Below are 41,801 nucleotides of genomic sequence, written 5' to 3' on the forward strand. Positions count from 1 at the left end.
CAACCATCATGACCGATAAGGCCATGGCTGACAAGGTCTATATCGAGCCGCTGACTGTCGAAGCGGTGCAGGAGATCATCAAGAAGGAGCGCCCGGACAGCCTGCTGCCGAACCTCGGCGGTCAGACCGGCCTGAACCTCGCCATGGAGCTGTGCGAGAGCGGCTTCCTCGACAAGATGGGCGTCAAGCTTCTCGGCGCGAACCCGGAGACCATCGCCAAGGCGGAGGATCGCCAGATGTTCAAGGACACGATGGAAAAGATCGGCGAGCCTTGCATCGCGTCCAAGGTGGTGCACTCGGTCGAGGATGCGGTCGAGTTTACCCGTCAAATCGGCCTGCCGGTCATCATCCGTCCGGCGTATACGCTCGGCGGCACGGGCGGCGGCATTGCCTATACGTGGGATCAGCTGCGCGAGATCGCCGCAACCGGCATTATGTATTCCCGCGTCGATGAAATTCTGGTCGAGAAATGTATCGCAGGCTGGAAGGAAATCGAATATGAGGTCATGCGCGACGCCAAGGGCAACGCGATCACGATCTGTAACATGGAAAACGTCGACCCGGTCGGCGTCCACACCGGCGACTCGGTCGTTGTCGCGCCTAGCCAGACGCTGTGCGACAAGGAATACCAGATGCTGCGCACCTCTGCGCTCAACATCATTACCGAGCTTGGCATCGAGGGCGGCTGCAACGTGCAGTACGCGCTCAATCCGGAGTCGTTCGAGTATGCGGTAATTGAGGTAAACCCCCGCGTATCGCGCTCCTCGGCGCTTGCGTCCAAGGCGACCGGCTACCCGATCGCCAAGGTGACCGCCAAGATCGCAGTGGGCTACGGTCTGGACGAGATCGAAAACGCCGTCACCAAAAAGACCAAGGCATGCTTCGAGCCGACGATCGACTATTGCGTGGTCAAGTTCCCGCGCTGGCCGTTTGATAAGTTCGTTTACGCGGATAACACGCTCGGCACCCAGATGAAGGCGACGGGCGAGGTCATGGCAATCGACAACAGCTTTGAGGGCGCGCTGATGAAGGCCGTCCGCGGCTGTGAGATCAAGCTGGAAAGCATGATCGCGCCGCGCATCCAGCAGCAGTCGGATGCGGAGATCCGCAAGGGCGTTGCCCGTACGGATGACCAGCGTCTGTTCCACATCTGCGAGGCGCTGCGCCGCGGCATCATGACCATCGAGGAGATCCATGAGATCACCACGATGGATACCTTCTTCCTGCACAAGTTCCAGAACATCATCGACATGGAGAAGGAGCTGGCTTCCGCGGCTGAGATCGACAAGGATCTGTATATCCGCGCCAAGAAGATGGGCTTCCTCGACAAGACGATTGTCGAGCTGTCTGGCGGCAAGGATATTTCCGGGGTAAAGCGTCTGCCGGTTTACAAGATGGTAGACACCTGCGCCGCCGAGTTTGAAGCGGAAACCCCGTATTACTACTCAACCTACGACGAGGAGACCGAGGTCAAGCCTGCATCCGGCAAAAAGAAGGTGCTGGTGCTCGGCTCCGGTCCGATCCGCATCGGTCAGGGCATCGAGTTTGACTATTGTTCGGTTCACGCGGTTTGGGCGCTGCAAAAGCTCGGCTGCGAGACCGTCATCATCAACAACAACCCGGAGACCGTCTCGACCGACTTCGACACGGCCGACCGTCTGTATTTCGAGCCGCTGACACCCGAAGACGTGACCGGTGTCGTGAACGCGGAAAAGCCGGACTTTGCCATCGTGCAGTTTGGCGGCCAGACCGCAATCAACCTCGCGGCACACATCGAAAAGCTGGGCATTCCGATTTTGGGTACTCCGGCTTGGTCGATTGACGCAGCCGAGGACCGCGAGAAGTTCGATGTTATCCTCGAAAAGTGCGGCATCCCGCGTCCGGCGGGTCACACCGTTATGACCGAGGAAGAGGCCGTCAAGGCGGCCGATGAGCTGGGCTATCCGGTGCTTGTCCGCCCGTCCTACGTCCTGGGCGGTCAGGGCATGGAGATCGCGCACAAGGAAGAGGACGTGCGCGAGTTCATGAAGGTCATCACCCGCAACAAGGTGGAAAACCCGGTGCTGGTCGATAAATATATGATGGGCCGCGAGATCGAGGTCGACGCGATCTGCGACGGCGAGGATATTCTCATCCCGGGCATCATGGAACACTTCGAGCGCGCAGGCGTCCACTCGGGCGACTCGATCTCGATTTATCCGTCCATCAATATCGAGCAGAAGCACAAGGATACCATTATCCGCTATACCGAAGCGCTGGCGAAGAATCTGGCGGTTCTGGGTCTGGTCAACATCCAGTTCGTGCTGTATAACGATCAGGTTTATGTCATTGAGGTCAATCCGCGTTCCTCGCGTACCGTGCCGTATATCTCCAAGGTGACAGGCGTGCCGATGGTCGATCTGGCAACCCGCTGTATGTTCGGTGAAAAGCTGCGCGATATGGGCTGCGGCACCGGCCTGCATCCGGAGAGCGACCACTACGCCGTTAAGGTGCCGGTGTTCTCGTTCCAGAAGCTGCGCGACCTTGACACCCAGCTCGGGCCGGAGATGAAGTCGACCGGCGAGGTGCTCGGCGTTTCGACCTCGTTCCGCGAGGCGCTGCTCAAGGGTCTGATCGGCGCGGGCTTCCAGATGAAGAAGAAGGGCGCGGTGCTTATTTCCGTGCGCGATTCGGACAAGCAGGAGGCCATCCGCATTGGCGAGCGGTTTGAAGCGCTCGGCTTTGATATCTATGCGACCAGCGGCACGGCGAACGTCTTGAACCGCCATATGGTTGCGACCAACGCCATCCGCAACGTGGATGAGCCGTCCCCGAACATCATCGACCTGATCGAGTCCGGCAAGATCGACTATGTCGTGGCCACCTCGGTCAAGGGCCGCCATCCGGAGCTGGGTTCGGTGCATATCCGCCGTACCGCGGTCGAGCGTGCGATACCGTGCCTGACCTCGATCGACACGGCTTCCGCGCTGCTGCGCTGCCTGGAGGGCGATATCAAGATCGAAAACTGTGAGATGGTGGATATCAACACAATCTAAAATTTCGATGCAAGCGTACAGCTTTCATCGAGGGGGCTGTGCCGCGCAATGCGCGGACACAGCCCTTTCGCAATTTTGCGCGTAAGTATGCACACAAAATTGCTCTCCTGTATCAAAAGCCCGGCTTAGCCGGGCTTTTGATGAAAAGAACCGCCCGGTGGGGCGGTTCTTTTCTGTTTCACGCGCGCCTGACGGCGCGGGGACGACTATTCTTTTTTGTTTTGCTCGGACTGCTGCACCTTCTTTTTGCGGTGCAACTGCACACGCCAGAACACATAGCCCACAATACCCAGCAGCACCAGCACCGGCCAGAGCGTCACGAGCATGAGGATCAGCCCGCGCACCGTGACCGTCAGACCACCAAGACCGTTCTTTGCTGCCTGTGCCAGCTGTGCACCAAAGCCCGTGCCTTCGGAAACCGCGGTCAATGTCTGCACTTCGCGCAGCGAGACCGTGAAAGTGGAAAAGCTGACCAGATCGTCGTAATGCCGCTTTTCTCCCGTTAGGCTGTCGATCTCATATTCGCAGTCAGCCAGCGCGTTTTCCAGCGAGATAATATCCTCCATCTTTGCCGCTTGATCGAGCAGCGCGAGCAGCCGTTCGTGTTTGGTTTGCAAGGTAGCCAGCCGCGTTTCAATGTCGGTATACTGCTCGGTCACGTCCTCGCTCCAGCGATTGGCAGACACGACATGACAGGTATCCCCAATTTGTGCGAAAAAGGTTTCAAACTTTTCCTGCGGTACGCGCAGGGTATAATTTGCTGTGCGGCTGCCTTTTTCGCCCGCGTTTCCGCTCGACTCGATATAGCCGCCTGCCTCGGCGGTGAGCTGCTCAAGCGCGGCGCAGGTCGCGTCATAGTCCTGCGTCTCCAGTGTTAGGTCTGCCGATAAAATCAGCTTGGCGTTCTCCCGCACTGCGGAAAAGTCCGCCGTGCTTTCCGATGTTGCCGTATCCATTGCAGTGCCGTTTTCAGCCGGCGCTGCCGCATCCCCGGTGCTTGCACTGCTGTCTCCCGAAGCGCCGCACGCAGTAAGCGAAAGCAGCAACAGCAAGGCAAGTACCACACAAAGCCATCGTCGTTTCATCACAGGACACCCCTTTCTGTTTCGGTTATCCTATTAGACGGGCATGCGTACCAGTTGTTCCCAGCTGTTGCTGCTTTGTAAACTTTTGTTTATGTATAAAGTGTTTTATACTTCCTTCTGATAGGTGGTCTGCTCGAACGAGCCGATTGCGCCGCAAACGCCGCATACATCCGGACGCTCGTCATAAATCGCGCCGCAGAACGCGCAGCGGTAGCCCTGCACCTCGACTGTTTTCTTCTTGGGCGGCAAGGAGGCTTCTACTTCTTCCTTCTTTGCACCCTGATTGAGCGACATCAGCGCGCTCATGAAGCGCAGCTCATGATCCTGCTCGATCTTGGCGATGTTCTCGAACAGCAGAGCAATGTCGTTAAAGCCTTCTTCGCGGGCGATTTTTGCAAAATCCGGGTACATGCTGCTCCATTCGCCATATTCGCCCTTGATGGCGGTCTGCAGATTTTCCGCGCTGGTGCCGATGCCGGTCAGCTTTTCGTACAGCAGTCGGCCGTGTGCGCCTTCGTTCTGTGCCAGTCCGGTGAACAGCTCCGCGATATCCTCATGCCCCTCTTTGCGCGCTTTGTCTGCGAAAAACAGATATTTGTTGCGCGCCATCGACTCGCCGCTAAAAGCAGCCTGCAAATTTTGTTCGGTACGAGATCCTTTCAGGTTCATTCCAGTTTCCTCCTTTTATTGATATTTATTTACAAATAGGAATAAATATCAATTAATGTTTATACTATACTCCTTTTTTTATAAAATGCACGCATCATAACAAGATTGTAACCGTAATGTAACTGTTCTGTAATCTTTGCGTGAAAACAAAATCCCGGAAGCGATTTGCTTTCGGGATGGGAGAATATGGGGGAGTTGCATGGGGTCATTTCCGCTTGGCAAAGCACTCTTTGATGCCCACACACAGCAGAAATATGCCGAATGCGCGCCGCAGCCAGCCGGTATCCATCCGCGCCGCCAGCAGGGAAGCGGCAAAGGCTGCCGGGATACCAGCCGCAATGCACCAAAGGGCTGTCCGTCGTTCGATCAACCCGTTTTTACTGTGCGACCAGAGCGCTGCGGGCGCGCAGGCGAGAAAGTACAGCAGATTGATGCCCGCCGCCTGATATTGCGCGATCCCGGCCAGCATGGTGAGATACAGCATGAGCAGCGAGCCGCCGCCCACCCCGCAGCCGGATAAAATGCCGGTTGCCAGCCCCACTGCGGCCGCTACCAGCGCGCTCACAGCAGCAGGACGGCGCGCACACCGCCATACAGCAGCAAAACGCCGAACGCACGCCGCAGCCATATCATATCGAGCCGGTGAAAGATGCGGCCTGCAATCCAGCCGCCGAGTGCGCCGCCCAACAGGTAGGGCCATGCTGCGGCAAGCGGAAGTCCGCCCTGCATCCAGTAAAGCGCGGCGGACAGTGCGCTGAGCGGGAAAATCACTGCGACCGAGGTTGCAAACGCGTGCCGTTCCTCCAAGCCGCACCAGTATACCAGCAGCGGAACCAGAAACAGGCCGCCGCCCGCGCCGAAAAACCCGTTTGCCGCGCCAGCCAGCGCACCGGTTACGCTATATTTTGCGTTTTCTCTCATAAAAACAGCCCTCCGGCAACAGTTTGTGCCGAAGGGCATTGCTTTATGTGTGTTTACAGGCTTATTTCTTGCCCAGTGTGCCGGTTGCCAGCGCGGACAGGTAAGCGTTGATGAAGCCGTCGATATCGCCGTCCATGACTGCGCCGATGTTGGCGTTTTCAAAGCCGGTGCGCGTGTCCTTGGCAAGCGTGTAGGGCATAAAGACGTAGGAGCGGATCTGGCTGCCCCATTCGATCTTCTTCTGGTCGCCCTTGATGTCGGAGATCTTCTCCAGATGTTCGCGCTCCTTGATCTCGACCAGCTTGGAACGCAGCATGCGCAAGCAGTTGTCCTTGTTCTGGAACTGGCTCCGCTCAGTCTGGCAGGAAACGACGATGCCGGTCGCCTTGTGGATCAGACGAACCGCGGACGAGGTCTTGTTGATGTGCTGGCCGCCCGCACCGGAGGAACGGAACACCTGCATTTCGTAATCATCCGGTTTGATCTCGAAATCCGCCGAGTCATCCGGAATATCCGGGATGACCTCAACCGCGGAGAACGAGGTATGGCGGCGGCCGGAAGCATCAAACGGGGAAATACGCACCAGACGGTGCACGCCCGACTCGCCTTTGAGGAAGCCGTACGCGTTTTCGCCCTCGATGATGATATCCGCGCTCTTCAGGCCCGCTTCTTCGCCGTCCTGATAGTCCATGATCTTATAGGTGAAGCCGTGGCGCTCGGCCCAGCGGGTGTACATGCGGTACAGCATTTCGCACCAGTCCTGCGCTTCGGTGCCGCCCGCGCCCGCATGGAACGATACCAACGCGTTGTTTTTGTCGTATTCGCCGGTCAGCAGCGTGGACAGCTTCTGCTCGGCAACGCCCTCTTCCAGCTCCTTGTAGCCGCTTTCCAGCTCCTCAAGCATGGATTCGTCGTTTTCTTCGATCGCCATTTCGCAGATGGTCAGCAGATCGTCGCACAGGCTGTTCAGATGGTTATACGCCTCGATTTTGCCCTTGAGCGCGCCCATGCGGGAGACGATCTTCTGGCTTTCCTCCGGATTGTCCCAGAAACCGGGCTGGGAGGACTTGATCTCCAGTTCCTCGACCTCGCGTTTTGCGCGCTCCAGACCGAGCGCGCCGTACAGCTCCTCCAGCTGGGGCTTCAAATTGTTCAGTTTGACCTTGTATTCCTCGAACTCAAGCATGAAAATGCTCCTTCACGTATTTTTCAGTAGTATATAGTATACCGTTTTGCGGGGAACTTGTAAAGTTTTTTCTAAGTTTGGCTTGACTAACCCTTGTCCTTCCGCTATATTTTTATGTACAACGAAAGGGAGTAGCTCACGCCTGCGGGCGTGGTCGGCATCGTCATTCACGGTCGATTATTCGACCTGTGCCTACCGGAAGCAGCGAGACTTTTATTGCTCAGGCGCAATAAAAGTCTCTTTTTTTGCGCCTGGATATGCTATTGTAACATCATAGGGGGTTGTATCATGCTATCATTCATTATGTTGGTATTCGGCTTTGTCCTGCTGGTCTGGGGCGCGGACAAATTCGTTGCAGGCGCGTCCGCGCTGGCGCGGCGGTTGGGCGTTTCGCCCTTGCTCGTCGGCCTGACGATCGTCGCCTTCGGCACATCCGCACCTGAGCTGGCCGTCAGCTTGACCGCGGCCTTGCAGGGCGCCAATGAAATCGCGGTCGGCAATGTCGTCGGCTCGAACATTTTCAATATGCTGATGGTTGCGGGCCTGTCCGCGGTGGTTTGTCCGCTCGTCATGGACCGCACGCTGCTGCGGCGCGACTGGCCGATTTCGGTCGGCGCGGCCATCCTGCTGCTGGTGTTCATCGCGCCTGACCTGACCATTTCGCGCATCGAGGGCGTTATCCTGCTGGCGGCGTTCGCAGTGGTGCTGGGTACGCAGATCCGTGCGGCGCTCAAAAACCGCGACACGCTCGAAGCGGAAGAGGATGAGGTTGCGATGCCGCCCATCATGATCGGCGTCAATATCGTGCTTGGCCTTGCATGCATCATCATCGGCGGCCAGTTGGCGGTCAACGGCGCGACCGGTATCGCGCGTATGTTCGGCCTGTCCGAGACGCTCATCGGCCTGACCATCGTCGCCATCGGCACCAGCCTGCCCGAGCTGGTCACCTCGCTGGTAGCCGCGCGCAAGGGTCAGAACGAGATCGCGATGGGCAACGTCATCGGCTCGAATATCTTTAATTTGTTGCTCATCCTCGGCGTTTCCGCTACGATCACGCCGATTCCGGTGCAGGCAACCTCGATCATCGACGCACTGGTGCTCATCGGTATCAGCATCGTGTTTTACCTTCCTGCGCGTCGCGGCAAGCTCGGCCGTGCGCCCGGTGTGGTCATGGCGCTCACCTATGTTGTCTATACCGCATACCTGATTATTCGATAAAATGCAAAAAAGGCGCCTGGAGGCGCCTTTTCTGCATATCGGCAGTCGTTCACAAAAAATTTGTTTGTTTCCCGTCCATTGTGTGTTATAATAAATTCTATATGAACGAACGGGGACTGTTGTCCCTTTTGAAAGGCTGAAGTAAGAATGGCTAACCTTTTCACGAAAATTTTCGGTACCCATTCCTCGCATGAGTTAAAGAAAATCTACCCCATCGCCGACAAGGTCGACGCGCTCGAGGAGGAGTACAAAAAACTGACCGATGCCGAGCTGCGCGCCAAAACGGACGAGTTCAAGGCACGTTATCAGAACGGCGAAACGCTGGATCAGCTGCTGCCTGAGGCGTTTGCGACCTGCCGCGAGGCGGCGTGGCGTGTGCTGGGCATGCGGCATTACCGGGTGCAGGTCATCGGCGGCATTGTGCTGCATCAGGGCCGCATCGCGGAGATGAAGACCGGCGAAGGTAAAACGCTGGTCGCCACCCTGCCTGCTTACCTGAACGCACTGACCGGTAAGGGCGTGCACATCGTCACGGTCAACGACTACCTTGCCAAGCGCGACAGCGAATGGATGGGCAAGGTTTACCGCTTCCTTGGTCTGACCGTCGGCTTGGTCATCCACGCGGTCGAGCCTGGCGAGCGAAAGGCGATGTACGAGGCGGATATCACCTATGGCACGAATAACGAATTCGGCTTCGACTATCTGCGCGACAACATGGCGATCTACAAAAGGGCCATGGTGCAGCGCGGCCATGCGTTTGCCATCGTCGACGAGGTGGACTCCATCCTGATCGACGAGGCGCGTACCCCGCTGATTATTTCCGGTCAGGGCGAAAAGTCCTCCCAGCTCTATGAAATGGCTGACCGCTTCGCCGCAGGTCTTAAGCAGCTGCGCGTGAAGGAGGTCGATGCCAAGGAGGAGCAGGACGATATCGATGCGGATTATATTGTCGATGAGAAGGCCCGCACCGCGACGCTGACCCCCAAGGGCACCGCACGCGCGGAGCAGTATTTCAAGGTTGAAAACCTGTCCGACCCGGCCAATACCACACTCCAGCACCACATCAATCAGGCGATCAAGGCGCGCGGCGTCATGCAGCGCGACGTGGACTATGTCGTGCGTGACGGTCAGGTTATCATCGTTGACGAGTTCACCGGCCGTCTGATGTTCGGCCGTCGCTATAACGAGGGTCTGCATCAGGCAATTGAGGCGAAGGAAGGCGTCAAGGTCGCGCACGAGAGCAAGACGCTCGCGACAATCACCTTCCAGAACTACTTCCGTCTGTACGGCAAGCTGTCCGGCATGACCGGTACCGCGCTGACCGAGGAGGAAGAGTTCCGCCACACCTACAAGCTGGACGTCATCGAAATCCCGACCAACAAGCCGATTGCCCGTAAGGACAATCCGGACGCGGTCTATAAGAACGAGCGCGGCAAGATCCATGCGACCATCGCGCGCATCGAGGAATGCCACGCCAAGGGCCAACCGATTCTGGTCGGCACGGTGTCGATCGAGAAGTCTGAGGAGCTGTCCAAGATCCTCAAGGCGAAGGGCATCAAGCATACCGTCCTGAACGCAAAGTATCACGAGCGCGAGGCGGATATCGTCGCGCAGGCAGGTAAGTCGGGCGCAGTTACGATTGCAACCAACATGGCCGGTCGTGGTACGGATATCATGCTCGGCGGCAACGCAGAAACCATGGCGCTGGACGAGCTGAAAAAGGGCGATTACACCCCCGAACTGCTCTATGAAGCCAACGGCCACGCCGAGACCGACGATCCCGAGGTACTCGCCATCCGCGCAAAGTTTGACGAGCTGTACAAGAAGTTTAAGCAGGAGACCGACGCGGACGCCGAAAAGGTGCGCGCGGCGGGCGGCCTGTATATTCTGGGCACCGAGCGGCATGAATCCCGCCGTATCGACAACCAGCTGCGCGGCCGTGCCGGCCGTCAGGGCGACCCGGGCGAATCCAGCTTCTATATCTCGCTGGAAGACGATCTGATGCGTCTGTTCGGTTCGGAGCGCATTCAGAACATGATGGAAACGCTCGGCATCGACGAAAACGAGCCGATCGACCAGAAGATTCTGTCCGGCGCGATCGAGAACGCGCAGAAAAAGATCGAATCCCGCAACTTCGCTACCCGTAAGCACGTGCTTGAGTACGACGACGTGCTCAACACCCAGCGTCAGACCATTTACAGCCAGCGCCTGCAGGTGCTCGAGGGCAAGGATGTCAAGGATAATATCCTTTCTATGATCGACGATACCATTGCGCGCGCAGTGCATGCCGCAGTCGGTGAGCACAACCTCATCAGTGTCGAAATGGTCGAGCAAGCACGCCGCCCGTTTATCGGCATGTTCCTGCGTCCTGAGGACTGCACCTTCACTCCGGAGGAGTGCGATGACCTGACCGCCGAGCAGCTGACGAACGTGCTGTGCGATCAGGCACACAAGGTATACGAAGCCAAGGAACAGGCCATCGGTGCGCCGATCATGCGCGAGCTGGAGCGTGTGGTGCTGCTCAAGAACGTTGATACCAAGTGGATGGATCACATCGACGCCATGACCGAGCTGCGAAACGGCATTGGCCTGCGCGCCTATGGCCAGCATGACCCGGTCATTGAGTATAAGCGCGAAGGCTTCGATATGTTTGACGCGATGATCGACGCCATCCGCGAGGATACCGTGCGCATGATCTTCCTTGCGCAGGTGCGCACCCGCGAGGAGCCCAAGCGCGAGCAGGTTGCCAAGGAGACCGCAGCGGCGGGCGCTTCCGACGGTTCGGTCAAGGCCGAGCCCAAGCGCGTGGGCAAGAAGGTCGGCCCGAATGACCCGTGTCCGTGCGGCAGCGGCAAAAAGTACAAAAAATGCTGCTACCTCAAGGCGGATAACCCGTACAAATAAAAAGTAAGAGGGAAACCCCGCGGGTTTCCCTCTTTTTCTCTTTGTTTTTAGTTTTGCCGGCGCTTGAAATCCAGATAGCCTTGCAAAATCAGGCTTGCCGCAACCGCGTCGACCGTTTGACGGTGCTTTTTCGCTTTTTTGCCCGTTTGGTGCAGGATGTCGTGCGCTGCGACCGTTGTGCGTCGCTCATCCCACAGCGTGACCGGAATGCCTGTCCGTTCGCGCAGCGTTTTCGCCAGCGCTTCGCATTTTTCCGCGCGCGGCCCAGATGTGCCGTCCATGTTTTTCGGCCAGCCCAGCACGATCTCTTCGATCCGGCTTTCCTGTACGAACGATACCAGCTTGTCAACCAGCTTGTCATAGTTCCATTCATGGATGACGCTTGGCGAACCGGCCAGAAATCCCGATGGGTCGGAAATCGAAAGCCCAGTGCGCGCATCGCCGTAATCAATACCCAAAATACGCATGCGAATACTCCTATATCTTGTGGAATAAGCTAAGTATATCATAAAAACACAAAAAAACCAGCACTTTATTGAGAAAAACCCTTGACCGCCGGTTTTCTCCATGCTATACTTGAAGAACCTATGCAGGTTCTTTTTTTGCGCCCATTTTTCGTGTGTCTCGGAAAAAGGGCTTGGAACACTGGCAAAGGGAGGCAAATTGTCCCGCGCCCGGCCAAAGGGGCACGGGAAGGGACGAATATTAAAAGGAGGTGCCGTTATTTATGCGCGTGAAGATTACGCTGGCCTGCACCGAGTGCAAGCAAAGAAACTATGACACAAACAAGAACAAGAAGAACAACCCGGACCGTCTGGAAATGAACAAGTACTGCCGTTTCTGCCGGAAGCACACGCTGCACCGCGAAACGAAGTAAGAGAAAGGAAGTAGCTTCATGGCTGAAGAAACCAAGGCGAAAAAGCCCGGTCTCTTTGCGCGTATCGGCAAGTGGTTCCGCGAGCTCAAGAGCGAGTGCCGTAAGATCGTATGGCCCACCCGCCAGCAGACCGTGAATAACACGCTGGTGGTCATTGCCTGCGTCATCGTGGTCGGTATCTTCATCTGGGTGCTCGATATCGTGTTCGGTCTCGGCGTTCAGACGCTGCTCAAAGCTTTCGCCGCCTAAAAGGAGGCATTTATGTCAGACGCTGCAAAATGGTATGTGGTGCACACATACTCCGGCTACGAAAACAAAGTAGCCTCTTCGATCGAAAAAGCGGTCGAAAACCGCAAGCTGCATGACCTGATTCAAGCCGTCAACATTCCGACCGAAACGGTCACGGAAGTCAAGGACGGCAAAAGCCGTGAGGTCGAGCGCAAGCTCTTTCCGGGCTACGTGCTTGTCAAAATGGTTATGACTGACGAAACCTGGTATCTGGTTCGCAATACCCGCGGCTGCACCGGTTTTGTCGGACAGGACAAGTCCGGTGGCTCCAAGCCCATTCCGCTGACCGATGACGAGATCGCAGCAATGGGCGTAGAGAAGCGCGAGATCGAGGTAAACTACGCACCCGGCGACAGCGTGCGCGTCATCGATGGCGCACTGGCTGGATTTATCGGCGTTGTATCGTCGGTGGAAGCGGATAAGAACAAGGTAAATGTAACGGTTTCCATGTTCGGCCGCGAAACCCCTGTTGAGCTGGAACTCGACCAGGTCGAGACGCTCGACGAGTAAAACATTCTTCCGGCATCTGGCCGGAAATGCGCGCTGAAGGCGCGCGGCAAGTGGGAGAGCTCCCGCAGAAGGGACTCGCCAATTACCACATTTATTGAAGGAGGAACCTTTCAACATGGCACAGAAAGTAGTAGGTTATATTAAGCTCCAGATTCCCGCAGGCAAGGCAACCCCGGCTCCCCCGGTAGGTCCGGCTCTCGGCCAGCATGGCGTCAACATCATGGCGTTCACCAAGGAATTCAACGAGCGCACCAAGAACGATGCCGGTATGATCATCCCGGTTATCATCACGGTTTACGCTGACCGTTCGTTCAGCTTCGTCACTAAGACTCCCCCGGCGCCGGTTCTGATTAAGAAGGCTTGCGGTATCGAGTCCGGTTCGGCCGTTCCGAACAAGACCAAGGTTGCCAAGCTTTCCAAGGCTGACTGCCAGAAGATCGCAGAGACCAAGATGCCTGACCTGAACGCTGCTTCCCTGGAAGCTGCGATGAGCATGATCGCAGGCACTGCCCGTTCCATGGGTATCACGGTCGAGGAATAAGTTTTAAGATAAGCTGAATGGATTTTGACCGCGCTTTTTGCAGGCGCCGGTCAAAGTGGGAGGGTTAGGTTTAGCCTATTCCCGCATTACCACTTAAGGAGGATTTATTGTGCATAAAGGTAAAAAGTATGTAGACAGCGCAAAGACCATTGATCGTTCCAAGCTGTACGATCCGGCAGAAGCGCTTGCCACTGTTGTTTCCACTGCCAAGGCCAAGTTCGATGAGACCATCGAGCTGCACGTTAAGCTGGGCGTTGACTCCCGTCACGCTGACCAGCAGGTGCGCGGCGCGATCGTTCTGCCGCACGGCACCGGCAAGAATGTCCGCGTTGCTGTTTTCGCTAAGGGCGCGAAGGCGGACGAGGCACTGGCTGCTGGCGCTGACATCGTTGGCGCTGAGGACCTGATGGAGCGCATCCAGAAGGAGAACTTCTTTGAGTTCGACGTAGTCATCGCTACCCCGGACATGATGGGTCTGGTTGGCCGTCTGGGCCGCGTGCTCGGTCCTAAGGGCCTGATGCCGAACCCGAAGGCTGGCACGGTTTCCATGGACGTTGCTAAGGCTGTTCAGGAGTCCAAGGCTGGTAAGATCGAGTACCGTCTGGACAAGACCAACATCATCCACTGCCCGATCGGCAAGGCTTCTTTCGGCGCTGAGAAGCTGCAGGACAACTTCGACGCTCTGATGGGCGCGATCATCAAGGCGAAGCCGGCTGCTGCCAAGGGTCAGTATGTCCGCTCCTGCGTTGTGGCTTCCACCATGGGCCCCGGCGTTAAGGTCAACGCTGCTAAGCTGATGGCGTAAGCGTCTGTTTGATACGGAGTTTATAAGCAATAAAAAGCACGCTGGTTTTCCAGCGTGCTTTTTTGTTGTTCTGTTGAATTAGCCCATCATGCGGTATGCCGTTGCAATCGCCTGCTCACGGGTGAACAGACCCTGCGGGTCGAACTTGTTTTCGCCTGTGCCGTTCATGATTCCAGCACCGACAACGAAGTTGATGCCCTCGTGTGCCCACGACGAAATCTGCGATTCATCCGCCCACGAAGTATTCGCCTCACTGCCGGGCAGATTGATCTTGTTGGCCGCACCCATCAAAATCTTGGCCGCCTGTTCGCGGGTCAGGCTCTCATTCGGGCTAAACTTGTTGTTGCCCACGCCGTTGATGATACCGAAGCGGTAGCAGGCCAGCACGCTGGCGTCCCATGTATCGGTCAGTGCCGCGCGTGCGTCATTGTACGAGATGCCGGTCAGATAGAGTTCCTTGTCATAGTCCGCCAGCTTCTTATGCAGCAGCGCGTCGATGATCTGGCAGAACTCCTTGCGGGTGATGTTCTTCTGATAGCCGTTTTGCAGGGTTTCCGGCACGATGCCTGCGTTTGCCGCATCGACAACGGTCTGCGCCGCCCAACTGGAGGGCGTATCAAAGTCGCGCGGCTGGATGCCCTTGGGCAGCGTACCCGACGAATAATCCACAATGTGCAGCACATTGGTCAGGTTGCGGCCCGCGCTTTGCACGGTCGAACCGCCGATGCTGAGGAAGGTGGAAGCGCCGCCGTCCAGTGCCATCGCATCGACTGCGCCCAGTCCCTTGAGGTACTGCGCGATATTGCGCATCGAAGCACTGCTCGCGCTGCCGAGTACCAGCCGGCCGTCGCCCATGATCGCGGCGAACGAACGGGAGGAAACATAGTCCGGGGACTGCTTGGGGTCGGTGAAGTCGCTGTTCTGGTTGCACATGTCAACGCCGTCCTTGAGCAGGAGCGGACCTGCGCCAACGCCGTTGACAATGTCCGTCCACTCGGAAGCGCTGTCATGCTGCGGCGTGTATACCGTCTTGCGTACCGCGTCGTTACCGATCTGCGGTTCGAGCGTATAGGTGACCAGATTGTTCCACGCACTCTGGTTCATGACCAGCACGGTCGTGCCCCAGTTCAGCTTGGGCACCGTGCCGCCGACCTGAATGTTGGTGACCACGCTGTCCTGTATGGTGATGATACGCGCGCCGGAAGCAACATTGACCGCCCGGCCGTACACCGGCGTGAGCAGATAGCTCGCCCATGCGTTGTTCGCGTCATAGGCATTGACCGAATATGCCGTGACCGTGGCGCTGTCCTCGCCGCGGAAGGCAATCTTGGTTTCGATTTTGACGCGGTCGATCAGCGGTGTGCCGTCCGCGCGGAAAACCAGTGTCGGCTTCTCGCCGCCGCCGTTGACCACTTCGCCGCCTTGAATGACGGTCGCATAAACCGTTGCGCCGCCGCTGTAAGCGTCAAAATAGCCGCCATTGATGGAAGCAACTACGGTTTTTCCGCCCTCGGATGCCTTGGCACTGACGTGGCCGGAAGCTGACTGCGTCTGGAACAGACGGTTGTTTGCCAGCGTCACCTCGCCTGTACGTCCTGCGCCCATTTCCAAATAGACCATTGTGCCGCCCATCGGCAGACTGGTGCGCTGTGTGCCGCCTGCTGCGCCCGCCGTTACTGGCAGCAGCATCAGCCCGGCACACACAAGACTGAGCACTCGTTTATATAAGGTTCGCATGGTATTCCCCCTTGTGTGAATTTTCAATCTTAGTTTAACACAATTTTATATCATGCACAATCCTAAAGCCTATTTATTTACATCTTTTGAACATTTCTCCTAAAATGCCGTAAAAATTTTCTGTCTAAAATTTCTTTTATAAATTTTCTTGACATTTTCCTGTTTGTTCGATATAATATTAGAGCTTGGTCAAAGACAGCAGGCAGCCGCAAGGTTTTAAAGGCGTTTTTCGCCGCCCGCCGAGGTCAACACGGAATAGAGTATTACCGTCTTTATAAGGTTTTCTGTGTACCCTCCCTGTGTCTTTGCACCGGGAGGGTACTTTTATTTTTTAGGAGGTGAAAAAGATGCCGAATGCAAAGGTTCTGGAAGAGAAGAAGGCTCTGGTTGCGTCTCTGGTAGAGAAGATCAAGAATTCTCCGGCCGGCGTGCTGGTCGATTACAAGGGCATCAACGTTGAGGATGATACCAAGCTCCGCCGTCAGCTGCGTGAAGCAGGCGTTGAGTATATGGTCATCAAGAACACCCTGATCCGCTTTGCGGCGAAGGAACTGGGCTTTGACGCTCTGGAAGAGCACCTGAACGGCACTTCCGCGCTGGCGATTTCCACCACGGACGACGTGATCGCGCCGGCTAAGATCCTGGGTGAATTCGCTAAGACCCACGAGAACTTCACGATCAAGGCTGGTTACCTGGAAGGTAAGGTAATCGACGAGGCTGAGGTCAAGAAGCTGGCTAACATGCCGAGCAAGGAAGTTCTTATCGCTCAGGTACTGTACAGCTTCAACTTCCCCATTATGCAGCTTGCTATTGCCTGCGATGCTATCGTTAAGAAGGCAGAGGGGAACGAGGACATGAAGGTAGCCGATCTGGTTGCCGCTAAGGTTCCGGCTGCGGAGGAAGCTGCCGCTGAAGAGGCTCCCGCTGCGGAGTAATCAAACAAATTTTAAAAATAACTTATAATGGAGGTTTAATCCCATGACTGTTGCTGAGATTATGGAAGCTGTAAAAGAGCTCAAGGTTATGGAGCTCTCTGAGCTGGTAAAGGCTCTGGAAGAAGAATTTGGCGTATCCGCTACCCCGGTTGCCGTTGCAGGTGCTGCTGCTGGCGCTGGCGACGCTGCTGCTGCTGACGCTAAGACCGATTTCGACGTTGTTCTGGTTGACGCTGGTTCCTCCAAGATCAACGTTATCAAGGTTGTTCGTGAGATCACCGGCCTGGGCCTGAAGGAAGCGAAGGAGAAGGTTGACTCCGCTCCGCAGACCATCAAGGAAGCTGCTCCGGAAGCTGAAGCGAACGAGATCAAGGAGAAGCTCGAGGCTGCTGGCGCTAAGGTTGAGCTCAAGTAATTTTCCGATTGCTCGGCCGGCCCTTTCAGGGCTGCAAGCTGTCTGAAACCCGGCAGGTATTGCTTTTAGCAATACCTGCCGTTTGTTTTGTCCTTTTGTATATCATGATGGATTCTTTCGGAAATGAGGCCCTGTTATGCATCCCTTTCTGACCAAAGTGGGCGGTTTTGTCCGGCGTGAGGCCGTTCTGGTGATTTCGCTGGTCTGCGCCCTGCTGTCCATGCTGGCCGTGCCGCCCGATGCGGCATATGCCGACTATATTGATCTGCGTGTGCTGTGCCTGCTGTTCTGCCTGATGGCAGTGGTCGCGGGCCTGCAGCAGTGCGGTTTGTTCACTGTGCTGGCGCAGTGCCTGCTGACCGGCCGCAAGCAGCTGCGCCTGCTCTATCTTGCGCTGGTGCTGCTGCCGTTTTTCTGCTCCATGCTGATCACCAACGACGTGACGCTCATCACATTTGTGCCGTTTACCGTGCTGGTGCTCAGCCATATCGACCGGATGGATGCGCTCATCCGCGTGGTCGTGCTGCAAACGCTGGCGGCCAACCTCGGCAGCATGGCAACCCCGGTCGGCAATCCGCAAAACCTGTTTCTGTGTTCGTATTACGGGCTGGGCTTCGGCGCGTTCCTGCGTGTTGTGCTGCCGTTGACGCTGGTCAGCCTGTTAGCGCTGTCTGCGGCTGCGCTGTGGACACGGGGTGAGACGATTGAGATTACGTTGCCCCAGCGTGAGCAGATCCGTCAGCCGCGGCTGTTCGTCCTGCTGTGCCTGCTGTTCGTGCTGTGTTTGCTATCGGTCGTTCATGTGCTGCATTACGGCATCACAACCGCAGCGGTCGCCCTGTGTCTGCTGCTGTTTGCACGCGGTCTGTTCGCGCGCGTGGATTATGCGTTGCTGCTGACCTTTGTCGGCTTTTTCATCTTTGCAGGCAACATCGGTCGCATCGAAGCGGTGCGCAATGTGCTGGAGCTGCTGCTGGGAGGCAGCGCTTACTGGACCAGCGTGCTGGCCAGTCAGGTCATCAGCAATGTTCCGGCGGCGGTGCTGCTCTCCGGCTTTACCGACAATTGGAGCGCGCTGCTGGCGGGTGTGGACGTCGGCGGACTGGGTACGCCGATTGCGTCGCTGGCAAGCCTGATTTCGCTCAAGCTGTACTTACGCGCGGAAAACGCCTCACTGCCACGGTATCTGCTGGTTTTTACGCTGGCTAATATCGCGGGACTGGTTCTCTTATCGGCTGCGGCGTTTTTGTTCGGCTGCGTCGGCTGAATGTGATCCCGAAGAGCTGATGCGCCGTCCTTTCTGCCTTTTTCGGCAGAGGGGACGGCGTTTTTGTCTTTCTGTGTCGTTCGCAGTCTGTGCAAGGCAAAATCCCTTGCGTATCGGGGTAAAAAAGGGTATACTAACCATATCTGAATTATCTGGAGGAATACTGGAATGCAGGATGGATTTGTCAAAATCGCTGCCGCAACGCCCGATTTGCGCGTGGCGGACTGCGCCTATAACGCTTCCGAAATCATAGAGCAGGCAAAGCAGGCAGCCGCAAAGGGCGCGCGCCTGATCGTATTCCCCGAGCTTTGCCTAACCGGCTACACCTGCGGCGACCTGTTTTTGCAGCAGACGCTGCTGGACGGCGCTCTGGATGCACTCGAGACGGTCTGCCGCGAGACGGCCAAGTTGCAGGCTGTTGTTTTGGTTGGCCTGCCGCTGCGCGTACGCAGTAAGCTGTATAACTGCGCCGCCGTTCTGTGCGGGGGCGAGGTGCTCGCCTTCGTTCCCAAGCAGCATTTGCCCAACTATTCCGAGTTTTACGAGCAGCGGCACTTTGTTTCGGGCGAACTGCTTGACGGCATGGAGGGCGTGACCGTGCGGAACGGCAGCGGTGGATCCGTCTGTGTGCCGGTCGTGACCGGGCAGGTGTTTACCTGCGAGGACGCGCCGCTGTTCACCTTCGGCGTGGAGATCTGCGAGGATCTGTGGGTGCCCAATCCGCCGTCCACCATGCTGGCACAGGGCGGCGCGTATATTATCGTCAATCCGTCCGCTTCGGATGAGATCATTGGCAAGGCCGCCTACCGCCGCGACCTCGTGCGGCAGCAGTCCGGACGGCTGCTGTGCGCTTATCTGTATGCGGATGCGGGCTTTGGTGAATCGACGCAGGACTTAGTGTTCGCCGGACACAACCTGATTGCGGAAAACGGCGCACTGCTTGCTGAAAGCCGTATGTTTACCCACGGCATCACCTATGCGGACATTGATTTGCAGCGTCTGGCACACGAACGCCAGCGCATGAACACCTTCCAGAGCGTGCCGACGGGCGAATTCTCTTTCCGTCTGCCGATGGTGGACTGCGACCTTACCGACCGCAGCTTCCCGCGTACTCCGTTTGTGCCTGCGAATAAGGCGCTGCGCGACGAACGCTGCGAGGAGATTTTGACCCTGCAAGCCACCGGCCTTGCCACCCGTCTGCGCCATACGCACGCGAAAACCGCTGTGATCGGCTTGTCGGGCGGGTTGGATTCCACGCTCGCGCTGATCGTCACTGTGCACGCCTTTGATATGCTTGGGCTTGATCGCAAGGGTATCCTCGCGGTGACTATGCCGTGCTTCGGCACGACCGCACGCACGCGCGGCAACGCGGAAAAGCTGGCGGATGCGTATGGCGTGACGCTCCAGACCGTGGATATCAAGGCCGCAGTCGACCAGCACTTTGCCGATATCGGTCAGAGCAAGGACGACCTCTCGGTGACGTTTGAAAACGGACAGGCGCGCATGCGCACGCTGGTGCTGATGAATCTCGCAAACAAGCACGGCGGCATGGTGGTCGGCACGGGCGACCTGTCCGAGCTGGCGCTCGGCTGGGCGACCTACAACGGCGACCATATGTCGATGTACGGCGTCAACGCCTCCATCCCCAAGACGCTGGTGCGCTATCTGGTGGCCTACGAGGCTGACCGTACACTGGGCGAGTTGAGCGACGTGCTGTGCGACGTGCTGGACACGCCAGTGTCTCCCGAACTGCTGCCGCCCAAGGATGGCGAAATCAGCCAAAAAACCGAGGATCTGGTCGGCCCGTATGAGCTGCACGACTTTTTCCTCTATTATATGCTGCGCTTCGGCTATCCGCCGCGCAAGATCTACCGCATCGCGCGCAAGACCTTTGCGGGCGTTTATGACGATGCGACGATTAAAAAATGGCTGAACACGTTCCTGCGCCGTTTCTTTTCGCAGCAGTTCAAGCGCTCCTGCCTGCCGGACGGCCCCAAGGTCGGTACGATCACGCTCTCGCCCCGTGGCGATTGGCGTATGCCGTCCGATGCGTGCGCCACGCTCTGGCTGGCGCAGGCAGAAAACCTGTAAGAAAGGGAATAACCTGTTTTGAAAACCCTGATCCGCAGGCTGGCGGTCGTTGCGACCGCCGTCTTGCTTTGCTTTAACCTGTATTATGAACTGGCGCCGGAATACATCGTCGGGCCGGAGCAGAAATTCGCATTCGCTGCGGCGTTTGTCGTGCTGCTGGGCATTGCGCTGTTTTACGGCGTGCCCAAGGGCGCACGCGGTAAACGGCGGCACGACTATATGATGCTGCTGTTCTGGTATTACCTCTGGGTGCTGGCAAACGTGTTGTTTTTCGACAACGCATTTGGCCGCGGCCTGTCGATGCACGCGACGTTCGAAAAGGTCAATCTTGAACCGCTGCGCACCATCAAAAACTACCTGATCGCCTATGGTTACGGCAATATCTCGCTGCGGCTGGTTATTTTAAACCTGCTGGGCAATCTGGTTGCGTTCGCGCCGATGGGTGTGTTCCTGCCCGCACTGTTCCGCTGGCAGCGCAGCATCTTTTTCTTTACGGCCACGCTCACGCTCGGCATTACAGCAGTTGAGGTTGCGCAGGTCTACACGGGCGCGGGCTCGTGCGACGTGGACGACTTGATTTTGAACCTTGCCGGCGCGCTAATCGTGTTCATTGTCTGTCGCATTACCCCCATTTGGCGGCATATTTGCCGCGTGAATCCCCGGAATAAGGAGTGACCCCCATGTTTGACACTGTACTCATTGCCGGTCTCGGCCTGATGGGCGGCTCGATGGCCAAGGCCATCAAGGCGCGCACGCTCAGCCGCGTCCTCGGCTGGAATCGTACCCGTCGTACCGCCGAGCAGGCGCTGGCGGATGGCTCGATCGACGCAATCGCTACCGAAGCGCTTTATAAAGAAGCCGATCTGGTCATCATCGGCCTGTATCCGCAGGCGACGGTAGACTGGCTGCTGGAGAACATGCCCAAACTGAAGAAGGGCTGCGTGGTGGTCGATATGGTGGGCGTCAAGCAGTTTATGGTCGATCATCTCGATCAAGCCGCGCTGGACGCGGGCGTGCACTTCGTCGGCGGGCACCCGATGGCGGGGCGTGAGTTTTCCGGTCTGGATTTCGCGCTGCCGACGCTGTTTGACGGCGCAAGTATGATTTTTGTACCGACGAAGAGCAGCACCGAGCGGGTGCTCGAGCAGCTGGAAGCGTATTTCATGTCGCTCGGCTTCGGGCAGACCGTGCGCTGCACTGCCGCACAGCATGATAAGATGATTGCATTTACCTCACAGCTGGCGCATGTCGTGTCCTCGGCCTACATCAAAAGCCCGGAAGCGGACAAGCACAACGGTTACTCTGCGGGCAGCTATAAGGATTTGACCCGCGTGGCAAAGCTCAACGAAACCATGTGGAGCGAATTGTTTTTGTGCAATGCTGAGCCGCTTGCCGCGGAGATTGACGAGATCATCACGCATCTGGACGAATACCGCCGCGCGATCCGCGCGGGTGACCGCGAAACCTTGACCGCGCTGCTGCGCGATGGCCGCGAACGCAAGGAAAGACTGGGATAATAAAAACCGCCCTTTGGGGCGGTTTTTTTGTGCGAAAACGCAATGCAATTACAAGAATGCTTGCATCTGATCGGTCAGCTGCTCTTCCAGATGAATGAGCCGCTTGGTGATGTCCTTGGTTTTCTCGCTGGCGGCCTTGTACTGGTTGAGGTAGCGGTTCAGCGATTTGATGCCCATATTGCAGCCGTCCGTCATCAGATCGGCAATGGTGTGATCGGATTCGTCCATGCCCAGCTTGACATTGGTTTTCATCCATGACATCCCCTTTGCGATTGGGTTTGGCTCCTTGCCGTCGTCGTGATATTCGTCCAGTAAAACCTGTATTTCATCCTGCAATTGGACATGCTCGTTCCGGTATTTCTCCAAATCCTGACGAAGCGTATCGTTTTTGACATATTCCAGCACCTCGTCGATGGAGGCAACGCCCATTTTGATGCCCGCGTCGCATTCCCGCAGCAGCTTGATCGTATCCTGCTCGACCATCGTTTGCTCTCTCCTTTGCTTTACTGAGATAGCATCAGTATGCGCAGTTGCATGGCAATCATGCCTGTGCGCAATCTGTTGCTTGCAATGGATAAATTTCCGACCGATGCACAAAATAGCACAAACATCGGAAGGAGCATGAGTATGAAGCTGGATAAGCAGAGCTATCAGCGGCTGCTGGAACAGAAAAGCCCGCCGTCGCCGCTGCCGCTCGATTGCCTCAAGGCGTTTTTGTTCGGCGGCGCAATCTGCACGGTGGGCGAAGCGGTGAGCAACTTCTGGCAGTGGCGCGGATTGGAGACCACGGATGCCGCTGCCGCGACCTCGATCACGATGGTGTTCCTCGGCGCGCTGCTGACCTGCCTGCATCTATATGAGAAGCTGGCCAAGCACGCGGGCGCGGGCACGATCGTGCCGATTACCGGTTTTGCCAATTCGATCGTCTCGCCCGCGATGGAATTCAAAAGCGAGGGCCTGGTACTCGGCGTGGGGGCAAAGCTGTTTGTCATCGCCGGGCCGGTGCTGACCTACGGTATTTCAGCCAGCGTGATCTATGGACTGATCCTTGTGTTGCTGGGAGGGGGCGACGGCGCATGATCGAACGCATCGGACAGCGCACGCTGCATCTGACGAGCCGCCCTTATCTGATCGCGCACGCGGCGGCTGTCGGCAAAAAAGAGGGCGAAGGGCCGCTCGGCGCATATTTTGACTTTGTGACCCAGGACGACCGCATGAAGCAGAAATCATGGGAGCTGGCGGAAAGCGCGCTGCAAAAGACCGCCATTAATCTGGCGCTGCACAAGGCCGGGCTGCAAAGGGGAGAACTGGATGTCATTCTTGCAGGCGACCTGCTCAACCAGTGCACTGGCTCGTTCCTCGCCTCGGTCGATTCGGACACACCCTATCTCGGACAGTACGGCGCATGCTCGACCATGGCGCAGGGGCTGGCGCTGGGCGGCTGTCTGGTTGAGGGCGGGGCGGCGCGCCGCCTGCTGGCATCAGCTTCCTCGCATTTCTGCTCGGCTGAGCGGCAGTACCGTTTTCCGCTGGCTTACGGCGGTCAGCGCGCCCCTACCGCGCAGTGGACAGCGACCGCCGCCGGTGCGGCGGTGCTGGGTGCGCGCGGGACAGGCCGCATCCGTCTGACGCACGTCCTGTTCGGTAAGATGGTCGAGCTGGGGGTCAAGGACGCAAACAACATGGGCGCGGCGATGGCGCCTGCGGCTTACGATACGCTTTCCACGCTGCTTGCCGACCTCGGCGCGCAGCCGACCGACTTCGACTGCATTGTGACTGGTGATCTCGGTCATGTCGGCGCGGATCTGCTGCTGACGCTGCTGCGGACGGACGGCATTGACCTGTCCCCGGTTTACTCGGACTGCGGCAGCCTGCTGTTCGGGGACGAACAGGATGCGCATGCGGGCGCTTCGGGCTGTGGCTGTTCGGCGGCGGTGCTGTGCGGGCCGCTGCTGCGCGACATGCAGGCCGGAAAGATTCGGCGGCTGGTTTTCGCGGGTACGGGCGCGATGATGAGCCCGACTTCGGTGCAGCAGGGCCAGCCGATCGCGGGCATATGCCACGCGGTCGTGATCGAAAGGAGCGACGCATGAACTGGATGGAATATGTCAACGCTTTCTGGGTGGGCGGCGCGATCTGCGCGATTTGCCAGGTGTTCATCGATAAGACCAAACTGACCCCGGCGCGTATTCTGGTCAGTCTGGTGGTGCTGGGCGTTGTGCTGCAAGCCCTCGGCCTGTACCAGCCGGTCGTAGACTATGCGGGCGCAGGCGCGACCATTCCGCTGCTGGGCTTCGGCTACTCGCTGGCGAAGGGTGTGGCAAAAGCCGTCACGGAAAGCGGCCTGCTGGGCGCATTCACCGGCGGTGTGACGGGTGCAGCGGGCGGCATCGCGGCAGCGATTGTGTTCGGCTGCCTGTTCGCGCTCATTGCACGGCCCAAATCCCGCTCCTGAGCGCTTGCGGACAGAGGCAAACCCCGGTATAATAGACAGCAGAACGAAGAGAACGAGGTTTGCCCATGCGTTACTATTTTGCCCCGATGGAGGGCGTGACCGGCGCAGTTTACCGCCGCACGCACCATGAATATTTCCCGGGGATTGACAAATATTTTATGCCGTTTATCACCCCGACCACGACTGAGCGTTTCACCCCGCGCCAAAAGCGCGACATTGCGCCCGAAGTTAATGCAGACGTGCCCGCCGTGCCGCAGCTGCTGACCAAATCCGCCGCGGATTGCATATGGGCGGCAAACGCACTGGCCGATATGGGTTATACGGAAGTCAACCTCAACCTTGGCTGCCCGTCCGGCACGGTGACGGCGAAGGGAAAGAACGCGGGCTTTTTGGCCGACCCGGATGCGCTCGACCGCTTTCTGGACGCCGTGTTTTCCACCACCCATGCACGCATTTCCATCAAGACACGGCTGGGCATGCATGACCCGGCGGAGTTTGCACGGCTGCTGGAAATTTACAACCGCTATCCGATTGCGGAGCTGACCATCCATCCGCGGGTGCGGCAGGATTTCTACAAAGGCACGGTGCGTGAAGCGGATTTTGCCGCCGCCTTGCCCCGCTGCCGTATGCCGGTGTGCTATAACGGCGATGTGGTGACGGAAGTCGACGCACAGGCTGTCGCAGCGCGCTATCCCGACCTGTCCGCCGTGATGATCGGACGTGGACTGATCGGCGATCCCTCGCTTGTCACGCGGCTGCGCGGCGGCCCGCGCGCCGACAGCGAAACGCTGCATGCGTTCCATGATGCGCTGTATGCGCGCTACTGCGAAGCCTTTGGCGACGCGCGCATCGCTATGCTGCGCATGAAGGAGATCTGGTTCTATCATATGAACCTGTTTGAAAATAGCGAGAAACACGGCAAACGGCTCAAAAAAGCCACTACGCCGCTGGCCTATGAGGAAGCAGCAGCGGCTGTTTTCCGCGACCTTGCGGTGCGGGAGGATATCGTCCCCGGCTGGTTCCGCCCGGCATAAGAATGAACAACGGCTCCCCTCCGAACAGGAAGGGAGCCGTTTTGCTATAGCCGCCTCGAAAATCCCGTTTATCGGACAACCTCTGCGCTACAATGATAGCATCAACCAGAGAAGCGGAGGGATTTTTCATGCGAAACAAATTGGGACGAACCTTACAAGTGTTAAGCGGCTTGCTGACAATGCTGCTTGCGGGCGCATCGGATATGGGACAGATTGGGGCATACGGGCTTACCGCAGGGCTGCTTGGTGCATCGCTGCTGTTTTTTGCCGGTCGGGGACTGCTGCGGCAACGTCCTTTCACCCCGTACCACCACCGCATGACAGCTGTCATTCCTCTGCCGGACGACAGGCGCGTCCCCCATGGTGCGCAGTAAAAAAAGCAGGCGCATTTGCGCCTGCTTTTGCCGTTAATATCCTTTTTCGACCGCCGCGGTCAGCACCTTGGAGGCTACCGTACCCGCGACCGACGAACCGCCGCCGCCGTTCTCTACCAGAACGATAAAGGCATACGGCGTGGCCTCATCCCGCAGGAAGCCGGTAAACCACGCATTCGGCGTCTGGTCCGCACCGACCTCCGCCGTACCGGACTTGGCGCAGATGTCCATGCCCGGGAAACGGTCCTCGCCGTAGGTCTCGATGACGTTGTTGTGCATCATGTCCGAGATCGTATCCGCCGTGTCCGCTTCGATCAGCTTGGAGGACTTGTGCGCGAAGTACAGACCGGTCGGCAGACCGTACTCCGTGGTCGTTTTTTCGATCAGACGCGGCATTGCTGCCTTGCCGCCGTTGGCGATCGCGCCCATATACAGCATCATATTGATCGGGCACATGGTGTCCTCGCCCTGACCGACACCCGCCCACGCGAGCTGGTTGTCGTTGCCGTCAAAATTGAAATGGCCCTGCGAGGTGGTGATGCCGTCGACCTTGATCGACTCGGTCAGACCGGCTGCGTCGGTGTATTTCTGCATCGTATCGCCGCCCAGCTCAACCGTGAGCTGACCGAATACACCGTTGCAGGAATTGGCGAGAGCATCCTCGATATCCTGCTCACCGTGCGCATACGGGCAGGTGACCACGTCGCCGCCGATTTCGACCGAACCAGTGCAGGTCCATGACCGCGTAAACAGGTCGGGGATATTCTCGATTGCCGCGTTAAGTGTGACCACCTTGAAGATCGAACCCGGGATCGAGTTTGCCGACAGCAGGCGGTTGACGTATACGCCGTCCCATGCCGGATCATCCGGGTCGATATCCGGTGGGTCGGCCGGGTCGAAGGTTGGGGTGGACACCATGCACAGGATTTCGCCTGTCTTGTAGTTGTACACACCCACCGTGCCGCTCATGCCGCCCAGCGCCTGATAGGCGACGTTGTTGAGATAAGCGTCGATGGTCAGATACAGATTGTTGCCTGTGCCGAGCGGGGAATAGACACCGGTCAGCAGATTGTAGCCCGACAGCTTGTCCGCGAAGGCAGTCAGCGCGCCCGAACCGATGTTGCCCGCAGGGTCGCCCACCGCGTGCAGGGTTGCGCGGCGAATATCCGCATCCGGGTAATAGGTGCGGTTGCCATCCTCGTCGAGCGAGGAGAGCACATCGCCGTCTCGGTCCAGAATGGTGCCGCCCTTGAGCTGACCGGAATTGCTGTACAGATGCCGGTTATAGGGATAGGAAGCCCAATCGCCGCCGTCCATCACGAACTGGAAGCAGAAAACAGCCAGTCCGAGGCCGAGCAGCGCCGCCAGAATCAGGCAGAACACACCGCGTTTTTCGATTTTCCGCATTTAATCCACCTCCCCGCGCAATTCGCGCCGCGAGGGCAGCTTGACCGCAAAGGATGCGTTCTGCCGCGTGTCGGTCGCCTTGAGGAAGGCAAGCATGCCCCATGCGGACAGCATGGACGAGCCGCCGTTGGAGACAAAGGGCAGGGTAACGCCCGTGAACGGCAGGATATCGACCGCGCCGAACACGTTCAGGCAGGTCTGGAACACCAGCAGACTGGTCGCGGCGCAGGCCGCGATCGTGTAGAAGCTGGAACGGCCCGCGCGGCACGCACGCACCGCGAATACGGCCAGCGTGATAATGCACAGGATGGCGAGCACTGCAATCAGCAGCCCCCATTCCTCGCACAGCATGCCGAACACGATATCCGTGTCAGCTGCGGCCAGACCGGATAACCAGCCCTTGCCCGCGCCCACGCCGATCAAGCCGCCCGATGCGGCCGCGGTCAGCGTATGGGTCTGCTGGAAGCCCGCGCCGTACACGTCCTCCCAAATGTGTCCCCACGAGGAGAAACGTGCCGCGACGTGCGGCTTGATCGTCAGAAGCAGCATGCCGCCGGCAAAGCAGCCGCCGCAAATCAGGCCGATGGTCGCAAAGTCGCCCGAGCGCAGAAATGCGATGACAAGGAAGGTTACGAAGAACACCAGCGCCGTACCAAAGTCGTTTTGCAGCGCGAGGCATGCGCCGCAGATGCCGGTCAGACCGATGAACATCCACAGATTGCGTTTGTTGAACAGACGGTCGAGCGTTGCCGCACCTGCGAAGATATAGCAGATCTTAGCCAGCTCGGACGGCTGGAGTGACATGCCGCCCAACCGGATCCACGCCTTTGCGCCGCCCTGACTCGAGCCAATCAGCAGTGTAATGACCAGCAGACCGACCGCCGCCGCGCCCATGAACACGCGTACCTTTTGCGCGCGCGTCAGATCGCGCAGGAAAAAGCCGAGGATCAGGAAGATGGCAAGCCCCATCAGAATGGCGATCAGCTGCTTGGGCATTTCGTCCGGCACAGTCGATCCGGTGACAGCGAGTGACAGCGTACATAGGAAAAACGCAATGGTTTCCATCTCAAAACCGATGCGACGGAACGAGCGCAGAATGATGAAGTATCCCCAACACACGAGCGTCAGCACCAGAAAGGTCAGCGGGATGGTGACGGTTGCCTCGTCCCCCGCGGCCACAATCAGCTGCAAGGCAGTCAGCACCTGAAACAGCGTCAGCAGCACCAGAGAGCCCCACATGCCTGCCGGGCGGCCCTCGATGCGGCGCTCAACCATTTGCTCGCGCTTTTCCTCCACCGAGATCGGCACCAGCATGGTCGGGATACCGCCGAAGGCGATGGTGTCCCCGTCCTCGACCACCGCGTATTCGTCCACCGGCAGGTCATTGACCGTTACACCGCCCTTGGAGCCGAGGTCGTACACCGTCCAGCTGCCGTCGTCCTCACGGATCAGCGCGGCGTGCTGCCGCGAAACCGAAGGATACTCGAGCTGCACGTCGCACGAGGGCGCGCGGCCAATGATGTTTTCCCAGTGGGTGATGGGCAGGCGCACGCCGTTTGCCATGCCCAGATAGCCCCAGACCTCGTCCGGGTGCTTGACCTTCCAGAGCGAGCGGATCGCACCGACCAAAATCATCAGCGCAAGGATGGGAAACACGAAGCGGACCACCGTCGTGTACCATGCGCCGACCAGCGGATTTTCCGCCAAAAAGGCCGTCAGCGTGTCCAGCAGACGCTGCAAGGCATCGTTCATGTTGAAATTCCTCCTTTCGGAAATCGAATTCTTTAACCTCTATATTATAGCACAGCTTGTCAAGGAACAAATGAACCGCCGGTGAACGACAGAAAGGAATACTACTTGACAGTATCCGCACAGGATGATACACTGATATTCAAGAGCATACAGCGACAAACGAAGTTTGCAGGAAAAAGCCGTTTGGCTTGCCGAAGGAGCAAAACTCTCAGGCGTCCGGATATCCGGATGGGGACTGTAAATGGATGTGACTCTGGAGAACGCTCCGCAGGGAGCTGCCGAAGGTGCAAAGCGTGCGGCTGGGGAAACCGCGCGTCAATCTCTCAGGCAAAAGGACAGAGTGCGAACCACAGCGCAGGGGCGGGCGCTTTTTTTGCGTTCCTTGCCGCGCTGTCCGGCCGTTCTTTCAGAGTCAGACCCTGAATACAGGGTTCTGGCTCTTTTTGTTTGCCGCAAAAAAGAAAAAGGGGTATTTAGAAATGTCAATGGATCAACTGGCGGATCTTGTAAGCAAGATCAGCGACATCGTGTGGAACAGCGTGCTGCTGTATCTGCTGGTGGGCACGGGCATCATCTTCACCATCCGTACGCGCTTTGTGCAGGTGCGCAAATTCGGCGCAGGCTGGAAGCGGCTGTTCGGCAACTTTTCGCTGCACGGCGAAAAGGCTGGCAAGGACGGCATGAGCCCGTTCCAGGCGCTGACCACCGCGATCGCAGCGCAGGTCGGCACGGGCAACATCGCAGGCGCGGCGACCGCGCTGTACTCGGGCGGCCCGGGCGCGATCTTCTGGATGTGGCTCTCTGCGTTCTTCGGCATGTCCACCATCTACGGCGAGGCCGTGCTCGCGCAGAAGTATAAGACCACGGATAAGGAAGGCCATGTGACCGGCGGCCCGATCTACTACATCCGCGCGCGCTTCACCGGCAAGTTCGGCAAGTTCCTCGCGGGCTTCTTCTCGCTCGCCATCATCTTTGCGCTCGGCTTTACCGGCAACATGGTGCAGGCCAACTCGATCAGCGCGTCGTTCAAGACCGCGTTCGGCATCCCGCCGATCGTGATCGGCGTTATCTGCGCGATCATCGCGGCATTCATCTTCCTCGGCGGCGTCAGCCGCATCGCGTCGGTCACCGAGAAGCTGGTGCCGATCATGGCGTGCTTCTACATCGTCGGCTGCGGCGCTATTCTGGTCATCAACCATGCGGCGATCATCCCGGCGTTCCAGTCGATCTTTGTCGCGGCGTTTGACCCGCAGGCCATCCTCGGCGGCGCGGTCGGCATCACCGTGCAGCAGGCGATGCGCTACGGCGTGGCGCGCGGCCTGTTCTCCAACGAGGCCGGCATGGGCTCGACCCCGCACGCGCACGCGCTGGCCAAGGTGGAAAAGCCGCAGGATCAGGGCGAGATCGCCATTGTATCCGTATTTATCGACACCTTTATCGTGCTGACGCTCACCGCGATGGTCATCCTGACCTCGGGCCAGCTTCAGGCGGGCGTGCCCGGCGGCCTGCAGGGCACCGAGCTGGCGCAGGCGGCGTTCAACACCACGATGGGCTCGTTCGGCAATATCTTTGTCGCGATCTGCATGCTGTTCTTCGCGTTCTCGACCATCATCGGCTGGTACTTCTTCGGCGAGACCAACGTCAAGGCGCTGTTCGGCAAGAAGGCGACCAAGGTCTACGCGGCGATCGTCGTCGTGTGCATCGTGATCGGCTCGGCGCTCAAGGTTGATCTGGTCTGGAACCTGTCCGACCTGTTCAATGCACTGATGGTATTCCCCAACCTTGTGGCGCTGCTGTTCCTGTCCGGCATCGTGGCGCGTGCCGCGCATGGCGAGGATATCATGAAAAAGTAAACGTTTCTAGACAAAAAAGACCGCTTTGTGCGGTCTTTTTTGTTGCTTGCCCGGTTTCGTTTGACAAGTCCCACCGATCGGGTATAATAAAGATTGAGTTGCATAAAGGGGGACTTTCCATGCAAAAGCTGCACGGCAAAAACCTGCTTTTGGTTGGGTTTACGCTGTTTTCCATGTTTTTCGGGGCGGGCAATCTGATTTTCCCGCCGTTTCTCGGCGCCGAGGCGGGTACGGCCGCGTGGCCGGCCTTTCTGGGCTTTGCCATGAGTGCGATCGGCCTGCCTGTGCTGGGTGTGGTCGCGGTGGCGCGATCGGGCGGCCTGTCCGCCCTTGCGGGACGGGTGCACCCGCGCTTTGCCGCCGTGTTTACAATGCTGATTTATCTTTCCATCGGCCCATGCCTTGCCATCCCGCGCACGGCAAGCACCTCGTTTGAAATGTTTGCGCCCATTATCGGAGGCGGCACGGCAAAGCAGGCGGTTTATTCGGTGCTGTTTTTCACGGTCGCATTCTTAATAGCCCTGCGACCGGACAAGCTGACCGATCGCCTCGGCAAAATCTTGTGCCCGACGCTGATCGTGCTGATCGTCGTGCTGTTTGCGGGTTGTCTGGTTGCGCCGGTTGCGTCGCATTACGGCGCGGTGCAATCCAACTATGCTTCTCTGCCTGCGGCGGTGGGCTTTCTCGGCGGCTACCAGACGATGGACACCATCGCGGCGCTCAACTTTGGCGCGATCATCGCCCTCAACATCCGCGCCAAAGGCATTGAGGAGGAAAAGCAGGTCGTGCGCGGTACGATCCGCGCGGGCTGGATCGCAGGTGCGCTACTGCTGGTGATTTATGCAATGCTGACGCATGTGGGTGCGCTTTCGGGCGCGGCGTTTCCTCTCGGCGAATCCGGCGCAGACACCCTTTCCTCCCTTGCATACGCACTGTTCGGCATACCCGGCCGCATACTGCTTGCAGCCATCTTCCTAATCGCCTGCCTGAATACTTGCATCGGCCTGATCTCCTGCGTGAGCGAATACTTCCACGGGCTGTTCCCGCGCGTGTCCTATCGCGCATTCGCGGCGTTCTTTTCGGTGGCAAGCATGGTCGTCTCAAACATTGGCCTTGCGGGCATCATCCGCCTGTCCACGCCGGTGCTGAACGCCATTTATCCGGCGGCGATCGTGCTGATCGTGCTGTCGTTCGTGCCGCAGCTGGCTTCTTTCCGGCTGGTCTATCCGCTGGCCGTGGGGCTGACCTGTGTCCAGAGCGTGACCGAGGCGCTTGCGCACAGCGGTTTGTCTATCCCAGTGTGGACGGATGCAGTTGCTTTTTTGCCACTGACCGCAGCGGGCTTTGGCTGGGTGCTGCCTGCGCTCATCGGGCTGCTGCTGGGTCTTGGCTTGTCCCGCCGTTCACAAGCGACAGTATGAAGAATGACGATTTTTCCACAGGCCTGTGGATGATTACGTTTTTCCCATCCATCAAAAAAAGGACGCGGAAAGCGTCCTTTTTTTCGTGCCGCATATCTATAACAAAAAGCAGACCGCAAAAGCGGTCTGCTTTTCATATCCATAGAAGAATTACTTCGCGTAGTCAATGGCGCGGGTCTCACGCACCATATTGACCTTGATCTGGCCGGGGTAGTCGAGTTCATCCTCGATCTTCTTGGCCACATCGCGGGCGAGCAGAATCATTGCATCATCCGAAATCTTATCCGGATTGACAATGATGCGGATCTCGCGACCTGCCTGAATGGCGTAGGAACTGGAAACACCGGGCGTCTCGTTTGCAATGCTTTCGAGTTTTTCCAGACGCTTGATATAGTTTTCCAAATTCTCGCGGCGCGCACCCGGGCGTGCAGCCGAGATCGCGTCCGCGGCCTGCACCAGACAGGCTACCGTGGTCTTGGCCTCTACGTCGCCGTGGTGTGCTTCGATTGCATGGATGATCGGCTGCGCTTCCTTGTACTTCTTGGCAAGGTCTACGCCGATCTGGACATGGCTGCCTTCGACCTCATGGTCGATCGCCTTGCCGATGTCATGCAGCAGGCCGGCGCGGCGTGCGGGCAGGGGATCAAGCCCCAATTCGCTGGCCATCATGCCGGCGATATGTGCAACCTCGATAGAGTGCTGCAATACGTTCTGGCCGTAGCTGGTGCGGTAACGCAGGCGACCGAGGATCTTGATGAGTTCGGGATGGATGCCGTGGATGCCGGTCTCGAAGGTGGCGCGCTCGCCCTCCGACTTGATGATCTGCTCGACCTCGCGGCGCGATTTGTCGACCATTTCCTCGATGCGGGCGGGATGGATGCGGCCATCCACGATCAGCTTTTCGAGCGCCAGCCGCGCGATCTCGCGGCGAACCGGGTCGAACGAGGAAAGGGTAATCGCTTCGGGCGTGTCGTCGATAATCAGGTCGACACCCGTGAGCGTTTCAAGCGTGCGGATGTTGCGGCCCTCGCGGCCAATGATGCGGCCCTTCATTTCATCGTTGGGCAGCGGCACAACCGAAACGGTCGCTTCGGAAACATGATCGGCGGCGCAGCGCTGGATCGCGGTCGAGATGATCTCGCGTGCGGTCTGCTCGCTTTCGTCCTTGAGCTTCTGCTGGATCTCGCGCAGCTTGACGGCTGCATCGTGCGTGGCCTCGGATTCGATCGAGGCGACCAGCATTTCACGCGCTTCGTCGCGGGTCATGCTGGCAATCTGTTCCAGCTTCTCCAGCTGCTCCGCCTTGATGCGGGACAGCTCTTCCTTTTCTTTCTGGGTTGCTTCCAGCTGACGGGTCAGCTCTTCGTTCTTGCGGTCGAGCGTGTCGCTCTTCTTGTCGAGCGCTTCTTCGCGCTGGATCAGGCGGCGCTCAAGCTGCTGGGTCTCGTTGCGGCGCTCCTTCAGCTCGCGATCGGCTTCGGTGCGCTGTCTGTGGATTTCATCCTTGGCTTCCAGAATGGATTCGCGTTTTTTGGTTTCACCGGCTTTGATGGCTTCGTTGATGATGCGTGTCGCTTCGGTCTCGGCGGAGCCGATCTCCTTTTCTGCAACGCTCTTGCGGTACAGGAAACCGATGACAATGCCCACAACGAGACACACAATACCGGATATGATCGGTATGATGATGTCGGTCATATGTTTGGTGTGTCCTCCTATTTTTTGATTTTGAGGCAGCACCGGTTTGGGCGAAAAAAGGCTTGCGCGGTATCTTTCGGCAAAATGGAACGCAGATTTGCAGCAATGGCACTCTATATGGCAAACCATGCGGGAAATAATGACAAAAAATGGCGCAACAGGCCAATCGTTCACAAACAAACGGGCGCGGCCCTGCGTAGCGAATGGCGTTTGAAAAACACCGGGTTATAATGCCTTTGAAAAAAGCCTTGCGCGAAATTGCGCCGGCTATATTACAGCAGGTATTATACTACAATCAATTGTAAAGCCTGTTGGTCAAACTGTCAAGAAAAACCCATGCTATACCGTGCAGATTTTGGCGTATTTTGAGAACAGCCCGGGCGCGCCCTTGTGGAACAGGCGGTGATTTGCTATAATAAAACGAATATATCGGGAGGAACGCTTATGCACCAGTCTATGTGCCGCATTCAGCGCGGCCCGTTTGTTTATTATACCTGCCGCCGCTTGCCGGTGCGCCATGCCTTTACGACCAAATTCGGCGGTGTGAGCACGGGGCACTGCGAAAGCCTGAATCTTGGCTTCAACCGCGGGGATACCGAAGAAAACGTGCGCGAAAACTATCGCCGTCTGGCGGAAGGGTTGGGCGTGGATGAAACGCGCATCACCCTGACCCGCCAAATCCACGAAACCGAGGTTTCAGTTGTCGGGGAAGAGCAGGTCGGTATGGGTCTGACCCGCCCGATGGCGTGGCAGTCGGATGCGATCGTGACCGCGCTGCCCGATACGCCGATTTGCGGCTTTTATGCGGACTGTGTGGTAACGCTGCTGTACGACCCCGCGACCCACACCGCAGGCGTATGTCACGCGGGATGGCGCGGCATGGCCGCGGGTATCCTGCCCAAAACCGTGGCGGTGATGGAGGAAAAGCTCGGCACAAAGCGAGAAAGTCTGCGTGCTGTGCTCGGGCCGTCCATCCGGCAGGAGTGCTTTGAAACCGATGCGGATGTGCCGGAAGCGATGGAAAAGCAGCTCGGCGCGCTGGTGCAGCCTTATATTATGGAAAAAGGCCCAAAGTTTCATGTGGATCTGCAGGGGATCGGCGTGCAGCTGCTGCAAAACGCCGGCCTTCAGTCGGAAAACGTGATCGACAGCGGCATCTGCACGATGTGCCATGCCGATGAATTCTGGTCGCACCGCAAAACGCACGGCCAGCGCGGCGTGCAGGGCGGTGTGATCTGCCTGTAACCGAAAGGAAGTCCGGTTTATGAAATGGAAAAAAAGCGTGCTCGCCGCGTTTTTTGCGGCGCTGTGCCTGCTGAGCGCCTGCAGCCTGCCCGATTTGGGCGGGGAGGATGCGCCGGTCGACAATGTCAAGGTGTCGGATGCGTATTTTGGTCTGGCGTGGTATCAGAACGGCACGCTCAACCCGGTGCTGGATAATACCAGCATCAACCGTGTGCTGTGCGAAGCACTATATGAGGGGCTGTTTGAGGTCACCTCGAACTTTACGGCGGAAAACGTGCTGTGCGAATCCTATACAGGCGACGGCACGACCTTCACCTTCACCCTGCGGGACGATGTGACCTTTTGGTCGGGCGAAAAGCTGACGGCGCGCGACGTGGTCACCAGCTTGCAGACCGCGCAGTTTAATGAGAGTTCGCCCTATCACAACCGCCTGACGGAGGTTTCCTCCATCGAGGCGGTGAGCGACCGCGAGGTGCGCATCGTGCTGACCTCGCCCAACATCAACTTCCCGCGACTGCTGGATATCCCGATTTATCGGCAAGGCTCGGCCGACAGCGGCAGCTTTGCCGACGGCACCGGCCCGTTCCAGCCCGTCGAGCAGGAGCGGCAGTGGACGCTGGAGGACAACGAAAACTGGCATGGCGGTTTCCTCGGTTCAATCCGCAAAATCACGCTGGTGGCAATGACACGCGCGGACGCGGCGATGTCCAGCTTCCAGACGGGTGACGTGTCCCTGATGCGTGCGGCGCGTATCTCGCCCGATCCCCCGTCGGTCGGCGGTTCGGTGGACACTGTGCAGACAACCAGCACATCGCTGCACTATCTGGGCATCAATCATGCAAATAGCCAGCTGGCCAATGCCAAGGTGCGGCAGGCATTGAGCGCTGCGATCTCACGGCAGAGCCTGTGCGCAACGCAGCTGCAAACCTTTGCCGATCCCGCGGTGCTGCCGGTCAATCCGCAGCCGACGGACGAGAACCTGACACTCAATATGTCCGCGGATGCGTCGAGCGCGGCGCAGCTGCTGCGGGAAGGGCTTAACGGGGAGTCGGACACGGATGAAACGGATACATCCGACGAAACCGGCGATACGGACGAATACGATAATACCGATGAAACCGGCGACGAATATGATGCGTATAGCGACGAGGACGGTACAGACGAAACGGATACAGACACCGACACCACCGCGTCCGGTACCGGTGGGCAGACGCTGTCCATTCGGCTGCTGGTCAATTCGGACAACGCCTTTAAGGTGGCGGCGGCGGAACAGATTGCCGCGTCCTGGAATGCGCTGGACGGCGTGACGGTGACGGTGGACAAACAGCCGTATGAGACATTTATTTCCATGCTGCAATCCGGCTCGTTTGATGTATACTATGGAGAAACGCAGCTGACTGCGGATTTTGACCTGCGTCCGCTGTTGTCCTCCGGCGGGAGCCTCAATTATGGCGGCTATTCGAGCGAGGACATGTCGGCGGCGGTCGCGGCAGCGCGCAGCGGTCAGAATGTTTCCGGGTTTTACAGCTTGTTTCTGGAGCAGATGCCGATCATTCCGATCGCGTTTGAGCGCGGACAAATCATCATCCGCAAAGGTCTGATCGACAACTACGCCCCCTCGCCGTATAATGCGTTTGCGGGGCTGGAAACCTGGACAAGCGGGAACTGAGCAAAACAGGAGATTTTTCATGGCAGAAAAGGTAGTATTGGGACTTTCGGGCGGCGTGGATTCCGCGGTTGCCGCGGCGCGGCTGCGGGACATGGGCTATGAAGTGTACGGCTTGTTCCTTGAGGTCGGCCTCGGCGGCGAGGAAGCCGCTCAGCATACGGCGGACGATCTGGGGATCCCGCTGTATATCGCGCACCGGCGCGAAGCGTTTGAGCAGCAGATTTGCGGGTATTTTGCCGACTCTTTCCGCAATGCGCGCACGCCTAATCCGTGTGTGATGTGCAACCCGCTCATCAAATTCCGCGCACTGACCGACTACGCCGACGAGATCGGCGCGGCGTATATCGCCACCGGGCACTATGCGCGCACGGGGCGCGATGCCGAAGGTCGTGCGCTGCTGCGGCGTGCCCGCGCGGAAAAAGATCAGAGTTATATGCTGTACCGCCTGCCGCGCAAAACGGTCGCGCGCTGCGTGTTCCCGCTGGGTGAGGCGGAAAACAAGGCAGAAGTGCGCGAAAACGCGCGAGAGATCGGGCTTTCGGTTTCGGAAAAGCCGGATAGCATGGACGTATGCTTCATTCCGGACGGTGACACGCAGGGCTGGCTCGAGCGCCATGGCGCGGCCTGCCCGCCGGGCAATTTTGTGGATGAAAACGGCAAGGTGCTCGGACAGCACAAGGGTATCCACTGCTATACGGTCGGCCAGCGAAAGGGGCTGGGCGTTGCAGCAGAGGGTCGACTGTTTGTGCATGAGCTGCGGCCGGAGACCAATGAGGTCGTTTTGTCGCTGGAGGATGTTTTCCGCCGCGAGATCACCGTGCGGGATGTACACTATATCGCGCCGGAGTATGCGGAAAACGGCGCGTTTACCTGCGAGGTGCGCGTGCGCTTTTCGCGCCGCAGTGACCGCGCAGCCATCTATCCGAACGGCACGGGTGCACGCATCGTGTTTGAGGATGCGGTTCGCGCACCGGCTGCGGGGCAGAGCGCGGTGTTTTACGATGGGGATATCGTCATCGGCGGCGGATTTATCGAATAAAAACACGAAAAGGCGGGAGCGCGCGGCGCTTCCGCCTGATTTTGCGCGCGGGGCGCGCGGGAGGATACGGGTATGGAGAAAAACCATGTGCTGCAGGGCCATCTGCTCGGTGCGTTCACTGTAATGGTCTGGGGTACGACATTTGTTTCGACCAAGGTGCTGCTGCGCACCTTTTCACCGGTGGAAATCATGGTCACACGCTTTGCGCTCGGGTTTGTGGCGCTGCTGATCGCCTCGCGCGGCTGGATGCGCGCCAAGGAAAAAAAGCACGAAATTCTGTTTGCACTGGCGGGGCTGACGGGCGTGACGCTGTATTTTCTGATGGAAAACGTCGCACTGACCTACATATCGGCATCGCTTGTCGGCATTATCGTGGCGGCGGCGCCGCTGTTTACCGCGCTGTTCGCCGCGCTGCTGCTGCATGAAAAACTCGGTCGCTGGTTTTTCTGCGGCTTTATCTGTGCGATGGCGGGCGTGGCGCTCGTCTCGCTTGCAGGCGTGAGCGAACTGCACTTCAGCCCATTGGGCGCGCTGCTCGGCGTGGGCGCGGCGCTGGTCTGGGGCGTATACTCTGTGCTGATCCGGCATCTGGGCGCGGCGGGGTATGCCACTGTGCCGCTGACCTGCCGTGTGTTCGGCTACGGGCTGTTGTTTCTGCTCATCCCCGCATTTCTGGAGGGCTTTCCGGCGGGACCGGCGGCGTGGCTGGAACCGGTGCATTTGGCAAATCTGCTGTTTCTGGGGCTTGGCGCGTCTGCGACCTGCTTTGTGACGTGGAACCGTGCGGTGTTTTTGCTTGGGCCAGTGCGCACCAGCGCGTATATCTATGCCACTCCGATTGTGACGATCATCAGTTCAGCGCTCATCCTGCATGAAACCATGACGCCGTCTATGTGGCTGGGTACCGTGCTCGCGCTTGGCGGTCTGGTGCTGTCCGAACGCGACGGTACGAAGAAAGCGACAAAAGAATAGAAAAAGAGGGAGAACCGGTTCGGTTTGTCCCTCCTTTTAGTTGAACGCCTCGTCGTCCCGCTCCTCGAACATGCGGTGCACGCGCGCGCGCAGCTCCGGATAGCCTGCAAGTGTTGGGTCGGTCTGCAAAATCTGCTCGGCCTCTTCGCGCGCGCTCTGCATGAGCGCGAGGTCGGCAATCGGGTCGGCAACGTGCAGCGCGGGCAGACCGTGCTGCCGCCGTCCGAAAAAGTCGCCCGGGCCGCGCTGCGACAGGTCGGCGCGCGCGACCTCGAAGCCATCGTTGGTTTTACACAGGATTTTTAGCCGTTCGCGCGCCGTCTGGCCTTTGTCCGCGCCGAAGAAAATACAGTAGGACTGCCGCGTGCCGCGGCCCACGCGCCCGCGCAGCTGGTGCAGCTGGGACAGGCCGAAACGGTCTGCATCCTCAACGACCATCAGGTTGGCGTTCGGCACGTCCACGCCGACCTCAATGACGGTTGTGGCGACTAGAATATCATATTCCTGCGCGGCAAATGCCTGCATGATGCGCTCTTTGTCCGCGCTTTTCATGCGCCCGTGCAGCACCGCAACGCGTCGGTGCGGCAGTGCTTTTTGCAGGTCGACCGCGTGCTGTTCGGCGCTTTTGAGGTTCATTTCACCCTCTTCGACCAGCGGACACACCACATAAACCTGCCCGCCCTGCTCGATCTGCTTGTCAATAAAGGCGGTGATGCGCTTTCGCATATTCTCACCCACGGCATAAGTCTCGACCGGCTGTCGTCCGGGCGGGACTTCGTCGAGTACGGACACATCAAGGTCGCCGTACAGGATGAGCGCAAGCGTGCGCGGGATGGGCGTTGCCGACATGACCAGTACGTGGGGCGTTTGTCCTTTGGCGGACAGCGCGGCGCGCTGCGCCACGCCAAAGCGGTGCTGTTCGTCCGCCACGACCGCGCCCAGCCGGTGGAAAGTCACGCTCTGCTGGATGAGCGCGTGCGTACCAATCACGACCTGTGCCGCGCCGCTTTCGATGGCGGCAAGGGCGGCGCGCTTTTGCGCGGCACTCATGGAACCGGTCAGCAGCGTGCAGGAGATGCCGAGCTTTTCCAGCAGCGGCGCGAGCGTTTCCGCATGCTGCGCCGCAAGAATTTCGGTCGGCGCCATGAAAGCGGCCTGATAGCCACTTTTTGCGGCCAGCGCGCACAGCGCCGCGGCGACAATCGTCTTGCCTGAGCCGACATCACCCTGTACCAGCCGGTTCATCGGACGGCCCGAGGCGCAGTCTGATGCGATTTCCCCAATCGCGCGGCGCTGCGCTCCCGTGGGGGAAAAGGGGAGCGCGGCGAAAAAGTCGGCAAGGGACGCATCCGAAAACACCAGCCCCGTGTCCGCACGGCGGCGCTCCTTCAGCTGCTGCAAGCCGCAGCACAGCAGGAAAAGTTCCTCGAACACCATGCGGCGGCGCGCATCGGTCATATCCTCCGCGGATTGGGGTCGGTGAATGGCGGCAAGCGCATCGGCTGCGTCCGGCAGATTGTAGCGCGCGCGCAGCACCTCGGGCAGCGGATCGGGCCAGTCGCCCGGCACTGCGTCCAGCGCCGCTTCGGTCACGCGCGCCATGTCGCGCTGGGTCAGGCCAGCAGTTAAGGGATATACGGGTACGATGCGACCGGGGTGATCCGCGTCGGGCGAGACCTTTTCCGATTGCGGTGAGACCAGCATGCGCGTATGCCCATTTGCCTGCACACGCCCGTAAAACACATATTCCTGTCCGACACGCAGTAGCGCCGCGGCGTAGGGACTGTTGAAGTAAGTCACAGGCAGCGAGCCGCTTTCGTCGAAAATCGTGCATTTGACCAGCGTCATGCCCTTGCGGATATGGGTGGTTTTTGGCTCGGTGCCGACGACTGCACGGATGGCGTACTTGCCGTCCTCCGCGATGTCCGCAATGGGCGTGATTTTTGTGCGATCTTCATAATCGCGCGGATAGGTTTCCAGCGCGTCGCGCAGCGTGCGGATATGCAGTTTTTCAAACAAAGCCGCCTTTTTCGGGCCAACGCCCTTGACAAAGCGGATGCTGTCCTCAAGTGCAGGCATACCTTCCTCCTTACCGCGCTGTTCACCTCCGCGCCGCAGCGCGTATAAAACAGAACCTTGCGGTATAACGCAAGGTTCATAAAAACCGGGAGCATGTATCACGGTTTTTATACAAACCGATGGCAAGTGTGCCCGGCGGGCGCGCGCCGCCATCGGTAAGAGCTCGATCGAAACTGTAGTTTCGATCGACTGATTTTAATATTCCCGATAAACGGCCTTGACCACGCCGAGGATCTGGCAGCCGTTGCCGTCGATCGGGGGATAGGCGGGATTTTCCGGCATCAGCCATACGCCGTCCGGTGTGATATTGAGCGTTTTGCAGGTAGCCTCATCCTCCAGAAGTGCAATGACGATATCTCCGCTTCTGGCCTGCATGTCCTGTCGGACAATCACCAGGTCGTCGTCCATGATGCCAACGCCGATCATCGAGTCGCCGCGGATGCGCAGGGCATAATATTCCCCGCCGTTTGCCGCCGGCTCAAACGGGATATAGCCGACGTGTTCCTCGACCGCAAGGATCGGCATACCGGCGGTGACACGACCGAGAATGGGCACGCGCGTGACCATGGACGGGCCGGAAACCGGGGTCAGTGCACGGGACTTATGCTCGCTCGGCTCGAGATAGCCCGCCTCCTGCAATTTTTTCAGGTGCGCATGCACGGTCGAAGGCGAGCGCAGATTCATTTCCGCGCAGATCTCGCGTACCGAGGGGGGATAGCCGTGCTCGAGAGAAAATTCGCTGATATAATCCAAAATCCGTTGCTGTTTGGCGGAGATTTTTTTCATAGGGACGCACTCCTTGCTA

Annotated in this window: 38 protein-coding genes, 1 riboswitch and 1 other annotated feature; of the genes, 25 read left to right on the plus strand and 13 right to left on the minus strand. The window is 58.4% G+C overall.

All coding sequences use genetic code 11. From position 1 onward, the window contains the following. A partial coding sequence (carB, locus tag ABGT74_RS10275) for a carbamoyl-phosphate synthase large subunit (RefSeq protein ID WP_346705453.1) occupies nucleotides 1–3,035 on the plus strand: 3,035 nt, incomplete at its 5' end. 206 nt (nucleotides 3,036–3,241) lie between these two features. Here carB and ABGT74_RS10280 read toward each other — a convergent pair. The 5 genes from ABGT74_RS10280 to prfB form a co-directional block, all read right to left on the minus strand. Then, complete coding sequence (locus tag ABGT74_RS10280; protein ID WP_346705454.1) at nucleotides 3,242–4,120, minus strand: DUF4349 domain-containing protein; 879 nt, start codon at nucleotides 4,118–4,120, stop codon at nucleotides 3,242–3,244. 105 nt (nucleotides 4,121–4,225) lie between these two features. Further along, on the minus strand, nucleotides 4,226–4,789 hold the full coding sequence (locus ABGT74_RS10285) for a ferritin family protein (RefSeq protein WP_346705455.1): 564 nt from the start codon (nucleotides 4,787–4,789) through the stop codon (nucleotides 4,226–4,228). 205 nt (nucleotides 4,790–4,994) lie between these two features. Continuing rightward, nucleotides 4,995–5,354 (minus strand): sulfite exporter TauE/SafE family protein, encoded by a 360-nt coding sequence (locus ABGT74_RS10290; protein WP_297283575.1) that lies wholly within the window; start codon nucleotides 5,352–5,354, stop codon nucleotides 4,995–4,997. After that, nucleotides 5,351–5,710, minus strand: a complete 360-nt coding sequence (locus tag ABGT74_RS10295; RefSeq protein ID WP_346705456.1) for a sulfite exporter TauE/SafE family protein — start codon at nucleotides 5,708–5,710, stop codon at nucleotides 5,351–5,353. Before ABGT74_RS10295 ends, ABGT74_RS10290 begins: the two co-directional genes overlap by 4 nt. Before the next feature lie 61 nt (nucleotides 5,711–5,771). Next, entirely contained in the window at nucleotides 5,772–6,896 is a 1,125-nt protein-coding gene (prfB, locus tag ABGT74_RS10300) for a peptide chain release factor 2 (RefSeq protein ID WP_297283573.1), read from the minus strand. Nucleotides 6,897–7,184: 288 nt separating this feature from the next. On the opposite strand from prfB, the gene ABGT74_RS10305 reads away from it, so the two are divergent. Beyond that, nucleotides 7,185–8,114, plus strand: coding sequence for a calcium/sodium antiporter (locus ABGT74_RS10305; protein WP_346705458.1), 930 nt, complete (start codon nucleotides 7,185–7,187; stop codon nucleotides 8,112–8,114). A 147-nt stretch (nucleotides 8,115–8,261) separates the two neighbouring features. Further along, a complete protein-coding gene (gene secA, locus ABGT74_RS10310; protein WP_297283571.1) occupies nucleotides 8,262–11,018 on the plus strand; it encodes a preprotein translocase subunit SecA in 2,757 nt (918 codons plus the stop codon). 47 nt (nucleotides 11,019–11,065) lie between these two features. Here secA and ruvX read toward each other — a convergent pair whose 3' ends face one another. After that, nucleotides 11,066–11,485, minus strand: a complete 420-nt coding sequence (gene ruvX, locus ABGT74_RS10315) for a Holliday junction resolvase RuvX (protein WP_297283570.1) — start codon at nucleotides 11,483–11,485, stop codon at nucleotides 11,066–11,068. 260 nt (nucleotides 11,486–11,745) lie between these two features. Here ruvX and rpmG point away from each other — a divergent pair, with 260 nt between their 5' ends. The 5 genes from rpmG (at nucleotide 11,746) to rplA (ending at nucleotide 14,039) form a co-directional block, all read left to right on the plus strand. Then, on the plus strand, nucleotides 11,746–11,895 hold the full coding sequence (gene rpmG / locus ABGT74_RS10320; protein WP_295949272.1) for a 50S ribosomal protein L33: 150 nt from the start codon (nucleotides 11,746–11,748) through the stop codon (nucleotides 11,893–11,895). Nucleotides 11,896–11,913: 18 nt separating this feature from the next. Continuing rightward, on the plus strand, nucleotides 11,914–12,144 hold the full coding sequence (gene secE / locus ABGT74_RS10325; protein WP_297283569.1) for a preprotein translocase subunit SecE: 231 nt from the start codon (nucleotides 11,914–11,916) through the stop codon (nucleotides 12,142–12,144). A 12-nt stretch (nucleotides 12,145–12,156) separates the two neighbouring features. Continuing rightward, entirely contained in the window at nucleotides 12,157–12,693 is a 537-nt protein-coding gene (gene nusG / locus ABGT74_RS10330; RefSeq protein ID WP_125116027.1) for a transcription termination/antitermination protein NusG, read from the plus strand. Nucleotides 12,694–12,808: 115 nt separating this feature from the next. Continuing rightward, on the plus strand, nucleotides 12,809–13,234 hold the full coding sequence (rplK, locus tag ABGT74_RS10335; RefSeq protein WP_110435834.1) for a 50S ribosomal protein L11: 426 nt from the start codon (nucleotides 12,809–12,811) through the stop codon (nucleotides 13,232–13,234). Nucleotides 13,235–13,343: 109 nt separating this feature from the next. Then, a complete protein-coding gene (rplA, locus tag ABGT74_RS10340; protein WP_297283568.1) occupies nucleotides 13,344–14,039 on the plus strand; it encodes a 50S ribosomal protein L1 in 696 nt (231 codons plus the stop codon). Nucleotides 14,040–14,117: 78 nt separating this feature from the next. Here the strand turns inward: rplA and ABGT74_RS10345 are convergent, their stop codons facing one another. After that, a complete protein-coding gene (locus tag ABGT74_RS10345) occupies nucleotides 14,118–15,776 on the minus strand; it encodes an S-layer homology domain-containing protein (RefSeq protein WP_346705459.1) in 1,659 nt (552 codons plus the stop codon). Between the two features lie 171 nt (nucleotides 15,777–15,947). After that, nucleotides 15,948–16,113: a sequence feature (ribosomal protein L10 leader region), on the plus strand. A gap of 10 nt (nucleotides 16,114–16,123) precedes the next feature. On the opposite strand from ABGT74_RS10345, the gene rplJ reads away from it, so the two are divergent. From rplJ to ABGT74_RS10375, 6 genes are all read left to right on the plus strand, one after another. Next, nucleotides 16,124–16,711: a 50S ribosomal protein L10 gene (gene rplJ, locus ABGT74_RS10350; protein WP_297283566.1), complete on the plus strand. Its 588-nt coding sequence runs from the start codon at nucleotides 16,124–16,126 to the stop codon at nucleotides 16,709–16,711. Between the two features lie 43 nt (nucleotides 16,712–16,754). Beyond that, on the plus strand, nucleotides 16,755–17,126 hold the full coding sequence (gene rplL, locus ABGT74_RS10355) for a 50S ribosomal protein L7/L12 (RefSeq protein ID WP_297283565.1): 372 nt from the start codon (nucleotides 16,755–16,757) through the stop codon (nucleotides 17,124–17,126). A 136-nt stretch (nucleotides 17,127–17,262) separates the two neighbouring features. Next, on the plus strand, nucleotides 17,263–18,393 hold the full coding sequence (locus ABGT74_RS10360; protein WP_346705460.1) for an SLC13 family permease: 1,131 nt from the start codon (nucleotides 17,263–17,265) through the stop codon (nucleotides 18,391–18,393). 168 nt (nucleotides 18,394–18,561) lie between these two features. Continuing rightward, entirely contained in the window at nucleotides 18,562–20,484 is a 1,923-nt protein-coding gene (locus ABGT74_RS10365; RefSeq protein WP_346705461.1) for an NAD(+) synthase, read from the plus strand. 18 nt (nucleotides 20,485–20,502) lie between these two features. After that, entirely contained in the window at nucleotides 20,503–21,159 is a 657-nt protein-coding gene (locus ABGT74_RS10370; RefSeq protein ID WP_346705462.1) for a VanZ family protein, read from the plus strand. A gap of 5 nt (nucleotides 21,160–21,164) precedes the next feature. Continuing rightward, nucleotides 21,165–22,001 (plus strand): prephenate dehydrogenase, encoded by an 837-nt coding sequence (locus tag ABGT74_RS10375; RefSeq protein ID WP_346705463.1) that lies wholly within the window; start codon nucleotides 21,165–21,167, stop codon nucleotides 21,999–22,001. A gap of 48 nt (nucleotides 22,002–22,049) precedes the next feature. Here the strand turns inward: ABGT74_RS10375 and ABGT74_RS10380 are convergent, their stop codons facing one another. After that, nucleotides 22,050–22,484: a hypothetical protein gene (locus ABGT74_RS10380; RefSeq protein WP_346705464.1), complete on the minus strand. Its 435-nt coding sequence runs from the start codon at nucleotides 22,482–22,484 to the stop codon at nucleotides 22,050–22,052. 138 nt (nucleotides 22,485–22,622) lie between these two features. On the opposite strand from ABGT74_RS10380, the gene spoVAC reads away from it, so the two are divergent. The 5 genes from spoVAC to ABGT74_RS10405 all read left to right on the plus strand — a co-directional run bounded on the left by spoVAC (nucleotide 22,623) and on the right by ABGT74_RS10405 (nucleotide 25,864). Continuing rightward, a complete protein-coding gene (gene spoVAC, locus ABGT74_RS10385; protein WP_346705465.1) occupies nucleotides 22,623–23,081 on the plus strand; it encodes a stage V sporulation protein AC in 459 nt (152 codons plus the stop codon). Beyond that, nucleotides 23,078–24,094, plus strand: a complete 1,017-nt coding sequence (locus ABGT74_RS10390) for a stage V sporulation protein AD (protein WP_346705466.1) — start codon at nucleotides 23,078–23,080, stop codon at nucleotides 24,092–24,094. The genes spoVAC and ABGT74_RS10390 overlap by 4 nt, the downstream gene beginning before the upstream one ends. 5 nt (nucleotides 24,095–24,099) lie before the next feature. After that, nucleotides 24,100–24,456, plus strand: a complete 357-nt coding sequence (gene spoVAE / locus ABGT74_RS10395; RefSeq protein WP_346705476.1) for a stage V sporulation protein AE — start codon at nucleotides 24,100–24,102, stop codon at nucleotides 24,454–24,456. A 65-nt stretch (nucleotides 24,457–24,521) separates the two neighbouring features. Continuing rightward, nucleotides 24,522–25,490: a tRNA-dihydrouridine synthase family protein gene (locus ABGT74_RS10400; protein ID WP_346705467.1), complete on the plus strand. Its 969-nt coding sequence runs from the start codon at nucleotides 24,522–24,524 to the stop codon at nucleotides 25,488–25,490. Between the two features lie 128 nt (nucleotides 25,491–25,618). Next, complete coding sequence (locus ABGT74_RS10405; RefSeq protein ID WP_346705468.1) at nucleotides 25,619–25,864, plus strand: hypothetical protein; 246 nt, start codon at nucleotides 25,619–25,621, stop codon at nucleotides 25,862–25,864. Nucleotides 25,865–25,897: 33 nt separating this feature from the next. Here ABGT74_RS10405 and ABGT74_RS10410 read toward each other — a convergent pair whose 3' ends face one another. Then, complete coding sequence (locus tag ABGT74_RS10410) at nucleotides 25,898–27,271, minus strand: penicillin-binding transpeptidase domain-containing protein (protein ID WP_346705469.1); 1,374 nt, start codon at nucleotides 27,269–27,271, stop codon at nucleotides 25,898–25,900. Next, on the minus strand, nucleotides 27,272–29,023 hold the full coding sequence (locus tag ABGT74_RS10415) for an FtsW/RodA/SpoVE family cell cycle protein (RefSeq protein ID WP_297283555.1): 1,752 nt from the start codon (nucleotides 29,021–29,023) through the stop codon (nucleotides 27,272–27,274). A gap of 243 nt (nucleotides 29,024–29,266) precedes the next feature. Beyond that, nucleotides 29,267–29,372: riboswitch (glycine riboswitch) on the plus strand. 136 nt (nucleotides 29,373–29,508) lie between these two features. Here ABGT74_RS10415 and ABGT74_RS10420 point away from each other — a divergent pair. Continuing rightward, nucleotides 29,509–30,876, plus strand: coding sequence for a sodium:alanine symporter family protein (locus ABGT74_RS10420; RefSeq protein ID WP_346705477.1), 1,368 nt, complete (start codon nucleotides 29,509–29,511; stop codon nucleotides 30,874–30,876). A 119-nt stretch (nucleotides 30,877–30,995) separates the two neighbouring features. Then, nucleotides 30,996–32,297 (plus strand): branched-chain amino acid transport system II carrier protein, encoded by a 1,302-nt coding sequence (gene brnQ, locus ABGT74_RS10425; RefSeq protein WP_346705470.1) that lies wholly within the window; start codon nucleotides 30,996–30,998, stop codon nucleotides 32,295–32,297. A 150-nt stretch (nucleotides 32,298–32,447) separates the two neighbouring features. On the opposite strand, the gene rny is transcribed toward brnQ, so the two are convergent. Next, the gene (gene rny, locus ABGT74_RS10430) at nucleotides 32,448–33,992 is read right to left on the minus strand and encodes a ribonuclease Y (RefSeq protein ID WP_346705471.1); all 1,545 of its coding nucleotides are present in this window, start codon (nucleotides 33,990–33,992) and stop codon (nucleotides 32,448–32,450) included. A gap of 444 nt (nucleotides 33,993–34,436) precedes the next feature. Here rny and pgeF point away from each other — a divergent pair, with 444 nt between their 5' ends. The 4 genes from pgeF to ABGT74_RS10450 all read left to right on the plus strand — a co-directional run bounded on the left by pgeF (nucleotide 34,437) and on the right by ABGT74_RS10450 (nucleotide 38,917). Continuing rightward, a complete protein-coding gene (gene pgeF / locus ABGT74_RS10435; protein ID WP_297284016.1) occupies nucleotides 34,437–35,237 on the plus strand; it encodes a peptidoglycan editing factor PgeF in 801 nt (266 codons plus the stop codon). Nucleotides 35,238–35,256: 19 nt separating this feature from the next. After that, the gene (locus tag ABGT74_RS10440) at nucleotides 35,257–36,906 is read left to right on the plus strand and encodes an ABC transporter substrate-binding protein (protein WP_346705472.1); all 1,650 of its coding nucleotides are present in this window, start codon (nucleotides 35,257–35,259) and stop codon (nucleotides 36,904–36,906) included. A 19-nt stretch (nucleotides 36,907–36,925) separates the two neighbouring features. Further along, the gene (gene mnmA / locus ABGT74_RS10445; RefSeq protein ID WP_297284018.1) at nucleotides 36,926–37,945 is read left to right on the plus strand and encodes a tRNA 2-thiouridine(34) synthase MnmA; all 1,020 of its coding nucleotides are present in this window, start codon (nucleotides 36,926–36,928) and stop codon (nucleotides 37,943–37,945) included. A gap of 72 nt (nucleotides 37,946–38,017) precedes the next feature. Beyond that, entirely contained in the window at nucleotides 38,018–38,917 is a 900-nt protein-coding gene (locus tag ABGT74_RS10450) for a DMT family transporter (RefSeq protein ID WP_346705473.1), read from the plus strand. 36 nt (nucleotides 38,918–38,953) lie between these two features. Here ABGT74_RS10450 and recG read toward each other — a convergent pair whose 3' ends face one another. Continuing rightward, nucleotides 38,954–40,996: an ATP-dependent DNA helicase RecG gene (recG, locus tag ABGT74_RS10455; protein ID WP_346705474.1), complete on the minus strand. Its 2,043-nt coding sequence runs from the start codon at nucleotides 40,994–40,996 to the stop codon at nucleotides 38,954–38,956. A gap of 195 nt (nucleotides 40,997–41,191) precedes the next feature. After that, the gene (lexA, locus tag ABGT74_RS10460; protein WP_346705475.1) at nucleotides 41,192–41,782 is read right to left on the minus strand and encodes a transcriptional repressor LexA; all 591 of its coding nucleotides are present in this window, start codon (nucleotides 41,780–41,782) and stop codon (nucleotides 41,192–41,194) included. Nucleotides 41,783–41,801: the final 19 nt, after the last annotated feature.

It is taken from the genome of uncultured Agathobaculum sp. (assembly GCF_963927765.1).
Classification (GTDB): domain Bacteria; phylum Bacillota; class Clostridia; order Oscillospirales; family Butyricicoccaceae; genus Agathobaculum.

What these genes read in the sequence shown, in the direction of transcription:
- ABGT74_RS10295 (WP_346705456.1), bottom strand. Translation starts at nt 5,710, where the DNA reads ATGAGAGAAAACGCAAAATATAGCGTAACCGGTGCGCTGGCTGGCGCG.
- recG (WP_346705474.1), bottom strand. Translation starts at nt 40,996, where the DNA reads ATGCCTGCACTTGAGGACAGCATCCGCTTTGTCAAGGGCGTTGGCCCG.
- spoVAC (WP_346705465.1), top strand. Translation starts at nt 22,623, where the DNA reads ATGAGTATGAAGCTGGATAAGCAGAGCTATCAGCGGCTGCTGGAACAG.
- ABGT74_RS10440 (WP_346705472.1), top strand. Translation starts at nt 35,257, where the DNA reads ATGAAATGGAAAAAAAGCGTGCTCGCCGCGTTTTTTGCGGCGCTGTGC.
- ABGT74_RS10375 (WP_346705463.1), top strand. Translation starts at nt 21,165, where the DNA reads ATGTTTGACACTGTACTCATTGCCGGTCTCGGCCTGATGGGCGGCTCG.
- pgeF (WP_297284016.1), top strand. Translation starts at nt 34,437, where the DNA reads ATGCACCAGTCTATGTGCCGCATTCAGCGCGGCCCGTTTGTTTATTAT.
- ABGT74_RS10285 (WP_346705455.1), bottom strand. Translation starts at nt 4,789, where the DNA reads ATGAACCTGAAAGGATCTCGTACCGAACAAAATTTGCAGGCTGCTTTT.
- mnmA (WP_297284018.1), top strand. Translation starts at nt 36,926, where the DNA reads ATGGCAGAAAAGGTAGTATTGGGACTTTCGGGCGGCGTGGATTCCGCG.
- ABGT74_RS10345 (WP_346705459.1), bottom strand. Translation starts at nt 15,776, where the DNA reads ATGCGAACCTTATATAAACGAGTGCTCAGTCTTGTGTGTGCCGGGCTG.
- rny (WP_346705471.1), bottom strand. Translation starts at nt 33,992, where the DNA reads ATGACCGACATCATCATACCGATCATATCCGGTATTGTGTGTCTCGTT.
- ABGT74_RS10305 (WP_346705458.1), top strand. Translation starts at nt 7,185, where the DNA reads ATGCTATCATTCATTATGTTGGTATTCGGCTTTGTCCTGCTGGTCTGG.
- ABGT74_RS10365 (WP_346705461.1), top strand. Translation starts at nt 18,562, where the DNA reads ATGCAGGATGGATTTGTCAAAATCGCTGCCGCAACGCCCGATTTGCGC.
- ABGT74_RS10410 (WP_346705469.1), bottom strand. Translation starts at nt 27,271, where the DNA reads ATGCGGAAAATCGAAAAACGCGGTGTGTTCTGCCTGATTCTGGCGGCG.
- spoVAE (WP_346705476.1), top strand. Translation starts at nt 24,100, where the DNA reads ATGGAATATGTCAACGCTTTCTGGGTGGGCGGCGCGATCTGCGCGATT.
- prfB (WP_297283573.1), bottom strand. Translation starts at nt 6,896, where the DNA reads ATGCTTGAGTTCGAGGAATACAAGGTCAAACTGAACAATTTGAAGCCC.
- ABGT74_RS10380 (WP_346705464.1), bottom strand. Translation starts at nt 22,484, where the DNA reads ATGGTCGAGCAGGATACGATCAAGCTGCTGCGGGAATGCGACGCGGGC.
- ABGT74_RS10400 (WP_346705467.1), top strand. Translation starts at nt 24,522, where the DNA reads ATGCGTTACTATTTTGCCCCGATGGAGGGCGTGACCGGCGCAGTTTAC.
- rplJ (WP_297283566.1), top strand. Translation starts at nt 16,124, where the DNA reads ATGCCGAATGCAAAGGTTCTGGAAGAGAAGAAGGCTCTGGTTGCGTCT.
- secA (WP_297283571.1), top strand. Translation starts at nt 8,262, where the DNA reads ATGGCTAACCTTTTCACGAAAATTTTCGGTACCCATTCCTCGCATGAG.
- rpmG (WP_295949272.1), top strand. Translation starts at nt 11,746, where the DNA reads ATGCGCGTGAAGATTACGCTGGCCTGCACCGAGTGCAAGCAAAGAAAC.
- ABGT74_RS10280 (WP_346705454.1), bottom strand. Translation starts at nt 4,120, where the DNA reads ATGAAACGACGATGGCTTTGTGTGGTACTTGCCTTGCTGTTGCTGCTT.
- ABGT74_RS10415 (WP_297283555.1), bottom strand. Translation starts at nt 29,023, where the DNA reads ATGAACGATGCCTTGCAGCGTCTGCTGGACACGCTGACGGCCTTTTTG.
- rplK (WP_110435834.1), top strand. Translation starts at nt 12,809, where the DNA reads ATGGCACAGAAAGTAGTAGGTTATATTAAGCTCCAGATTCCCGCAGGC.
- ABGT74_RS10405 (WP_346705468.1), top strand. Translation starts at nt 25,619, where the DNA reads ATGCGAAACAAATTGGGACGAACCTTACAAGTGTTAAGCGGCTTGCTG.
- ABGT74_RS10360 (WP_346705460.1), top strand. Translation starts at nt 17,263, where the DNA reads ATGCATCCCTTTCTGACCAAAGTGGGCGGTTTTGTCCGGCGTGAGGCC.
- ABGT74_RS10420 (WP_346705477.1), top strand. Translation starts at nt 29,509, where the DNA reads ATGGATCAACTGGCGGATCTTGTAAGCAAGATCAGCGACATCGTGTGG.
- ABGT74_RS10390 (WP_346705466.1), top strand. Translation starts at nt 23,078, where the DNA reads ATGATCGAACGCATCGGACAGCGCACGCTGCATCTGACGAGCCGCCCT.
- ruvX (WP_297283570.1), bottom strand. Translation starts at nt 11,485, where the DNA reads ATGCGTATTTTGGGTATTGATTACGGCGATGCGCGCACTGGGCTTTCG.
- nusG (WP_125116027.1), top strand. Translation starts at nt 12,157, where the DNA reads ATGTCAGACGCTGCAAAATGGTATGTGGTGCACACATACTCCGGCTAC.
- lexA (WP_346705475.1), bottom strand. Translation starts at nt 41,782, where the DNA reads ATGAAAAAAATCTCCGCCAAACAGCAACGGATTTTGGATTATATCAGC.
- brnQ (WP_346705470.1), top strand. Translation starts at nt 30,996, where the DNA reads ATGCAAAAGCTGCACGGCAAAAACCTGCTTTTGGTTGGGTTTACGCTG.
- rplL (WP_297283565.1), top strand. Translation starts at nt 16,755, where the DNA reads ATGACTGTTGCTGAGATTATGGAAGCTGTAAAAGAGCTCAAGGTTATG.
- secE (WP_297283569.1), top strand. Translation starts at nt 11,914, where the DNA reads ATGGCTGAAGAAACCAAGGCGAAAAAGCCCGGTCTCTTTGCGCGTATC.
- ABGT74_RS10450 (WP_346705473.1), top strand. Translation starts at nt 38,018, where the DNA reads ATGGAGAAAAACCATGTGCTGCAGGGCCATCTGCTCGGTGCGTTCACT.